Source organism: Extibacter sp. GGCC_0201 (genome assembly GCF_017566055.1).
Taxonomy (GTDB): Bacteria; Bacillota; Clostridia; order Lachnospirales; family Lachnospiraceae; genus Extibacter.
Genome location: NZ_JABFCH010000009.1, coordinates 114,031 through 156,106 on the forward strand (window position 1 = coordinate 114,031; position 42,076 = coordinate 156,106).

Annotated in this window: 40 protein-coding genes (1 of these 40 cut by a window edge); 5 read left to right on the top strand and 35 right to left on the bottom strand. The window is 45.6% G+C overall.

The features are described 5' to 3' along the window. The 18 genes from HJV72_RS08300 to HJV72_RS08385 form a co-directional block, all read right to left on the bottom strand. Positions 1-1,935 carry the 5' portion of a vWA domain-containing protein gene (locus tag HJV72_RS08300; RefSeq protein ID WP_442899295.1) on the bottom strand. Its footprint begins 135 nt before the window's first position, so only the first 1,935 of its 2,070 coding nucleotides appear in the window; the start codon lies at positions 1,933-1,935; the stop codon falls past the left edge of the window. After that, the gene (locus HJV72_RS08305) at positions 1,928-2,164 is read right to left on the bottom strand and encodes a helix-turn-helix transcriptional regulator (protein ID WP_208070191.1); all 237 of its coding nucleotides are present in this window, start codon (positions 2,162-2,164) and stop codon (positions 1,928-1,930) included. The genes HJV72_RS08300 and HJV72_RS08305 overlap by 8 nt, the downstream gene beginning before the upstream one ends. A gap of 12 nt (positions 2,165-2,176) precedes the next feature. Next, positions 2,177-3,991 carry an AAA family ATPase gene (locus HJV72_RS08310; protein ID WP_208070193.1) on the bottom strand — a complete coding sequence of 605 codons (1,815 nt, stop codon included), beginning with the start codon at positions 3,989-3,991 and terminating at the stop codon, positions 2,177-2,179. Between the two features lie 15 nt (positions 3,992-4,006). Continuing rightward, the gene (locus HJV72_RS08315) at positions 4,007-4,771 is read right to left on the bottom strand and encodes a hypothetical protein (protein WP_208070195.1); all 765 of its coding nucleotides are present in this window, start codon (positions 4,769-4,771) and stop codon (positions 4,007-4,009) included. Positions 4,772-4,851: 80 nt separating this feature from the next. After that, positions 4,852-5,493, bottom strand: a complete 642-nt coding sequence (locus tag HJV72_RS08320) for a single-stranded DNA-binding protein (protein WP_208070197.1) — start codon at positions 5,491-5,493, stop codon at positions 4,852-4,854. A gap of 344 nt (positions 5,494-5,837) precedes the next feature. Continuing rightward, complete coding sequence (locus HJV72_RS08325; RefSeq protein ID WP_208070199.1) at positions 5,838-6,293, bottom strand: hypothetical protein; 456 nt, start codon at positions 6,291-6,293, stop codon at positions 5,838-5,840. A gap of 15 nt (positions 6,294-6,308) precedes the next feature. Then, positions 6,309-6,926, bottom strand: a complete 618-nt coding sequence (locus tag HJV72_RS08330; protein WP_208070201.1) for a cell division protein — start codon at positions 6,924-6,926, stop codon at positions 6,309-6,311. A gap of 86 nt (positions 6,927-7,012) precedes the next feature. Continuing rightward, positions 7,013-7,600, bottom strand: coding sequence for a sigma-70 family RNA polymerase sigma factor (locus HJV72_RS08335; protein WP_208070203.1), 588 nt, complete (start codon positions 7,598-7,600; stop codon positions 7,013-7,015). Between the two features lie 16 nt (positions 7,601-7,616). Continuing rightward, positions 7,617-8,021: a zinc-finger-containing protein gene (locus HJV72_RS08340; protein ID WP_208070205.1), complete on the bottom strand. Its 405-nt coding sequence runs from the start codon at positions 8,019-8,021 to the stop codon at positions 7,617-7,619. A gap of 135 nt (positions 8,022-8,156) precedes the next feature. Beyond that, the gene (locus tag HJV72_RS08345; RefSeq protein WP_208070206.1) at positions 8,157-8,420 is read right to left on the bottom strand and encodes a hypothetical protein; all 264 of its coding nucleotides are present in this window, start codon (positions 8,418-8,420) and stop codon (positions 8,157-8,159) included. Positions 8,421-8,471: 51 nt separating this feature from the next. Further along, positions 8,472-8,825 (bottom strand): hypothetical protein, encoded by a 354-nt coding sequence (locus HJV72_RS08350; RefSeq protein WP_208070208.1) that lies wholly within the window; start codon positions 8,823-8,825, stop codon positions 8,472-8,474. Positions 8,826-8,875: 50 nt separating this feature from the next. After that, a complete protein-coding gene (locus HJV72_RS08355; protein ID WP_208070210.1) occupies positions 8,876-12,529 on the bottom strand; it encodes a VaFE repeat-containing surface-anchored protein in 3,654 nt (1,217 codons plus the stop codon). Positions 12,530-12,578: 49 nt separating this feature from the next. Beyond that, complete coding sequence (locus tag HJV72_RS08360; RefSeq protein ID WP_208070212.1) at positions 12,579-15,713, bottom strand: TraG/VirB4 family ATPase; 3,135 nt, start codon at positions 15,711-15,713, stop codon at positions 12,579-12,581. A gap of 2 nt (positions 15,714-15,715) precedes the next feature. Then, positions 15,716-16,273, bottom strand: a complete 558-nt coding sequence (locus HJV72_RS08365) for a DUF5038 domain-containing protein (protein ID WP_208070214.1) — start codon at positions 16,271-16,273, stop codon at positions 15,716-15,718. Positions 16,274-16,283: 10 nt separating this feature from the next. After that, complete coding sequence (locus HJV72_RS08370) at positions 16,284-18,080, bottom strand: lysozyme family protein (RefSeq protein WP_208070216.1); 1,797 nt, start codon at positions 18,078-18,080, stop codon at positions 16,284-16,286. Positions 18,081-18,083: 3 nt separating this feature from the next. Next, positions 18,084-19,028, bottom strand: coding sequence for a hypothetical protein (locus HJV72_RS08375; RefSeq protein WP_208070218.1), 945 nt, complete (start codon positions 19,026-19,028; stop codon positions 18,084-18,086). Between the two features lie 12 nt (positions 19,029-19,040). After that, positions 19,041-19,751, bottom strand: a complete 711-nt coding sequence (locus HJV72_RS08380) for a hypothetical protein (protein WP_208070220.1) — start codon at positions 19,749-19,751, stop codon at positions 19,041-19,043. A 24-nt stretch (positions 19,752-19,775) separates the two neighbouring features. Then, complete coding sequence (locus tag HJV72_RS08385; protein ID WP_330618892.1) at positions 19,776-20,153, bottom strand: fimbrial protein; 378 nt, start codon at positions 20,151-20,153, stop codon at positions 19,776-19,778. Between the two features lie 432 nt (positions 20,154-20,585). Between HJV72_RS08385 and HJV72_RS08390 the strand changes: the two genes are divergently transcribed. Together HJV72_RS08390 and HJV72_RS08395 are read left to right on the top strand one after the other, a co-directional pair. Continuing rightward, the gene (locus tag HJV72_RS08390) at positions 20,586-20,906 is read left to right on the top strand and encodes a helix-turn-helix domain-containing protein (protein WP_208070221.1); all 321 of its coding nucleotides are present in this window, start codon (positions 20,586-20,588) and stop codon (positions 20,904-20,906) included. 158 nt (positions 20,907-21,064) lie between these two features. Then, positions 21,065-21,796, top strand: coding sequence for a hypothetical protein (locus HJV72_RS08395; protein WP_208070222.1), 732 nt, complete (start codon positions 21,065-21,067; stop codon positions 21,794-21,796). Between the two features lie 345 nt (positions 21,797-22,141). On the opposite strand, the gene HJV72_RS08400 is transcribed toward HJV72_RS08395, so the two are convergent. The 7 genes from HJV72_RS08400 to HJV72_RS08430 form a co-directional block, all read right to left on the bottom strand. Continuing rightward, complete coding sequence (locus tag HJV72_RS08400) at positions 22,142-23,059, bottom strand: S1 RNA-binding domain-containing protein (RefSeq protein ID WP_208070223.1); 918 nt, start codon at positions 23,057-23,059, stop codon at positions 22,142-22,144. A gap of 18 nt (positions 23,060-23,077) precedes the next feature. Continuing rightward, positions 23,078-25,054 carry a VirD4-like conjugal transfer protein, CD1115 family gene (locus HJV72_RS08405; protein WP_208070224.1) on the bottom strand — a complete coding sequence of 659 codons (1,977 nt, stop codon included), beginning with the start codon at positions 25,052-25,054 and terminating at the stop codon, positions 23,078-23,080. Continuing rightward, entirely contained in the window at positions 25,044-26,174 is a 1,131-nt protein-coding gene (locus HJV72_RS08410; protein ID WP_330618893.1) for a hypothetical protein, read from the bottom strand. Before HJV72_RS08410 ends, HJV72_RS08405 begins: the two co-directional genes overlap by 11 nt. A gap of 96 nt (positions 26,175-26,270) precedes the next feature. Then, a complete protein-coding gene (locus HJV72_RS08415; RefSeq protein WP_208070225.1) occupies positions 26,271-26,933 on the bottom strand; it encodes a DUF6100 family protein in 663 nt (220 codons plus the stop codon). Between the two features lie 3 nt (positions 26,934-26,936). Continuing rightward, on the bottom strand, positions 26,937-27,464 hold the full coding sequence (locus tag HJV72_RS08420; RefSeq protein ID WP_208070226.1) for a DUF5697 family protein: 528 nt from the start codon (positions 27,462-27,464) through the stop codon (positions 26,937-26,939). Positions 27,465-27,715: 251 nt separating this feature from the next. After that, a complete protein-coding gene (locus tag HJV72_RS08425; protein WP_208070227.1) occupies positions 27,716-28,246 on the bottom strand; it encodes a hypothetical protein in 531 nt (176 codons plus the stop codon). Further along, the gene (locus tag HJV72_RS08430; protein ID WP_243765579.1) at positions 28,239-29,042 is read right to left on the bottom strand and encodes a MarR family transcriptional regulator; all 804 of its coding nucleotides are present in this window, start codon (positions 29,040-29,042) and stop codon (positions 28,239-28,241) included. Before HJV72_RS08430 ends, HJV72_RS08425 begins: the two co-directional genes overlap by 8 nt. Before the next feature lie 90 nt (positions 29,043-29,132). On the opposite strand from HJV72_RS08430, the gene HJV72_RS08435 reads away from it, so the two are divergent. After that, positions 29,133-29,384 carry a hypothetical protein gene (locus tag HJV72_RS08435; protein ID WP_208070228.1) on the top strand — a complete coding sequence of 84 codons (252 nt, stop codon included), beginning with the start codon at positions 29,133-29,135 and terminating at the stop codon, positions 29,382-29,384. 451 nt (positions 29,385-29,835) lie between these two features. On the opposite strand, the gene HJV72_RS08440 is transcribed toward HJV72_RS08435, so the two are convergent. From HJV72_RS08440 to HJV72_RS08485, 10 genes are all read right to left on the bottom strand, one after another. Then, positions 29,836-30,894, bottom strand: a complete 1,059-nt coding sequence (locus HJV72_RS08440; RefSeq protein ID WP_208070229.1) for a type IV pilus twitching motility protein PilT — start codon at positions 30,892-30,894, stop codon at positions 29,836-29,838. Between the two features lie 12 nt (positions 30,895-30,906). Further along, on the bottom strand, positions 30,907-31,386 hold the full coding sequence (locus HJV72_RS08445) for a hypothetical protein (protein WP_208070230.1): 480 nt from the start codon (positions 31,384-31,386) through the stop codon (positions 30,907-30,909). 13 nt (positions 31,387-31,399) lie between these two features. Continuing rightward, on the bottom strand, positions 31,400-31,837 hold the full coding sequence (locus HJV72_RS08450; protein ID WP_208070231.1) for a PulJ/GspJ family protein: 438 nt from the start codon (positions 31,835-31,837) through the stop codon (positions 31,400-31,402). Then, entirely contained in the window at positions 31,834-32,319 is a 486-nt protein-coding gene (locus HJV72_RS08455; RefSeq protein WP_066571172.1) for a DUF4860 domain-containing protein, read from the bottom strand. Before HJV72_RS08455 ends, HJV72_RS08450 begins: the two co-directional genes overlap by 4 nt. After that, positions 32,316-32,654 (bottom strand): hypothetical protein, encoded by a 339-nt coding sequence (locus HJV72_RS08460; protein ID WP_117772647.1) that lies wholly within the window; start codon positions 32,652-32,654, stop codon positions 32,316-32,318. Before HJV72_RS08460 ends, HJV72_RS08455 begins: the two co-directional genes overlap by 4 nt. Positions 32,655-32,672: 18 nt before the next feature. Next, entirely contained in the window at positions 32,673-33,722 is a 1,050-nt protein-coding gene (locus tag HJV72_RS08465; RefSeq protein ID WP_208070233.1) for a type II secretion system F family protein, read from the bottom strand. Between the two features lie 65 nt (positions 33,723-33,787). After that, positions 33,788-34,711, bottom strand: coding sequence for a transglutaminase-like domain-containing protein (locus HJV72_RS08470; protein ID WP_117772648.1), 924 nt, complete (start codon positions 34,709-34,711; stop codon positions 33,788-33,790). 19 nt (positions 34,712-34,730) lie between these two features. Then, the gene (locus tag HJV72_RS08475; protein WP_066571166.1) at positions 34,731-35,456 is read right to left on the bottom strand and encodes a hypothetical protein; all 726 of its coding nucleotides are present in this window, start codon (positions 35,454-35,456) and stop codon (positions 34,731-34,733) included. Further along, entirely contained in the window at positions 35,449-36,039 is a 591-nt protein-coding gene (locus HJV72_RS08480) for an RNA polymerase sigma factor (RefSeq protein WP_208070235.1), read from the bottom strand. The genes HJV72_RS08475 and HJV72_RS08480 overlap by 8 nt, the downstream gene beginning before the upstream one ends. A 19-nt stretch (positions 36,040-36,058) precedes the next feature. After that, a complete protein-coding gene (locus HJV72_RS08485; RefSeq protein ID WP_208070237.1) occupies positions 36,059-36,745 on the bottom strand; it encodes a GGDEF domain-containing protein in 687 nt (228 codons plus the stop codon). A 242-nt stretch (positions 36,746-36,987) separates the two neighbouring features. Here HJV72_RS08485 and HJV72_RS08490 point away from each other — a divergent pair, with 242 nt between their 5' ends. Both HJV72_RS08490 and HJV72_RS08495 read left to right on the top strand, forming a co-directional pair. Continuing rightward, positions 36,988-37,446: a hypothetical protein gene (locus HJV72_RS08490; protein WP_208070238.1), complete on the top strand. Its 459-nt coding sequence runs from the start codon at positions 36,988-36,990 to the stop codon at positions 37,444-37,446. After that, positions 37,430-42,076: InlB B-repeat-containing protein (locus HJV72_RS08495; RefSeq protein ID WP_208070240.1), on the top strand; the 4,647-nt coding region annotated here is incomplete at its 3' end. The genes HJV72_RS08490 and HJV72_RS08495, both read left to right, overlap by 17 nt.

Genomic DNA, 42,076 nt, shown 5'->3' on the forward strand with positions numbered 1-42,076 from the left:
AATGACACCTTTTTTACGGTATTCCTGTTTGATGGCGCGCAGGTCTGCAGCGGCGGCTGTGCCATGATAACCGTCTCCGTTTGGTTGGCCGTCTGAAATCAGGATGAGTATTTTCGTTTCCTCATTTCGGATAACAAGACGTTCCGCCACAAACCGGAGTGCCGCACCATCCCGGTTGCAGCCCCTTGCACTCATATCCATCAGCCTGTAACAGTCATTCATATCGAGAGAATCAAATTCCGCATAGGAATATAACTCCACATCAAAGCTTTCACAATGACCGTAAATCGAAATGGGTATATTTAGGCTATGGCAGAAATCATATAAAATAATTGCCGCCTGCCTTGCCATTGTAATGCGGGAGGAACCGGACATGGAGCCGCTTTCATCTACGAGCAGCGCAACTGCCAGTTCTTCACCGTCTCCCGGAAGCCTTGTACGTGAAAAATATGCACCGTCATCCTGATAGAGATAGCGTGCTTCCAGCCTTCGCCCATAGGGAAGGCGGCTTAGTTTTTCACTGTTACGCTTTTTCTCCAAGATTTCCATAATCTGTTTTTGGAGCCGCTTGGAAATAGCCAAAAGTGGCGCCTTTACCTGATCATAGGCTCTTTTCAGATCCGGACTTACATAAGTTATGCGGTTGATATTTACATGGCAACCTTTATGGATGTCGCCATATCGGATTTCCGCCGCCTGCTTTTGTAATTCCGCAGAAAGCTCTTTTTCATAAGTGAGGTTTGCCTTTTCAGTCGCCAGTGTTGTCAATACCTCAAGCATATCCTTGGCAGCATCCTGATATCCGGCCCCGGCATAATTGCGGTTATATGTGACGCCGGGATTGTGCCCTTTAGAAAGCTGATTGGTTTTCTCCATTTCCAGTCTTTCGGTTTCCTCTTTTAGCACCTTCTGAGCTTCCAGTTGGCCCTGACGAATCGCCTGTGGAGAGATATTTCCGGAATCCTTTATCTTGGCCCTTCCCCTTTTTTGCGGAAGCTGTGCCCCGGAATTCACCTGTTGTTCCAACTCCTGTTCCAATTCTTCAAGAGCAGAATCCTGCTCCGGCCTATTTTCTATCTCATCCACCACTTGCTTAATGTAATCCCATAGAATCACAAGGATTTCATTTGCCGCCGAAAAGCGTTCTTTCGGGTCCGGTTCATATATGGCGTCTTCTATGTAAGGGATACATTCCTCCAAAGCGTCAAGATATTCCCCTTTATAATCCGTTATGTTATTCACATCACCATTCCGGCAGTAGGATAAGATTAAATTCATCATGATGGCATAAGGACGATACCCCTTATCAATCTGTGACTGGATAGAGGGCGTCTGTTCCTCGAATCGTTCATTGTTTAAATAGATGCCGGCGGCGAAGGTGCCGGGAAATTTCTGGCACATCCGTGCTTCAATATACACATCCTCCATAATATTCGTGAGATGATGTGCCATTTTGCATAGGGTTTTGCAAACCGCTTTATCCTGCGTGGCTATGGCCGCTTGTATTTCTGTCAGGTTGTTCTCGTAATGCTCGGCTTTTGGGGATTTGGGATAGAAGTTTCCATTGAGGAGAGAATTACCGTAAATCTGCAACGCAGTAAAATCCGTAAACAACAAGTGCCCGCATTCATGTGCGTTAAATCCTGTCATACTCAAGGATTTCAGGTATCTGGTGGGCAGGTTTATTGTAATGGGATTGGCAGCATTGATAAAAATGCGATTACTATCCGTGTATGCGTAGTCTGCATTTTCGGCTGTATCCCAGCCAAGGACGATATGTACCCCGGAGTAATACCGTTTTGTTGCACTTTCTGCTAAACTGCTCTGGTAATCTTCATAAGCACTGGAAGTAAAAAGCTCCTGGTCCGTTATAGTATCCCGTTCTTCTATAATTTGTTTCTTCAGCAGTCGATAATCTGCATGCAATTCATTCACCTCCTGATAATATTGTTGAAGTTAATAATTTTTCCATTGGAATCTGAAAATAAACCGATATCTGATAGAGCGCATAAGCAGATGGCGCCGCCCTGCAGTTCTCATAGCTGATCATGGAGTATCTCGACAGATTCAGCAATCTTGCAAGTGTCCTTTGTGATAGCTCTTTCGATTTACGCAGCGTTGCCAGATTCCGGGCAAAATTTTCGTACATTTCCTGTTCTGTCATAGGCATCCTCCTCTATGCTGCAAGCACAGTGTCTAAACAACGGGATTGGATTTCTTCCCGGCATTGTCCGTCTGATGAGGCAGATGCGAGGACAGTATATTTTGCAGCTTCTGAAATATTTCCGCAAATCATATAGGACTGTACCCATGCAATCAGCTCACGCAAGGAACAACATCCATCTCGGATAGAAGCTTCCTGACAGTATGACTGAATTTCTTTCACGATATGCGCCATGGTTCTTATGGCTGATATATCTTTGCATCCGGTGATAGTTTTCACCCGTTTGACAAGTGTTTCTTCATCGGGATCTTCCAAATCTACAACCAGATGCATTCGAGAGATAGTTGATTGATTCATATCTCGGCAGCCTACATAGCCCACGTTTGTCGTCATTACAATTACTGTATCTGGATGGCGCTCTATTATTTCCCCTGTAGACAGTGTAATAGATTTACATTGATCCAGAAGTCCATTTAGCCCTACAAGCACTGCTGGATTGGTAATTACTGTAGGCTCTTGAATTTCTAATACATATCCATAGCGCATTGCGTCTACCAACGGCGTATCCACGTACTTAAATGATTTACCGCTCCTTTGTGCCAAGGTTTCTTGGCGGGATTGCTCCGAAACTATAGATAGCATCTCTTGCAATACAACATTTCCATCAACGGAGTCGTCATATTTATTTGTTAGCGTATAGTATGCACTGGCAGGATCCATTTGAATATCCGTAAATGATGGGAAAACGGTCGTTTTTCTCTTTGACTTTTGAGGAATATCTGGCAAGAACTGTCCAACCAAATCACTTATTTCCATGCCTGCATAACAGGTCATAAAGCGATAGGGCAAGTGCAATGCTGAAGCAATTGCTTTTGCGCCATCTGTTTTGCCGGCACTTGCTGGTCCACGCATTAAAAAATTGCGCATAGCATGTGTAGATCCAGTTGTCAGCTTGGCGTGTTCACAGATTTGCTTGATTTCCGGCGGGATAATATACCACTCCGGGAGATCCGGAACAGTTGCCTCTTCCTCTGGAGACAGCACTCTGGATTCATCCAATACATATTTACCAACAAAATCTTTATGTGGTATGACTACAGCGGGGCCCTGTGAGACATAGTTGCTTTTTATAATCTCAAAATCTCCCAAAAGTACATTGGTAGCCAAAAATCTGCCCTGCTTAATTTCGATGGGCCGGATTGGCGGAATCACGCCTCCGGCTGTAAGCTTAACGGGTATTCCATCAGCACCCAAGTTGGCGGCATTTTCTACCCGGCGGTAGAAGTTATCACAGAGCAGGGCCGCGCTTTTCAATAAGTCGTCTTTCGTGTAAACTCCGCTTTGAAGTAGAATTTTTAACTTCTGGTATGCACCATTAAATTCTCTGTCGCCCATAGCAGTCGGCATCAAAGCAAAAAAGAGAGCCGTTCCGCTATTTCCATTCTCCGCATAAGAGTAAGACTCCGGTTTTCCCGTCGGATTGATGGGATCTGGATACCTCCCGGCTTTAAACTTCCCTTCATTTCTGTTGTAGATTACTACGTGCAGTTCATCCGATGAGATACTGGCGTATTCAGCGATGGTCAAATCGTTGCCCTGACTGCCAAGTGCGCCGGTATGTTTGGAAGAAACCGTTGCAGCTTCCGCTTCCAGTTCCATGTAAGTCATAACTGCACGAATCAAAAGCGAATGTACCGTTGCCACTTTTTTAGGTCCCTGATTATACTGGGATATGCTGTCCTTGCGTCTTAATTCACTACTGTCAAACTGGTCAAAGGGTTCCGGTTGTTTCCGGTCCCAAGTCCAGTGTTCAAAAAGTTTATTCATTGTCTATTACCTCATTTACCATGATAATTCAAGAGTATTTTCCGCTATGGCTGCCTTCAGTCCGTTTTCCGTAAAAATGGAAATCAGTTCATTCCAGTAGTTTTCAGCAGGAAAATTCTCAAGTGTCTCTTTTACAACCGGTTTTTCCTGCTCCATAATAACGATGGAACCATCCTCCCGGATTGTGAGTTTGGAATAGCCTCTTGCATTCAAATCCGTAACCAACCCGGTAAGGACAGATTCACCGATCAGCTCATACCATGCAGCACAGTCCACTGTCGTTGATCTGACATCATTTGGTTCGGGTTCCTGACCGACAATCTCTGAAAAGGTCTTCAGCTTCATTAGCTGCAGATGAAGTGTGCCGTAGGTGTCCATACTTACTTCTGCAAGTGTAAATTCCGGAACATTGGTTAACTGAATCCGCTCGGCTTTTCCCTGAAGGAAACGCTCAAGGTTGGGTTTCTTACACCAATCCCATGTAGCGTCCGCATAGGCAGATCTCAGCTTATCTGTGATCCGGTGACTGAGCTGACAAAGCAGGGCCATACGCACATCATCGGAGGGTGGAACCTTTGCCGCCTTTCTTGGCGTCCAAAAATAATTCCGGGACATCTTTGGCAGGTGGATTCGTGGCAAAATGGATACGAGCAGAATCACCGCTGCCCCTGACAGGATGATAGTGATTGCGTACCTCCGGTATTGCTCTGGAAAAAATATGGCCAGCAGGATTGCGGCAGATGCAAGAATCTTTACATATAACATTCCTTTTGATTTCATAATGGTCTCCTTCTTAAACAAAAAAGAGGAATTGCCGATTATTTTTTGCACTTCCTCTCATTGATGGGTTCTTTCGTTACTTAATTGGGAAATGGCAGATCCTGTTGCGGATAGCCTGCAAAATTTCCAGCAGGCTGCTGATTTTGAGCGTAATTCATCTGTGTCTGGCTGCCGCCATAAGCATTTGGATACGCGGGGTTATTCCCATACTGACCTTGCTGCATTCCCTGATTTTGTGTATACTGATTATTTCTGGCTTGCTGTCCTTGTGCCTGCTGATTATTCATGGCAGGCGGCGTATTCTGTGCCGGTGGCAGTCCCTGTGTGTTCTGGCCATAGCTTGTGCCAGCGGAATTGGATGTTTCATCCTTGGGTTTATTCTGAGGCGTATAGCTCCAGTTGGATACACTGACTTCTAAGCTTCGGTCATGTACCTGTTCATTGGGATTCTCCCTGCTCTGACGCATATACTCTTTGGAATCAAAGTCCCCGACAATGGTAAGCAAATTTCCCTGTTTGACTTTTGCCTTAATAAGACGTTCACCCTGTCCTCCATTGAAGAAGCATGAGAAGCATACGGAATGTTCGCTTTCCTTCGTATACCCTTTGTTCTGGATCACGCTGAGGCGCACATACTTTGCCCCGGTCTCCTGATTGACAGTGAGTTCGGGATCTCTTGCGGCCCGGCCTTCGATTACGATAGGTGTTAACATATTACTCATAGTGTTTCTCCTTTCTGCCTTTTGGCAATAAACTTAATTTTGGGTAATAAAAAAAGTGCCATATCTGCCAATAGGCATAATATGACACTAATTTCCAAACTTAAACTGCATGTGCGTTCTGGATGAATGGTCCAGACTCCCGTTGCGGGCTGCACAAAACTTTAAATACATCATTATATTAACACAAGATATAGTTGCAGTCAATGAATAAATACTATATATAGTGCTTGAATTTTATTGGGATGTGCAATTCTGAAGCTGTAGCGGTTACTATTCCTCGAACGCTTCTTTGTCAAGATGTAGATTCCTGTATCTACCGCAGAAATTTCCTAATCCGTTTCATGCTATTGGCCTTCAGAGGTCCTTTTGGAATTAACAGAAGTGAGTTCCTCAAACCCTAGAAATTCTTGAAGTGCATTAGGAACATCGGCCGACCTGGCGTCACCAACCCTGTCGGTTCGGAAATACAGCCGGTAATAATGCCCTTGAAGGAGCTTCACACCCTTATCCAGAGTAAAATGGTATTCCGTTCCATCCACAGTTCGTAACAAAATGTGAAGGCTACGCTTTAATAATGCCGGATCCCGTTTTACGCAGATTCCCTCCAGACATAGATATTGGTGGGAATGAATGAGGCGGTAGAAGCTAATAAAGCGGATGAGGCTACACAGTGCGATCAGAATACTCATCAGCAGGAATATCTTATCTTTGGTATGGATTCCATACACACATCCAAAAAGTACACAAAAAAAGCCGATTGCACAGATGGCAACCAGCTTATTGAATAACGGTTTTGGCATAGAGGCTCCTTTCTATCATTTATCGAAAAAGATTTGTTTATTCAGGTACAGGTTTCCGATTGCCTGCAGAACGGGCAGTTGCGTCTGGTTAAGCTGTACTTGCTGTGCAAGGCTGTCACAGGTTTCGTGACCCGTTTCATAAAAGAACTTCTTTGCTTTTTTTGCCGGAATATCTTTGGTTTCTGCCAGCTCCAGATAGCTTAACAGTTCTGCAACGGAGAAGGCACATTCCTTTGTCAGCTTTAATACCAGTGCTTCTATTTGCGTGTTTTGCGGACGCTTTAGGTGCTTCTGGAAACCAAAAACAGTAAGCTTCCCGCTGGTATGGAGCTGGATACAGCTAAACAGGCGCAGGACGAAAGAATCCTTGACCGGCTGCATATAGAGACCGGACAAAAGGTTATACAAGGCGTTGACGCCGGTAAGTCCGCTTCCGGTGACAATGAGCTGCCGGTTCAACAGGCGGCGCAGAAAGTAGTCAAAGGATGCACCGGAAGTAATTCCTTGAACATGCAGACCATCGGTATAAGCATCAGCCAATTCCTGACAGGTAAGCATCTGGAAGGCCAGACGGGACCACAGGACCAATTCTTCGGGTGCCAGCCCGTAATCCTGTGGTCCGATTTGTATCATGGGGAACTGGGCATCCTGCCTCTTTTCAAACTTCAGGTGTCCGACTGCTGTATATAATGTAATCATAGTATCGCTCCTTCTCATGTTCAGCGGGATAGTAATTCGTGTAATGTGACATCCTGCCGCAATTTTTTTGCTGCCAGACTCATCCATGCTCGGATATTGTTTGCACGGACACCGAAAAAGACAGACATATCATGGCTGGTATAACCCTGTGCTTTCTTCAGCAGGCAGTAGATTCCTTTCTGCACCACCCCGCTGCTGTCTTGCTGCTGCTTTTTCAGATAGAGGATCGCCTCAGCCCTCCGGCAGTGCTGGTAAAAATCCTCCGAGTCGGGGTAAGTCAGCATATCCTTGGCTGTGGTACTTTCCAAGTCAGAGAGAACCGGCTCATCCAGAATACAGATTGGCTGAACATTGGCCATTCTGCAGTAATCTATCAAGCCATTGTGGACAGCACGTCTTGCATAAGGTTCAAAAGGCTTCGTGTTATCGTACCGGATTGCCGCTCTGCACAGTGCCAGACAGCCGGTCTGGTAGAGGTCATTGTAGTTCATGTCTGGCTTGTTCCTATCTGAAAAAATATAGTTTCTTATTGTTTCTTCTACCAGCGGGAGAGCATCGCTCACCATCTGACGCTGGGTTTCATTTAACCATTTCTCGTTCTTTTTCATGTTATATGCCCACCCCTCATGCCACGCAGCTTTTCTTATTGTTGACAAGTACCTTCCGAGATTCCGAGATGACCTGATCACACAGGTAATCGCCAAAAAGTGCGATGTGCGTTTGATTCAGGGGAATCCCCAGTTTGTCAGCGAGCCAGCGGTATGCCTGATCTCTGGATAAAATATTGCGTTTCCAGATCTGGTCAAAGGACTGGTGTGCGAGAATCCGCTTTTTCCGCAACGGAGCATTTGCCAGTGTACCCATGGGTATTTTGGTGTCCGGATAGGTACAGACATAAGCATCGCAGGCAGGGTAATGGCTGCAAACACAAACATAGCCTTTGCGGTCATCATGGAATATTTCAGAAGCAGGTTTCAGGACTGCCGGTTTACCGCAGTAACTGCAGCGCATTATTTTTTTCTTTGCCATAAAAGTCACCTTTCTTTGAAAAATTTGTGTTGTTATGATTATTCTAAAAAGACAGGTGATGAATTGATATAGGGCTTGAGTAAAAGCAGGTTCGGGTATTTCAAATTGTGGTATGTATCACCGTTTTACGCTCCTTTATGTATAAAAAAGGCTTCGGATTAGCGGAAGATACCATTTATCTGAAAATCGTGGATAATTTACCGGAGTGAAAACAAAGTGCTTCATAAAGCAGTAGCACAGGAAAATGGCAACGAGAATCTTGCAGCTTATTGCCAGCCTCTGCACCTTTTGGTTCTCTTTTTTGAACACGCCCAAAGCAGTCAGCAGTAAAAACAGCATAGGGATACCGATGACCAGCTCAAAGACATGAACAATGGTCTGGATGATAGTTGTCAGCATTTCTTTGCACCTCCTTTATAAGCAATACGGAAATGAGAAGAAAAGCGCAAATTACCAGTCATATAATTTCTCCGTACTCTGTTTAATCAGGAATCCCGCCAGGCAGGTATCAGAGGGAAGCTTCTGAAGCGCCAGATATTTGCCGTAAAGTGTGATAAATTGATAATAGGTTAGGCTTATGAGGCATTCCTCCGGTTCCGGACGCTCCGAAAAGATGATTTTGGCATCCGTTATGCTGAGGATGACGGGAACGGCTTCCTCTGTTAATGCAAATAGAAAATCCTGCTGGTCACAGTGCGGGATGCGTGGGCACCCATTGCAGGAAACATAACCGCACCGGTGCCAGTTGCTCTCACATAAGGCAAGAAATTGCCCGATTAGTTTTGGGTCCGAATGTAATATCATAGATTCACCACCTGAAATGGCCCGGCCTGAGTGGGACCGGGCCTGAAGGATTAGTCATCGAGTTTCTTTTTTTTACGTTTCATAAGCAGATAGCCGCAGGCACTCATAAGCAAAATGCCGGAGATGACTGCTACGATAATATAAGGCGTCATATTCGTGTCATCGCCTGTTTTTACCGGCGTCGATACGGAAGGCGTTTCCGTTGGAGTTTCTTCCTTGGGAACTTCGGTGAGACGGATGGTCTGATCCTTATCTTTTATATCCTCATGGGAAGCAATCTCCACCTCAGTCTCTCCGTTTACATAGAATAACTTTTCAAAAACAACAATGTCACGGCCGGCTAAAGTGCTTCCGTCAAAAGTGAAGGAAAGCTCCATGGTTCCATCCGGTTCATCCGGTACAAACTCAGCCTCCGCAATTACCTGCTTACCATCAATCTCCAGAGCCTTTTTGGTTTCTTTATCCATAAGGACGCCTTTGACTTTATAGGTGTGCTTGCCGTCGGCAATCAAATTTTTATAGGTAACGGTATCAATGATGATAATCTCCTTATCGGCAAGCGCTTCCTGATCCCCGTCCTCTTTATCTCTGGCGGATGTCTTTACCTCCGGGAAATAGACCGATTGGCTTTCGCTTTCAATATCTGCATGGATGGCAATTTCCTTTTCCTCCATAGAGACGCTTTCAAAAGCAACGATTGTTTTTCCCTGCAGAGCGCTTCCGTCAAACGTAAAGGACAACTCCACACTTCCAGAGGATTCCTCCGGGATAAATGTAGTTTCGGCAGTTACCTGCTTGCCATCAATCTCCAGAGGTTTTTGGGTTTCCTTATCCATCAGAGTACCAGTCAGACGGTATTCTCTGCCGTCGGCAATCAGATTGCTGTATTCTACGATATCAATAATGGTGGCCTCCTTGCGGTTTGCCATTTGCTGTGCATCCGTATCCTTATCTTTGGCAGAGGTTTTTATCTCAGGGAAGTAGATGGTCTGGCCGGCATCCGTCAGGTCTGCATGGACAGCCACTTCCTTATCTTTGTAAATAATGGACTCAAATACAACAACGATCTTCCCTTTAAGCCCAGAGGCGTTGAAGGTGAAGGTGACGTCTACGGTTCCGGAAGTATCCTTGGGGCTCAATTTAGCGGTTGCGGTGACAGGTTTGCCATCGACTTCAACGGCTTTTTGTGTCTCCTTATCCATGAGCGTGCCTGTGACCACATACTTTTCGCCGGGCATCAGGTTCTGGAAGGAGACAGTATCTACGAGTGTTACTTCCTCATCCGCACAGGATATATTAGAATTTGTGTCTGTATCTTTTGCGGAAGTTTTGATTTTCGGGAAATAGATTGTCTGGTCCGTATCGGCAAGATCTGCATGGGAGGCCAGTTTCGTATCATTTTGATATAAGTCCTCAAAGACCACACAACTTTTTCCTGCCAGTGCTGTTGCATGGAATGTAAATTTCACTTTTACACTTCCGGTACTTTTCTTCGGAGTAAAAGTAACTTCCGAAGTGATTGCCTGGCCATCATTTTCGATGGCTTTTCCGCTCTCCGGGTTCATCAGGGTGCCAATCAGTTTATATTCCTGACCTTTCTTTAAGCCTTCGTACTCAACGGTATCCACAATGGTAACGGATTCTTCCGGCTTCGCCATATGGGAGCTGCTGGCCTCATCCAGTGCGGTTGTAGCTATGGTGATTTCGTCATTGGTCAAGGTTCCAACATCAATCTTTGTATTGTCTTTATAGACTTCCACCTCAAACTTTAAAAGGTTCATGCCTTTGTTGGTATCGCATCGAAGCTCCTCAATGGTATATGTGTCATAAATCAAGGCTCCTTTTTCGTCATTAGGTTCGGAGGTGCCGAACCAGATTCCGTCTTTGGAGGATTCCCCCCGATTGGTCTGGAAGGTATGCTTATTCCAATCAGCGGAAGTGCTGGCATAACCATTTTTATCGGTTACAATCACATGATTTTCGCCTGTTGTCTGGGAAGTGATTTTAAAAGGCACGTTTGCCAGACGTTTCTGGCTGCCATCACTGATTTTTACCAGCTCCAGATCGCCCCGGATCACTTGGTTTTCAATGGAATGTTCTTCATCCATCAATTCCACGATTTTACCATCCTCTGTAACGTCAAATTCTATACTGATTTTGCCTGTGTTTAAGTATCCGTCTGGCGCCTTAATTTCATCAATACGGAAATGGCCATAGGGCAGAGCATCCTTTGCGGTAGAGGCAAGCCCAGCCTGATCGGTGGTCAGTGTCAATACCACCTGATCTTTTGTATAGGTATTCCCGTCTACTAAAACAGGATTGTCATTTAATGTGGTAACAGTGAATTTTGCACTCTCCAATGTGGCGGCGCCCTGTGCTTCGGCAAGTCCTGTCTCGTAATCTCGTTTCTGGACTTTCACACCGCCCCGGATTACCTGTTCTTTTACGGTGGGTGAGTTGTATGTGGATATGGTTTCAGCGTCACCTTCCCCCGTTATTTTTTGTACCCACACTTCATCAGATTTCAGATACCCTGCGGGTCCTTTTTCTTCCACGACCGTAACAGTTCCCAATGGAATACAAACCTTATTGTCTGCATAATAGAAATCATCACCGGACACTTTATAATCCTTTGTAAAATGGATTTCTCCGTTGGAATCTGTCTTCAGTACCCATGTCCGCACCGGGGTATTGCCAGCCGCAGCCGGATCGGTATCAGACTGCTGGGTATAGAACTTGAAAGTAAATTCTGCACCCTGCAGGGAAGCAGCTCCTTGAGGAGTGTTGGTGCTGGTTTCCAAATCTAATTTTTGCAGCACCAGGTCTACGGGATTATACTTTGGCTTGTCAGATACTTTGACCGTATTGGTTTTCTCTGCCTCAACGGATACCTTATGGGCCTGAGAATCAACGGTAAATCCGCTGGGAGATTTTAGCTCTTTTAGCGTATAGCTTGCCTCTTCCAATTCACCGGATTTTGCGTAACCATTTTTATCCGTTGTCAGTGTTTCTACCAGCTTATCCCCCAGATAAATGCCATACTGGGCGCCAGCCAGACTGTAATTTTTGTTGGCCTCTGAAAGCGCAGGATTGGAACTGGATTTTTGTAGCTCAATCCATCCATTGGGTACCTGATACCAGCTTCCGGCGAGGGTCTGGCTGTCCTCTTTTGGGATGATAAATGCTTTGAAGCTCTTTGGCGGATTAGGCAGGCTTTGGATTGCGTTCGTGATTTCCTTCGCTTTGTTAATGTACTCCTGTGTAGCACCGTGGAAAGCGCCGCTGTTATCATTGTAGTTGGCATAGGTATAGGCAGCCACAAGATGGCCGATCACGTAAGCATTATCATCGGACCAACCGCTCAGGTAGCTGTTTTTAATGCTTTTCTCGTACCCATACCCGCCGGGCAGATAAAACAGGGCTTTGCGTACCGGGGAATTTGCAGGGAGCAGATCATAGCTGTAATCTCCGGCTGCAGGGGTGTATTTCAGCGGCTCCACACAATAAGCGGTATTGCTGCCATCGAATGTCATGCGGGTCGTGAAATAACTGCCATAGGAAAGGGTCTCCCCGGAGTTAAAATGTAAAGTGCCGTCAGCAGCATATGCCGGGACATAATTGGCTGCAAGGGAACCGCACATAACAATGGCTGCCAGCATGAATGCCAGCAGCCGGTTACACTGGTTTTTGAGTTTTTGTAACATACGTTCCTCCTTTGAATCTTAGGTTTACCGCAACTTGATGTTGCGATGGTTACACCGCCTGTTTTTTCCTGCGTTCCACAATTTCCAGCAATTCCTGACGGTCTGTGGTAATCAGTTCCTTTTCAAGAGCTGAGGCTTTGAATTCCACCGTGATATTATTATTGTTGGTGGAAATCAGTCCATTCCCACGCTGGAAGTGGGTAATATTCATCACCTCCGTTTCAGAAAGATGCAGGATGGACTGTACCCGCTGTGCCTCCTCATCCTCCAGATTGAGGATGATTTTGGTCTTGGAGTTATTGATGATGCCTTTTCCATATTTCCCATCCTCCAAACTGAAGAAGTCGTTGATGTCCTGTGTGGCAAAGACAGCAGAACCGCCATAGCCCCGGATTATTTTCGCAATCTCAAGGACAAATTCGGCAGCCAGACGGTTACTGGAGGAACCGATTAACTGCCATACCTCATCCACATAGATGGCTTTTTCTTCAGTCCGGTTTTCTTTTGCCTTATCCCATACGAAGTCTAGAGCCACGAACATACCTACCGTCAGCAGGTCACTGGAACCAGTCAGCTCTGATATATCCAGAACCGTATATTTATTGGAAAGGTCCACGTTGGTCTGCTGGTTAAAGGAAGCTGCAGAGCCGTGGACCAGGCGATTTAAAATATGGGCAAGGCGTTTGGTATCCTCACTTTTAATCAGGATGTTATAGACATCCTCTAAAATCGGCATTTTTTTATACCGGTCTGGGTGCGCCGGGTCAATGAGGGATTCATTGTTATGCGTGATTCCCTTTTTTGCATAGGTCTGGATCAGGACTTCGTCTAATAACTGTTTCTCCTCATGTGTCATATCCGGAATCAGAAGCGAGAAGAAAATATGCAGCTTCTGGATTTTGGTGGCCAGTGCGGAAGCGTCCATTGTTGGTCCATCCAACAGCTCATTTACGGAGTTATCTGTTTTGCGGATTTCCATGATGTTGATACAGTGAGGACTTGCCGGAGAAATCTGGATAAATTCCCCGCCGATATTTTTGCAGGCCCGGTAAAACTCATGCCCTTTTAAGGGCGCTATGATAAAGACCTGAATGCCTTTCCTACGCATCCGGAGCGCCATGGTCTGCATGGTAAAAGTCTTACCTGCCCCGGAGCAGCCACAGATACAGATGTTGGCATTTTTATACTGTCGGCTGTCGAAGATGTCTGTGATGACCAGAGAATTGTTATACTTGTTCACGCCCAGCAGTATCCCGTTATCGTCGCATAAGGAATAAGAGACGAAGGGATAACAGCTTGCGGCTCCGCTTGTCAGCACATTGCGCTTGGAAAGTTCAAACAGCTTCTTATCAAGCGCTGCCAGAGGAAGGGTTGACAAAAACGCCCGTTCCTGCAAAAACACACAGGTATGAAGGTTCATATCCTGTGAAATCAATAATTTTTTCATTTCCTGTATCCGCCACTCCAGTTCCTCATGCGAGCTGGCGGTAATTGTAATGAGAAGATTCATATAATAAAAATCCTCATTGTTTGCAAGGCCCTGCTTCAGATAATAACCTGCCCGGATAGCGGAATCCAAATCGTCAAAATCGGAGTTAGTATCAGAGGCATCCTTTAGTTTTGAGCGGTTGATACGAATCTGTTGACCGAGCCGCTGCTGGATCTTATCTTTTGGCTGGCGCTGCAGATATAAGTCCACGTCAATGCCTTCTCCCGCATTTACGAGCAGGGAAAGCCATCCTGCCGCCACTTTGCTTTTATACCCATTCGAGGGAACCATCAGGTAGGACTGATATAATCCGTTGATTTTCACATAATTGGAATGGGTAAGCTCCAATTCCTCTGGTGCAATAAAGGCAGTAGGCGGCACATGGTCTAGCTGGTCCAGCCCGCCTTCTTTTACATATCCGGTCAAAACCTGACGGATGCGCTCAGGGAGTGGAAGATCTACACAGCGTTTCCGGTTCAGCAGCGTATAAAAAACATCGGTGAGGAATTCATTCTCATTCTCATGTTCGACCAGCTCATTGCCGCATTGGTAGAGATACGTCTTGGCTGTTTGAGCGGCAGTTTCCAGTTCCGAGATGATTTCCTTTTCTTCGATCTTCCGATTGACGTTAAAAGGCTCATATTCAAAGATTAAAAAAAAGCGGCGAGAAACCGCTTCTCTGGAACTAAGCCTCCGTACAAAACGGATGTAATCTTCCTGAAGAACCCTGCAATTTTCATTCTCCTCTGCATCCAGCTCCTTTTGAGACTGTTCCAGATGCCGGTTAATATCCGCCATTTTGGAAATCATCTTAATCTGTATTTTTACAGGACTGATTTTTAAAAAGCTCATAAAGCTGTAAATGATTCCACGCTGTTCTCTGGAGCTACGAAGGAGGAAATTGATGGGTTCCACTTCCAGTATCTTCACATAGCGGTGATCCCTTGTGAAGATAATGCCATGCTCTATGCGTTCGATTGGCAGATAGTCCTCTAACGTAAGTTCCCTACGTTTCTTCTTTTTGGCAGAGGAGGACTGTTTGGAAGGGGACGCTGGGGCTTCCTTTTGTTTTTTTGCAGACTCTTTTCCTTCCCGTTTTCTGGCTGCTTTGGTGTCTTTGTCCGCATTTTTTGCGGCTTTTTGCTGAAGCTTTTGCTGTTTTTTTGCCGCCTTTTTCTCGCGTTTCAGGCGGCGTATATCCGCTTTTGCCTGCTTACGGATGCCACGGGGCGTAGAACGGTCAAAGGTCACCTCCGGTTCCGGCTTTTTTTTTACTTCTGGTGCAGGTGGTAAAGCCGCCTTTTGTTTCTCCTTTTTCTCTCGTGGCTTTTTTGTTTTGGGTTCCTTGGCACGGGAGGAAAACCGCCGCTTTTTTTCAGGCAGGGAATCTTCCCGGTAGATTTTCCGGCGGCTTACAAGGAACCGCAGGGCATTAAAAAGGAAAGCCGTCAGGCTCTCCCCTGCAATGCCAATCAAGGCAACCAGCGCCGCAGGGAGTGCGCTCAGGCAGAATATGATGATACGCATGGTTAGGGTTGCCGGGATGTGGAATACCGGAATCCCGATGCCCAGCAGTAAAATACCGGCCTCCAGTGCATTCCTGATATCCAAAGTCCCGCCAAACAGTTTCCACCTCTCGATAAAATTTGGAGGAAGGAAATGCACGTTAGGTTGTTGTTCTTCTTGATATGCCATAATCAGTCCTCCTTCTTTTCTTCGTCTGCCGGAGTGGATGTTGTATCGGGGTATCCGCCTTCCTGACGTTTTTCTATGTCTGAAGTTGTCAGTAGGGGCAGGGTGTCATCCGTGGGTTTTTCATACACCTTGGTTTCCTCTGTCATCCGTATCCGTTCCTCCCCAAACAGGAAGCGCCCGGCCCGGTCACAGTAAACAGGGAGGGTTGTCTCATCAGATAACTTAAATACCAGCTTTATTTCGCCGGCATTGGGATATTCCGTCTGTTCGCTTAGGAAAGCAGCGGATGTAATTTCCGTCAGGCCTTTTGACTGGAAGTATTGGGGGATTTGTTCTTTTAATTCGTCTATCTTTACCTCCGCCATAATATCTTTCAATGCTTCAAAGGAGTCAAAGGTTAGTTCCGGTAAAGCATCTGGCTCCGTTTTGAAAGAATCAGACAAAGCCGGGGCTTCTGGACGGGGCGCCGGTTCTTTTTTTAATAGCACCGGCAATATTATGCCTACGAAAATAAGAGCTGCAAATAAAAGCACAGCAAGTATCAACTTCATTTTATTCATAATTGTCTCCTTATTTTTTCTTATCAAAAATCCAGTACGCATTTGCGGTACTGTGGATCTCACTCATCATATCGAATTCCCGGTTTATGTAATTTTTTGATGTGCTGTCATTGGGATCGTTTACCAGCACTTTTCCGGAGGCGGTGACTCCACGAAGCACGATAAAGTGTCCGCCGGAAGTGAATAACCCGGCTCTCTGGGAACTGATGACCGGATGTCCCTCGGATAGTGCCCTTAGAACCGCATTGGGGTCGCCAGTCTGTATGACGGTGCCGCAGCCAAAATGACTGGCCGCTGCTTGGAAGTAGGACCAGTAGGTTCCAACCCCCGGCATATAATAGGAATTCCCACACCATGCAACCGCATCAATGGGCGTAATCTGTGTGCCGGTTAAGTAGCTTGCAATCATGGCAAAGCTGGTGGGCCCGCAACCGGACGAGGCAATGGAGCCGCCGCCATAAGGCACATTTCCATAATCGGTCTGCAGGTAGTGCGGAATCTGCATCCCGTTCGCCGGATAACTGCCGCCGCTGGCGCTTGTTATGGTATAGTACCGCAGTACATGGTCTACATACTCTTTATCACCATAGATGGAGTAATGCCAGTTGGGACGGGCGCACATCATATCAGAATAGGCGATGGCGTTTTCTTTGGTATAACCGCCATCCCTTGCGATGGCCCAGTCAATATAGCCGGAGCCGTAGTTGTATCCCTGCAGAGCCAGCTTAATCCGATCCAAATCGGTGGGCCCGGTGCAGCCGGCTTTTTGAAGGGCATATTTTAATTCCTGAATGCCGCACTCAATACTATAGATAGGATCGGTGATGCCATTTGGAGCATGAGGGTACTTGGTGTTAAAGGCACCTTCCGCCGCCTGCATGACATCCGGGACAAGCCCGCCGCTTTCCTGCATCATGACCGCCAATATCAGTTCTACATATTGCCCCATTCCATACCGGCCAGCAATCCGTTCCACATCCCTACGATAACGAAGCACCGCATCGGATACGTTTGCCGTAGCAATCCCATCATTCGTACCGCCCAGAAAGAGTGTCAGGTTTTCCGCATAATCTGCCGCCAGTTCCTTTTGTTTATCCGTTAAGGAAAATACATGGTCCGTCAGATAGGAGTCCCCCTGATATTTGACGGTGTAAATATGCTCTGTGACCGTTACGGTCTGGGTGACTGGCTCTGTCGATGCAGAGCCACCGGAACCATTCTCCACCTCATCGGGCTGGACCGTTACTTCCAAAGTATGGGTTTCGGTCCGTTTTTCGTAAGTATAAAGCTCATCCGCATGGGCTTTTAGGATTCGCTTCAGCTCCACAACGTTGATTTCCTTCCAATTATCTTTACTGGCGCAGAACTGTGCTATGATTTGGTTCGTATTGACAGAGATTACATAGGAAAAGGGATCATTGATGCTGAAGGTATCTCCTTCTGGGAGCCTGCCTGTCTCCGCATTGATTTTCCCCAGCACAATCTCGTGGCTTTCCTCCAACACTTCTACAATGGCTACCCTTGCGGCTTCGATGTTGCTGCTTATGGTTCCATTGTTATTCCATACATCCGTATCGGAATTTGTTAAATCGCCAAACGCCAGGGCAGGGAGCAGAGTCAAAAATAATAGCGGCAATGCGAGGATTCCCGCAGCAACCGCTAATAGCATCTTCACGCCTTTCTTCCCTCCGCCTATGGCGGCACCGATGGCAGCACCCCAAAGTCCGAAGGCAGCACCGGCTTTGGCGCCTTTTATAGCGGCAGCGCCGGATTGTAAGGCGTCAGAGTATCCAGAGTGTTGTTCCATAGGCTACACCCGGTCTTTCCGCTGTGGTGTCGGCGGCAGCTTTTGGACGATGGATTCCTGATAGGCGATCTTTCCGTTTTCGCCCTCATAGGGTTTCCGCTCCATGCTGTTTTGTGCATATTGCTTGTACCATGTAGCACCGTCCGCCGATGTGACTGTCTCGTAGTCTCCGCTGGATGGCTTCATGTACTGGTCTGCATGGTACATGGCGAAATCCCGGCTTCCATCGGCATTCTGCTCTGTACCCGTGATTTTTCCTCCGCCGATTTCCATATTTGAGTAAGTAGGAACCTTCAGGTTCCCGTCTGTATCCGTTCCATTTCCGGCAGGAGGTTGATTCAGTCCCATATAAGAGGTATAAGCTTTGGCGGCTTCCTCTCCCTTAATGGACCCGACCTGCTTATAATCACCTTTGGCAATGCTGCCGATGACTTGGTTGGCAAAATTGCCGCCCTTTTCCACAGATGACTGATAGATGGAGCTGCCTACGCTGGAGCTGTCTGTATATCCGGTTGCACTGTTCACTGCAGAGCGCTGTACATGTCTGCCCACAGAACCGGCAAGACCACCGGCGAGCAGACTCCCGCCTACGGCTGCAGCGCCGGGAGATGCCGAGGACGTACCGCCACGATGGGAACCGCCTCCACGGAAGGCCCCGGTAAGACTCCGCCCGGCAATCAAAAGTTCAGCCATCATATTCCCGCCGGTATTTCCCACGTTAACGCCCAGAGCCGATAAAAGGGAATCAATCTTCTGGCTGACTTTTAAAAATGCAACGGCGCACAAAAGCCAGATGAACACGTTCCCGGTCACTGTTTCCTTGCCTTGGGATGCGACTGCCTCCTCCACCTGTGCATCGGTAATGGTTTCTGCAAAAACGGTCATGGAACTAAGCATCAGGATGCCAAGTAGCAGCATGACCAAGAATAAACATTTTCTTCGTTTCATTTGGAGCCTCCTTTATAATGAAAGTGGGTTTGCAATAAAGGTTCCCACCATGGATGTAAAAAGCCGCAGGCACCAAGCATTCATCAGCAACAAAAAGAACTGGCCGCCCAGCATCCGGCACCAGCTCTTGAAAATATTCCCGGTAGCCTGACTGGAACCGGTGGCAAAAGCAACAGGTGCAGTATAGACCAGAACTCCCAGCAGAATATACCGCTCCGCCGCTTCAAAGAGCAGCTTGATATAATTCCACGCCAATATCAGCAATAAGATCAGGGAAATAAGCGCAACTCCGCCATTTGCACAAACGCCAAGGATGACGGTCAAAACGGAATTGAAGATCCCAAACTGCACAGGCGGCAGGTTTTCGGTTAAAATCCAGCTATAAGGGGTTCCGGCAATCCCAAGAAGCAGATTCACAATGTCTTTCGCATAAAAAACAAGGAAGATGAACATAAAGCTTCTGAGGGATAATTTAATCGGATCTTCAGCTTCAATGCCAGCACCTATAAAATAATTTTTAAAAAGCTGCCAGACCCAGTTCAGCATGATGAGCCCGATGGCAAGTGCCACAAATACCTGATACAGCATATCAGCAGCGGGAAAATAGCGAATAAACGTGTCCATGGAACAGCCAAGTGCCCCAAGGACAGATGTGGTGATCAAATCCAGAATATTCATTACCTGTTCGGCAATCCATTCCACGATCCCGTCGAGTATCCCCATAACGTGTCCTCCTCTCCGGGCCGATTACCCATTCCACTGGCCGCCGGCAAAGAATGGCGTAATGTATGCCATGATAAATCCAAGACCATTTAAAATTGCCCATGTAATGATAATGCGTTTCAGCCATGCACGGGATTCGTCCACGGTTTTTCCACTCTTTGAAAAATTCATCAGCAGTAAGGCCACGGATGCGGTTACGACAGCAGCTATGGTTGAAATCAGGACAATCTGGTTATATACGTCCTTCATGATCTCAGAAGCCTTATCCCAGATAGTCGCAGCAAAAACAGGCTGTACACTTCCAATCAGCAGGGTACTGCAAAGGAATAAGGCATACAGTATGCTTCCCGGACTGATGCAGCGTTTTTGGGGCGGAATCTTTGGTTTTGTATTTGGTTTCACGCAAGTTACCTCCTTCATGTGGCCGGAGAGTGAAAACCTCCCCGGCATCGCTTATAGTTTTCCAGCCTCTGTTCAGCGTCTGCTGAAAAAGGCAGTCTGGTCAAAGCAGACTGCCCTTAAACATATGGTATTGATTGTCACCTCCCGCAAAAGAAAATGCAGCACCTTCGGGCCAGAGGCTTATGGTCCGTGAGTGCTGCATCTTCATCTGCATATAATTTTGACAATATCAATTTTATCATGGGGGGATTTCCCTTACAATCGCAGGAATGTGCCATTTCATGCCTCTTATCTGCCATTTGTGTGACGCTCTTACAGTGCTTGTTATCTAACACTGTCAGATTCTGTTTGAATTCGTGCAAACCCCATATACTAAGACTACGGACTAATACTGTAAGTACGAGATTGGAAGAACTGATAGGAGGGTGTATTATGAAAGGCGTCGGCAGGAAAATACAAAAGTATAGAGAACTTGCGGGATTTACACAGGAGCAACTGGCAGAGAAGGCACAGATCAGTCCCACTTATCTGAGCGCCATTGAGCGTGGCATCAAGACACCTGCATTGGATGTGCTGGTAAGGATTATCAATCTGCTTGGCGCAGAACCCAACGATATATTGGAAGATGTGGTCCCGCTGAACGCCAAAAAGCGTTATTCGGCCCAGCAGGAACGTCTGAAGGAACTCCCTGTACAAAAACAAAAGAAGGCGATGAACATATTTGATGTTGTCATTGAAGAATTAAGGGATTAGATTACTGTCTGCATGGTAGGTGCAGACATTTTTTCGACATAAAAACGCAATATAATACGCTTTTTTACGAATAAAATGCGTATTATATGATGAAAAACACTCTGAGAATTGGTATAGTAATACTGTCAGAACTATATCAAGAAGGAGTGTTATACAAAATGAAAAAAGCAGTTTTGGGCATTATCGTATGTATGGCAGGAATTATTTTGGGATTTGGAATGGGGAAGTATTCGGCAAAAGAGCTGTCCACGCAAAAGGAAGAAAGCGGCATCTCTGCTAAAAACCATGAACCATGGGTACGAAAATCAGCAGAACCGGCCAAGAGCAAACTGAAAAAAGCGAAAGAATGCTATTTGTGCGGAAACAGCAACCGGAGCCTCATGGGGCTTTTCCGGAAATATGATGACTTGGGGATTATCTGTGTGAATAACTGGTATGTGATAGATATGAAAATCAGGAACCATGCAGATGATGGAAGCTTAACCGGGCCCAGAGGAGGCATGAATACCACCTATACCGCAACCGGAGAAGGCGGCTGCTTTTTCCATAGTTCACCCAACTCGGATCGTGGGATTGCTACGATGGAAATCACCTATGGGGATGACAGCATTTTTCAAGTAAAGAATGTACAAAAGCACTTGTGTCAGGAGTGCCTTGATAAAATACTGGCGGTTATGGAGACTTACGAACCGGAGAGCAAGCCATGGAAACCGAGAGATCTTTGTTTAGTGGATTTTAATACCTTGGAATTGTACTCCCTTCAGGGTGACTATACCACATATTATATTGGCGATTACTATGTGCAGATTGATACGGACAAAGAGGACCGCATGGAGGTGACTGCAATCTATGCGCCGGTGCTTGAGAATGGGCATAAGGAAGGGGAATAGCAAAATTCAAATAAGGGGGGACTTGATTTCTCGCATCCCCCAGTGTATAATCAAAGCAAGAAAGGTAATCAGATGCAAGATCTGATGCCCTCAGTAATTAAATAACTATGTAAGAAATAGCATCCAACTTTCTCAGGGCGGGATGCTATTTCTTATTATGTCGATTATCCAAGTAGGTCAAAGCCGCAAATACCACAAGCAGTAGTGTTAACACTTCAAGCGTATTCATGGGCATCACCCTCTTTCTTTCTCAAGACTAGAGGGCAAGAAATTGCATCCGTTCTTTCCTGTTCGATTATTGAATTAGTATAGCACAAGCTGTTTTGTGCTGCAATATAATGGAGTTTAAATGTTCTGTTTAATAATTCTTGTTATGATTCCAACAGCAACATTTCGCTCCGTATCTATATGGGTGACCACAAAGGATACCATATCCTTTTTGCCGATGGTCCGGTTATCGTAACAGCTATGGGCTATGGCATTGACGCCGATGGTAAGCCGTACAAAGACAGTTCCTTTATGAATATCTTCCACGGTGCCGGCGTATTTTCCCTGTACCTTGCAGAGCTGCATATTGGCGAGGCTGGTGTTCCCTTCCACGCTTTTCACATCTGCACGGACGGTAATATGATCCGTATCCTGTGCATCCACGCTCAGAACCCGGACCAGAATCTGTTCCCCTACATGGAACCGTTCCTTTGCGTCTCCCAACCAATCGAAGGACAAATCCCTTGCGGGGATGGAGGTTTCCACGCCAAATAGTTCCACACGGACTACCTTCTCGGCAACAGCTACCACTCTTGCCTGTACAATCCGGTCCTCGTAGACCTTGGGTTTTCCAGAGGCGTCTTTGTCCAGATAAAAAATCTGACGCTTTTTGTACATGGCATCTTTCCGGCTGGCAGCAATACTTCTTGCCCTTGCATCCAATCCCTTGATAATAAAATCAATCTCAGCGCCCAGCATGGTATTCAGCACTTTATTTTGCCGGAGCGACAAATCCCCATAGTTATGATTTTCGTCAACGGAGAGATTCAGCATCATTTCACTGACAGGAATCACGACACGGAAATTCTTATAGTAAATGATAGCAATGGTGGCGCCACCCTCCAGACGTTCGATTCCGCCCAGTATTCCGGTTAATATCCGTCTGGTACGGTAGGCATTGGTAATTTCATGCCATGCCAGTTCCTCTTTGCTCTGTTGTGTCTCAATAGAGGCATCCGCCTCCAAGGTTAAGATATTGTTTAATTCGTTTGGCATAGTAAAACTCCTTTCTTTCTAAAACATAATGGAATCCTTGTCCAGAGGAATGAAATCCTCATCCTCTGAGGGTTCGTTTATAAGATCAGCAGTCTCATCCGGGGAAGTGGAAGGATAATCTTCTCCCCAAGGTGGTTCGGGTGTATCGGAAGGGAAGGCTGCAGGGGGAATATCCAGTGCCGGCTTTTTTCTCCGCCCACGCTTAGGCTTAGGCATGGATGGCATATAGTCCACTTCTTTAAGCTCCTGTTTCTGCCATTGCGGGATATGTTCGGACGCCTTTCGTTTTCGTAATTTTTTTGCCTCCGGATGCAGCACATAGTCAAATTTTTCTGCTTTAAGGACTTTCTGGCCTCTGAGGATAATCAGTTCTTCATCCAGCGGCAGGCGCAGAACCTCATCTGGTGTCAGGACTGCCCGTTTTCCGATGGATTCTGTCTTCCGGTATTCCGGCGTATAATCGGATACCCGCCATGTATTTAGCTGCTTTGCCTCACTGGATACATTGACTGAGGCAATTCCGGTCCGCTCAGAAATGAACTGTGCTGTAATGGGATCTGTACATCCTAAAAAAACCGTAGAATCACAATTCCCTAAAATTTCCTGCCAGGAATTATAGGGGTAACGGTTCTGAAGCTGGGGCAGGTTCTGAAAAATACAGCTAATACTGATTCCCCGGCTTCGGATGACGGATATTTTTGTGGGCAGATCTAAAATAGTTCCACAGGAAGCCCCCAGCTCGTCCGCAAGGATATGTACCGGAACCGGAAGCCGACCTCCCTCACAGTGTATATCCGCATAGCGCACTAATCTGATGAAAACGAAGGACAAAAACAGCGAGGAGAGGAAGTCAAAGGTATGGTCCTGATCGCTGACAATACAGAAATACGCACATTTTTCCCGTCCCGGAAGCGTAATGTCTATTTCATCATGGGCGGTTATCTGCCGGATCAGCTTACTTTGAAAAATCTGGAGCCGGGAACCAAGACCAATGATGACTCCGCTTCGCACTGTATCGCTGGCCTGTTTATAGATACAGTAGGGAACCTTTGCCGGATGAGATATAGGCAGCAAGTCAAACAGGGCGTTTAGTTCCTTTTCGGAACTCATGGTCAGAAGCTTATAGACCTGCCCGATATTTTTGGCTTCCGGCGGGAACCCCTGTTCCACATAAAGAACCAATGCTTTTAGCAGGTTTTGCTCTGCATTGTCCCAGAAATGGTCTCCCTTACCGGAACCAGTATTTTGTATGATGACATCCGTAAATATCTGTGCCATGGTTTCCTGCCCTTCTACTTCAGATAAGCAGTTCCAGCTATCCGAGCATTCCGGACTCACCAGATTAAATACCTTTACAATATATCCATGTTCTTCCAAGTAAACAGCCAGATCCTCGTACAGTTCCGATTTCGTATCTGTAAAGATGAGGCTTTCCCCACGGGCCACACACTGAAGGGCTGCATTACGCACATAAGCTCTGGATTTCATGGAGCCGGACGCCCCGTAAACAGCGACATTGCTGTTCATGCGGGTATCTACGGGAAGACAGACGGCTTTACTTCCAAGCTTCCCCAAAATGGGTCCTTTGTATTTCGTTACATTGTCAACCAGTTTTAGGACTTGATGCATTTCTGCCGGAGTCATAAATCCGGCGGTACCGTAGGTGCCTTTGCTGGAATAAGACAGATTCCGTTCCTTGTCTGCCATACCGCCATTACGGTCATATCCCATCCGCATAAATAAAAATACCAGCAGCAAGAAGGCAGCCAGACAAATAAAAATCCCATATAGGTTATATGGGAATAGGGTAAGGGCGGACAGGCAGGCTTCAAGCCGGGGCGATGGTGTTTTCGGAAAAGAGCCGTTTCCTGCAAAGTTTCCTGCATCTGTCCAGACCCGGTAATAATATATAAACTGTGTGATATATCCGCCTGCATAGACGGTACACAGGCAGATGGGAAGCGCAAATATGCACTTCCACCATTTACGTTTCATGAAAAAACCCCCTTTTGAACTTCTGGAAGTCAATTACGGAGTATTGGATTTCTGTATTCAGATAGTTTTTTAGCGTTGGAACCTGAAAGTCAAAAGCAACGATGGTTCCCTTCTGTCCAAATAGCTGTACTGCCGTATTGAATCGGTTGATACGCTGCATGTCAAAATCATAGGCAAACAAAACAACATCGCCGGATGCTGTAAGAGCGTCATGCTCGATGGCCAGATGCTCATTGGGAGGCATCAGGTCAGAGAGTAGTAATTGATTTAGCTGGCCCAATAATTTTGGGCGGCATAAAAGCTTTAATAAAACTTCGCCTTCCGGGGTGTTGGGCAGATAGTGAAAGTGCTCATAAGAGGTGTCCAGACAAAACAAGGACTTTTTGAATCCCCCGGTACTGGTCATCAACTTTATGGCTGTATCCATATCCCTTCCAAGCATTATTGCCCGAATCTGTGGGATACGTGGATAGAGATTCCCATTAAAGTAATGCTGCAGAAAGGCGTTCACCCGGATTTCTGTCCGATACTCCCACTTCAACAAAGAGGTTCCCGTGTTATACATGACGTAAATTGTAGTTTTGGTCAGCAATATCCCTACGCTCCGGGAATTTTTGATCTTTATTGTGCTTGTACCGAGCTGTTTTAATTCTCTGCTGGAGTAAAACAGAGGAAATTGCAGTGTTTTTGCTTTGCCTCCGGGCAGGAACAAGGCTGGCTTCGCATCTGGAAACAGCGGTACACCAGCATGAAAAAACGTGATGTAAGCCTCAGCTTTCTGATAAAGCCGCATCCGCCTTGTGGGCTCGGAACGGATCTGGTTGGTTTCCGTATTTCCGGTCAGATAAAAAGCAAAGCGGTCAGGATTGTTCTCAAGCAACATTTCCTTTGCTCTTTTCGTTAGCCGGTAGCCCCGTAATTTATCTTTGTAATGAGTACGAAGCAACTTTTCCTGTTTGAGCTGTGTAATCACTTTTTCTGCATATGCACCGGGAATCACCCTGCTTAGTTGTTCTGCAGGAAATTCACCACAAAGCGCTATCATCTCCAGCAGGATATAACGAGTTGTATCTGTATGAATAGTGGCATCACTCCTTAAAAAATACCCATCAGACTCCATACTTGGGTAGAATCGTGGAAAATTAGGCACTAAAAAACACGGAATTTACTGGTTCCGTGTGATGATTTACCTATGTCGGCAACGAGGATAATTATTTCAGGAAATTTCCGACAGGTCTGATAAGCTGTTTTTTTGCAGCTTCAGCCATTTCGGAAACATGGCTTTATCCATAATGTGGATAGAAGTATAGTCGGCGCTTTCCAGCTTTGTTGTGTGATAGGAGTCACAGAACAATCCGTTGTCATCCTGCAAAACGAATGGGGATATGGTATCTAAAATTTGCTTGAATTCTAAATTGTCATAATCCCGGATGCGCCGCAGCGGAAGCCGCTCATCGTAAATCTGGATAAAGCATACGACACAATTTTCAAATAAGGGAAGTGCATTGTGTTCCAGATATTCCTTCAGTGCATAATGGAGCGGTTCATTGATAAATGACGTATTCACATGGGCTTTTCGTTTGGGAAGCAGTCCGGGGAGACGGATTGTCAGGATATTTTCCTCACTTGTAATCTGAATCCCGTGAACCTTGGCGGCTTTGTTCATGTAATTCGCTTTGCAGAATCCGGTTGCGTATATCAGGTTGCGGAGCTGGCAGGCAATGCGCTCGGCTCTTAAAGCCGCATCCGTGCTGAGTTCTTCATAGTTCGTGGGGTATTTTTGCAGGTCCGTCGTCTTCATTGCATACACAGAATTTTTTAGTTTGTCCAAACTATCTTCAATTCCGATAATGCGCTGTAATAATTGTGTTTGATCCATTTTTTATCCTTTCCTGTAATAGCTGACGGTTCCATCCAAAGACACCAGGCAGAATGCTGTGACATGATCAATATTTACTTTAAAAGCCTGCTCCTTTGACTGTATAATCACCAGACGGTTCGCATCGGTTTTCAACTGTGAAAGGATATGAGCCAAGAGAGTTTCCTGTTCTGGAGGGATGTAAATAATCTCGTAAACCTCATCCTGAGAAAAGAAATGTATCTTTACCGGGTATTCCCCAGATGTATGATACACCAATGCCGGCTTAAAATCTAACAGCACCCAGTAGGCTGCAATCATTCCATAATCCACTTCACGCAGGGCATCCTTCTGGTCATAGAGCAGATTTGTTGCTGCATCGTAGAATATGCGCCCTCGTTTTATCAGATTTCGGAGTAGCGTATTTATTGTATCCTCCTTCTTTGTAAAAGAACGAAGAACCTGTTCATAGGTCAGTACATGGTAGGTTGAGATAATACGCAAGATAGCAGCGGCTTCTCCGTGGTTATATATTTTATCTCGTGTTTTCATGGTGGACTCCTTTCAAAACATATTTTGTGCGTAATGCTGTAAGTACAAAATACGTGCAGCCTTTATACTTACAAAAAACGTATAGCATTAAGTACAGAAGATGTCAGGATGTCAGCGGGTTTTTGGGCAACAAAAAAGCACCGGGTAATGGTGCTGAAAAAAAGCGAAAACTATAAGCATGAATATTGTAGCATGGGTAAATTTCCCTTACAATCGCATTTTTGTGCCAATTTTCTGACACCCTGTGCCATTTATTCTTCCGGGAAAAATTTATTTAAAAGCTCAAGGGTTTCCTTGGCTGTAAATCCCCAGAGAATCGTGCTTAATGCTTCCACAGCAGCGTGGCGCTTGCGGTAGAAGGTTCGGTAGGAGATATTATCAATGTGGGGAACCAGCTTCTCAATGATTTCATCCGTATTTTTCAGTTCCTGTGGTGACAGGTACGAATAATATAAAATCCAGTAGTATTGTTCCCCATATTTGTGGTTGTTCCGCAGTAAATCCACAGAGGATTCCAAAAGCTTCAGCATTTTGTTGCTTCGCTCAATACTCCTGGCCCGCTCCTCAATATCTGATCCATTCAGTTCGGCTCCGGCCGTATAGATACTGTCCAGAAAGTCATCTATGGAATTTCCATAGTTTATCTGGAACTGGATTTCCAGTTGATGAACAACGACTTTCAGGCTGTAGGTGGCATCCCGGTAACGCTTTAAAAACTGGTAGGTGTCGTGAAACCGTGGGTCCTCACCGTGAATTTCAAGTTTTCTCTGTGACTTAGACATGGCTGTTTCCTCCTTTTAATTCGATGGTTTGTGTCTGCCTGAATAACGCCGGCGGTGTGTGCGGTTCATTCGTGCGTATCCGTAACTCAAACTGATACGTCCTATCTCCAAAGGGACAGATAATCTGGAATCTATATAGTCCTCTGCAGTCTGATAATTTAGATAATTGGTATTTTGCCTTCCGGCACCGACAGCACGGGAGAGCCTGTGTTTCCAATAAATTTGCCACTTTTTCGATAATGAAATTTATGTGTGTTTTTGGAACGCCGTCTATCGGATCTGAAACAACAATCTGTTCAGAGATTTCCGGTTCAGGGGCAGTCTCAGCATCATCAGGAACTTGTACGGTTAAACTAAGCGAAAGAGCAACTTCCTCTTTGTCGATTAAAACGTCTGAGAGGGAGAACATAGTTGACAGGTAATTCTTCAGATAAATTACGCTGCCATGAGAGCCTGAAAAGGAAATGACGGATATATAATCCAACCCCTCCAGCTTTTTGATAATCCGGCAGGTAGTCGCTTTGGAGCGGCCCCACCGTTCCGCCAGTTCACTATAGCTGGTCAGCGGGCTGCCGGTGTGGTTTCGGATATAGACCACAGGGCCAACCTCGGAACCTTGAACATGAGTGTCGTTATAAACCGTGTGAATCCACAAATCAAGCAAAACATCCATCTCCGAACTTTTCCCCATGCTGATAAGCTCATGGACCTTTTTTACCGGGAAGAAGAAAAATCCCGTATCCTTTTTGCAGGGATAACTGTAGCTGAGGACGGTGTTTTCAGATTTCCAATCCAAGACAGTGAATTTTACCAGCTTGCTTTTTCCTAAGAGGGAATAGGAAATATAATGCTGTTCTTCAAAATAATTCAGGAGAGAAAGTACCTGATGCTGGAAGCGGAACCGGAATTCATTCTGAAGATCTTTGACAGAACATATCCATTCGCCGGCCTCGACGGTATAAGTGATTCCCTCGATTCTACGATAGGATCTTCGGTAATTTGCATAAGAACAAAGAATCAGGTAATAAAAAAGATAAGAACCTCCAGACGTCCGGATGTTCTTATCTTTTATAAGGGAGTGTATGAATTCTCGGTATATCCTGCATCGAGGATAATCGACGAGCTGTTTGAGTTCTAATTGGTAGTTCATAATAAAGGGCCTCCTACTCTTATTTATTTTTCTTACATGATATGCTATAATTATTTCAACCTCTGAAATTTACTTTTCAGAAAAGCGTCCTGAAAGAGAGTTTGACTTGCTAATAATGGTGGAATGTCATAGTTCGATTCCACTTTCTGCTAACAATCTGCTAATTTCACACCAGAATACAAGAGGAAACGAGATGGAATTTGAGGATATTCCATCCCGATTCAAAGTGTAAAAAGTCCAGAAAATATAGGGGTTTTTAGGACATATAAGGGTTCTGGGTTATACGTGGGTTGATTGGATTTTATCTTCTCCTAAGCGGTAGGTCGGGTGTTCGAATCACCTCGGGAACGTAAAAACGCCATAAATCTTGTATTTATGGCGTTTTCTTAACCGTTGGCTGTACAACCTGATTTAACATGTTATTCTTTTCAGCGATAACCTATCGCAATTTCTTCCCGAGCATATCCGGATTTGTTGCAAATGTAAGCGCGGTCTCTTCTGTGATGATGCCTGCTTTATACAGGCGCAGAAGGCTCGTATCCATGGCTATCATATCGTCGCTGGCAGAAGAATAGATGATACCGTCTATCTGAGGAATCTTATTATCCCGTATCATGTTGCGGATGGCCGGGGTTACTGTCATAATCTCAAAGGCAGGAACCATACCGCCGTCCACAGAAGGGACGAGCTGCTGTGATACGACCGCCTGTAGTACCATGGACAGCTGTACAGCAATCTGGCGCTGCTGGTTAGGCGGGAACACATCTATGATACGGTCTATCGTATTAGCGCTTCCAATCGTGTGCAGGGTCGAGAAGATGAGGTGACCAGTCTCTGCGGCTGTCATGGCTACCTGTGTCGTCTCATAATCCCGCATCTCGCCAAGCAGGATGACATCGGGACTCTGCCGCAGCGCGGCACGCAAGGCAGACACGTAACTGTCCGTATCTACATTGATTTCCCTCTGGCTCACGATACTTTTATCGTGCCGGTGCAGATATTCAAGCGGATCCTCCAGCGTGATGATATGCTTTTCAAAGTTATGGTTGATATCATCTATCATACAAGCAAGCGTCGTCGACTTGCCGCTTCCGGCCGGACCTGTCACAAGGACCAGGCCTTTCGGGAATCGGTCCAGCTTCATTATACTGTCAGGTATACCGAGCGAAGCCGGATTCGGGAGCATAAAGGTAATGATACGAATAACGGCCGACAAAGCGCCCCTCTGCTTGTAAGCGCTAACACGAAAACGCGACAGTCCCGCGATGGCAAAGGAAAAGTCGTCATCCCCCGTTTCCAGAAGCTTGTCCATGGAACGTTCTCCCGCCAGCTCGTATATCTGACGGAGCAGGTCTTCCGTGTCATCGGGAAGAAGCCGGTCAGCGTTGATGCGTACGATCGTATTATTGACCCTCATAGATGCAGGAAGGCCTGCGATGATAAAAAGATCCGATGCTTTTTTCTCTATGGCGTTTTCAAAAAAATCAGTTGCATTCATTATGAAAATCTCCTATTCGATTAATTTTAGACGGTCATTTCCCTCCCATCCTGCAGTAGATATCTCCTGCCAGGATGTAATGCGGTAAAAACCGCCGGAAAGGTTATCAGAATTATTCAGTGTCAGAACAATTTTCAGTGCTTTATCTTCATTGATTTTTTCTTCAAAGGTCAATATCGGCTCGTCAGATGATAGATCCAGGGCGATTCCTTCCACCGTATTAAGCAATGCGGCGGCGTCCGCATAGTAATCATCGGACCTGTTCCTGTAAGCGCTCCATAGTATACCGTCAATCTCCTTCAACTTCCGTTCTGCCTCATTGCATGCACTATAATACTCCGTATTATGTCTGGCAGTATCCTTGCTGTACTTGTAATCTCCTGCAGCGCTGGACAATGACAGGGTGGCAAAGGTAACAAGGCAAAGTATGATAAATACCATGAGCAAAGATACGGAGCCTATATTGGCTACAGGATATGTCTTTTTCTTCATAGAGGCTCCTTTCCTATGGTTTCAATTGCTTGTATGATACTATATCTAACTCATATATGTGTGAGGACGAGCCAGATTCAGCAACGGAAAGCCTGTATTCCGTGATACCGCTGTCTGTGTCCCCTTTGTCTATCTTCAGATAGTAGGCCGCATCTGCTTCGGTGCATGGCTGAAATTCTTTATCATAGTAAATATATAGAGTGCTGCCTTCTGCCTTCATATGTGGATAATACTCTCTGAGGACAGTTCCGGCGTCTTCTGTGCCGCGTATGATATCAGCAGTGGAAACTGCCTGGTTTACGGCGCTGTCGAGCTCTTCGGTATCCCGGCTGATCATATGTGACTTTACAAACAGCTGCAGGCAGATGGCGCTGATAACAGAAAAGAAGAGGATAGCTATGATGATTTCCATCAGAAGCAGCCCGGAGCGGTTGGAGGTCTGTTTTTTCATGGCACGCTCCTTTCTGAGATAATAAGAGAGTCCTGGGCGCCCTTTTTATCTGTTGATGTAAATTCCAATAGCCCGGTTCCGGTCTTATCCATACTAAGGCTGTTGATTTCCATGATTGTTTTGCCGTTCTTCAGAAGTATATCGACCCCGTCATTCAGGAACAGCTCCTTGAGCAAACCGTCGTATTCATATATATATGTAGTACAGTCCACACCATTATAATTGCCGCGCAATGCCAGACATCGGGTCCCTTCTATGTCCTGGATGGAAACAGCGCCCTTACTGTCATTTTGCCGTATCTTTTCAGTGATATAGGATAGACAGGTCCTGTTCTGGTCGTTTGCCTGAATCTGCCCTGTTGTAGAGCTGTACAGATTGGCAGCCAGAAGCAGTACGGCAAGCGACGATGCCGCAAAGACAAAGAAAAGAGCTATCGGAAATATAAGATCGATCATATGTTTCTGGCGGGTCTGGAATTTCATTGCCCATCCTCCTTATCAATGATAGTTACGTCAGGCATGATATTGGAACCAAGAATCTGATAGTCTATAAAAAACCGGTCTTCATCGTAGATAAGCCCATAATGCTCCTTAAGGTACTGAAGGCTTTCCGGATAGGCGCCTTCTATGGCATAGCAATGGGCTACGCCACGGCTGACCGCCGTCTCCAGAGTCTGCTTTTCCTGGTCGGAAGCTTTATCGGAGAAGGAAGATATACCGAACCAGAAACAGCCAAATATTATAAAGAACACTAAAATAGAAACGATTAAATTTCTACTGTTGGATTTGGACTTATTGGATACAAAACGTTGCTTCATGTATATTACCCCAATCTTCTATATGCTAGACATGATTCCCATCAGTGGCAGCATTACAGATAATAATATCATACCAACGATAAGGGAAAGTATGATGACAAGAGTAGGTTCCAGAGTTGCAATCATATTCGTGAACCTCTGGTCTATCTCCTCCTGGTACCTGTCCGCGATATCGCCCATAACTTCATCCAGTACACCTGCCTTGGAGCCAATGGAAGCCATGCGGGCGTATATTCCGGAGAAAACGTCCATATCAAGCAGCACCTGGGACAGATCTTCACCCTCCTGCATCTTCTCCTGGCATTGCTCCAGTTTCTGGCGGAAGTTTTCGTTGTCTGTAAGTTTGGATGTAAGCTCCAGGCATTCCGACTGGGTCATTCCGCTGCTAAGGGTCAGTGCCATCCCACTGGCGAATCTGCAGGCAGCCATTTTCTCGGATACGGAACGGGTCCAGGCAAACCTGGCGGTGAACCTGCCAAACCATGCGCGTCCGCTTTTTGTGCGTGTGACGAAGAAGATAAAAATGATGAGTGCAGCCAGCACCGCTATGAATGCGACTGAATAACGGTTCAGCGCACTTCCCAGATTGAGAATGGCTTTGGAAAAACCAGTCATCTCACTCCCGAGCTGACGGAACACCTGATTGAAGATAGGCATTACCTTTGTTATGAGCACGACGATGACGAGCAGCATCATACATATCATAATAAGAGGATATGTGACGGCATTTTTGACCGATTGGGCGATTGTCGCTTCGCGGTCATAGTGCTCACCAAGCGATTTCATGACATCATCCAGCTTACCGGTCTGTTCGCCGATATTTACCATCTGCAGCATATAATCTGGAAAGGATTGTGTAGAGACAAGTGCTTCATAAAAGCTTCCCGTTTCAAACAGGGTCTTCTGCATGCTCATAAGAAGTTCCTGCTCATCAGAACTTTTGCTTTCCTCCAGCATCAGAGTAACCCCCTCTATCGATGAGATGCCGGACTGTAAGATCATTGCCATCTGAGAACAGAAGGCAGATATTTCCATATTGGAAAGAAGGGTAAATATTTGCTGCGCCATAAGAACTCCTTTCTTAATCAGAATTAAACGATATCATAATTAAACCATTAATAAATGCGTCAAAACTAATACGTATATTTTAACACATAGTTTGTTCCGTCTCCGACGGCTTCTTTCAAAGACTTGTTGTCACTGTTAGCGGCGAAGGTAGGATCCATCAGCTCCCATGAAGTGCCGTCAAACTCGATGATATTGTCTATCCAGCCTTTATCGTCCACATATGTGCTGATCCAGGAGTGATATGCGTCTCCCGCATACCCTATGTCCAGCTTGGTAGGGATGCCTTGCGAACGGAGCATTGCAGCCATCAGGGAGGCATAGTCAAAGCAGATCCCTTTTCCGGTATCCAGTGTCTCATCAACGACAGGAAGGTAACCATAAGTAACGGAAGATGCTTTTTCATTGTCATAAGATACATTTTTGATTACATAATGATATATATTTTCTACAACTTCTAAATCAGAATGTGCCCCTTCAGCCAATGCTTCTCCCTTTTTGACAGCCTTTGAATCAGGGGTAAAGCTGACATATTGGTTCGGGTAGAGAAAAGGGGTGAATTCATCTGCGATTTTTACTTCGATATCCTGGGCAAAGGCGATACTGTACATATCGTCCTGTACATTTTCCAGCAGGCTTGCCGAATAGGTGCCGCTTCCGGCCGAGAACGGGAATGTCTCATAGCCTCCGCTCTGGGACAGCAGATAGGTGTAAGTGGTACCGTCAGGAGCGGCAAACTGCAGCTTGACTTTCCCGTTAGTGCCCCTGTACTGCACCATCATATAGCCCTGGTCCGTGTGAGATGCATCAAATGTCACGATATCATTACCGTATGTAGTTGTCCCGCTCGCCTCCGGTACAAGGGCCTGGGGAGTATTGTCACGTACGGGTCCTGACCTGGAGGGTGAACTTTTCTTCCCCCCGCAGCTGCAAAAGAGGATACAGCACAGGAAAAGCAACAATACAGATTGAGATATTGTCTTCTTATTCATGTGCAGTATCCTCCTTTGACTATTCCGTAGGTGATATTAGTATTTCCAGCGTATTGCCTGAATTATCAGGTATCATGATGTTCACCGGCTGGCTCGGTATTTTAAATGTTATGGTTTCGTTTTCTTTATCGACGGCCTCAGGCTCAACTGTATTGCCGTCAGAGGCAGTTCCGGATATGCCTTCATAATCTATGCCCGAATAAGTGTCACGTACGACGATGTTTATAAATCCATTCTCTGTGTATGACCGTATCAGTTCCGGTTTGTCCATATCAAGATGAGTCACCTCATATTTTTTGACCGAGTATTGTCCGTTCATGGCCGTAGCTTTGATCAGCAGCGTACCGTTCTGTGGTATGGCTACCATGTAGTTTTTAGAATCAACCTTTTCCAGCGAAACCGGGGTACCGTCTATCGTCGCCGACACTCCATCCACGGGTAGCAGCGTCTTGACCTGTATCTCATAGACCGCATTGTCTGTAGAATCTACATTTGTCCTCTGTGCAATGATGGTAGGGCGGAAGAAGAGAAGCGGCAGCAGGACAAGTATTACGAGGACAACGTAAGAGATGACTCTGCCAAGACGGAACTCCGTCTTTTTATAATTTCCCCAAGACTCAAGCGTTTCAAGAGGAATAGCATTAGGTACGACTTCACATTCTGCAAAGATATTATTAAGAAGCTGGTTGGCAGTTTCAGAATCCAGTTCGGGTATTCTATCAGGATTGGTGTTCGTATTATCCAATGTTGATTCCTCCTTTCTGTTCTCCCAGTAATTTTTCAAGACTTGCCCGTCCATGGGCAAGATACCGCTTAACAGTGCTACGGCTGATATCCATAGCACTGGCGATTTCCTCAAGCTTCATCTCATTATAATACTTCATGATTATAACCTGGGATTCTTGGGGAGGGAGAGAAAGGATTTTTTCCATCAGCTCTTCATTGGCATTTTTCCGTGCGAACTCCTGCTCGGGATTCAGACCGTCGCCGGGCTTTGTATCCATTATAGAACGGCCGTCGGTTGTGCTGCCAAGCTCCTGAACCTGTTGGCGCCGCTTCTTGCAGGCGTTCAGGCATATACGGAAATTTATCTGGTTCAGCCACGATATGAAAAGCCGTGGATTTTTTATCTTTGTGATATTTTTTAATACGAGTATGTATACTTCCGGCAGGATGTCCTGTGCAAGGTAGGCATCTTTAACATACTGATACGTGAATTTATACTGCTTCTGGTAAGTAGCGGCATAGATTTCAGCAAAAGCATCGCTGTTTCCTTTTTGAGCCTTTTTAACCAGTCCGGCAATATATTCATAATCTAATTCTGCCATAAGCTTAATTTCCTTTTCTTTATTCGTATACCCGCTGGTTGGCGAGAGCAATAAGCCTGGTAATCTGCAGGAATTCTTCTTCGCTGTTCAAAGCAAATCCGGCTTTATATTCGATAGGCAGTGATTTTGAAGAGGCGTTGTGCCTCTCTACCTTCCTTTCGACACTTTCCAGGAAATTATTAAGTTTAGCCCTGTCGCAGTCTTCAAAGATAGCGAGAAACTTATTACCGCCGTTCCGGCCAACAAAGCCATGATTGGCTGCTGCGGAAGAAAGAAGCGTGGAAAACTCGGATAACAGCTTATTTCCAGTAGCATGGTTATACTTGGAATTGATTTCCGGAAGGTTCGTCAAATCCAGTACGGCACAGCCGACGCTGTCCGGAAGATCCTGGTCAATATACTTTTCAATTAATACGTCACAGCTGAACCGGTTGGGTATTCCGGATAAAGGATCGGAATAGGCTACCTGATACAGGTTGTGATAGTTTAGCTTCATTTCAGAAATGACATTAAAATCCATCAAAAGAAATATAAAACTTGCTATTAAAATTATCCAGACCACTGCAAACAGGATGGTCGCAGCCATATTGGAAAAAATATACCGCTTGATATCCGAATTCAGGAGCAGACAGATACTGACCAGGGTCAGGATGACAAGTACAGTCAGCTGGACCATTTTTAGAAGGCTTAATTTTTTCATTTGCATAGCGCAAGACTCCTTTTCCCCATTATGTTACAAGAACATATAATTATAGACTATTATAACATAATCGTATGGATTGGAACAGAGAATTATTTTTTTAAAAAATACTGTGAAAAGTGAGCCCTTTTTGACATGGCAACGCTCTTAATTAATATAGGAGCATTATTGTCTAATTTATTAGTGCATATATAGAATTTAACCGGAATGAGATATTGAGGAGTTAGAAGCGGGAAGGAGAAGCTGATATGAAAAAGTTTAAGAGATGGCTGGCATTGATACTTGCTGTCGTATTGGTAGGTTCCAATGCATTGTATTCGATGAGCAGCGCACTGAAGGCAAACGAGATTGACGCCGCACAGGAGGCATCGGCCCAGGCGGCGAGCGAACCGGCGCCTCAGGAGCCGGAGAGCAATAATGAAGGGGTAGATGTCAGCGTAGTCGACCAGGGCGGCACGACGACGGCACAGGAGCCTGTGCAGCAGCCGGTGCAACAGGAGCCGGCACAGCAGCCCGGGCAGAATACCGACTCATCGGCATCTGTGACAGCGCCTGAAGAAAACAGCGCAGAACAGCCTCAGGAGGAGACTCCGGAGGAGGCGAAATATGACGTTGTAATACGCAAGCCTGAAGCAGACGGCGGAGTAATCAAAGTATGGACGACAGGAGATAAGAAGACAGTCTCATACGATGGCAATAATATATAAGGAAGAAGTAGCAGAAGATACTACATACAATTTCGAGATAACAGCGAACGATGGCTACGTAGTCGAGAAAGTGACCGATAAGAACGGAACGGTTATCAATCCCACGAATGTAAACGGAAATGTTTACACGTATACTCTTGCAGCCATAGCGGAAGATAAAGAAGTTTCTATATTATATAAGGAAGTAAAGAAGGAAGAGACAGATAAGAAGAACAAGGAAGAAGAGAAGAAAAAAGAGAAAGATGAAAAGGAATCAGCTGACGCAAGCAGCCTGTCCTTAAAAGATTCCGAAAATCCGGTTCCTGTCAAAATTCATTTCAATGACAGCGGCGTAGAAGAAGAGAGAACGATAAAGTCCGGAAAAGTAAACCCACCGGAAATTGAAGGATATGAGTTTACAGAGGCGAGAGTTGGCAGTTTTCCGCTCAACTTTCTCGGCTGGTATGATGGGGCCTTGTATTTTGCTGAGCTGGAGGAAGGGGCTGACGGCTTAGACGAACCGGCTACCAAGGTGGAAGAGAATGAGTCAGTCGTTCTGTACTATGATAAATCTGTCAAAACATACAATATTCAGGCAGAGACAGATAATGGTGGAAACAGCTTAAATAAGATTGTAGACTGCCCTACCGCTGTGAAAGATGGTTCGGACTTTGCAATAAAATTGAACACTGAGCGCGGATACGATGTAACTGTAATGGTAAATGATATAGTTATAAGTGCAGAAGAGGCAAACATATACAAAGTATCAGCCAAACAGGCAGTTCCTTCGGATGGAGACATGATTCATGTATCGGTCACATATAAAAAGGCAACAGAGTATTTTGCCTGGGTAGATAATACCAGTCTGAAAAACTGGCATGGGGCTACATGGAGCGGCAGTATCGGCGGTTCGGAATCTCAGAAGTCAGGTTTTAACCCTGGAGAGGCATTTACTTTTAATGTGAGGACTGCACAGGGAACTCAAAAGTATGATTGGCGGTTAAATTCATTTCAGATTAATGGTGAGGATGTAAATGTACCTACCAGCTTTGAGGTGGGAGCCAGTGCTGCCACGACATTGTCAACCGGCACGGGGATATTGATACAGCTTGTAGACAAATGGGATTATGCTTATAATAAATCGATATACATCTACGATATAACAGTGAGTAACGCATATGAGGACATAGTAGTTACTAAAGGTAATTTCCGTGCATCCACATGGGCAGAAATCATGCCTGAGACTATCCAGGGTGTCGAGCTTGAAGCTTACAATGCAAATAATTTACCTGGATGGACTGTGGCACCTTTAAGCAGGCCGATTCAATATAGCGGTCAATTGGATTATGGTACCCGAATACAGTTCCGCTACAGAGTTATTCCGGGATATGGTGATATTGAAGTTACAACCACAGGCGGTACGAATACGAAACCGTCTTTAGATAAAGATGGATATTATTACTTTGATGTAAAAAAAGGTAATGATGCGTTAACTGTTTTAAAAATAAATGCCACGATTCAAACCTATAATGCTATATATGACAAGGGCGATGTAGACAAGGCTGATGGCATTCCGTCGGATGACACGGGTTACAGCATCGCTGCCGAAGGCAAAAAGAAAATTTACGTACCGACAGTTGTGCCAACCGCAGAAGGTAAAGTATTCCAAGGATGGGAACTGAAAGGTGGCAATGGAAGTTTGTATGAACCGGGAAGCATAATAGACTTGCTGGATGTGATTGATTATGCAGATAAGTCAAATAAGATAAAGCTAATGGCGGTATGGGCTTCCGAAGAAGAATCAGAGAAAGCAGCTTATGACATCGAATATTATTATGAAACAAAAGATGGAGAGTATGTAAAGAAAGATGAAGACACTCAGACAAAGCTAGGTTATATCAACCAATCTGTTGTTCTGCTTAATACAAAGGGTGCGGAAGGCTACACACTGAATACAGAAAAGTCCAAACGGGGCACCACTGTTCAGAGGGAGAATACACCTCCGATACAATTTTACTTTGATATTGCAGATTATCGTATATCCTATAATTTAGATGGCGGCATAGTTGCCGGAAAGAACCCGGAGACATATACGGTGCATTCCAAGGATATTACGCTTATTAATCCTGAGAAAGAAGGATATGTATTCAAAGGATGGAGCGGAACAGAGCTTGATGGCAACGAGAATAAGGATGTTACGATAAAGTCTGGATCCACCGGAGACAGAGAGTACACAGCACACTGGGAAGCCAGCAAAGCGAAAGTATCAGTATGGTTTTACACAGGGGAAGAGAGCAGTGACGCATATGTAGTGACTCCCGAGGGAACGCTGTCAAAGGATGGGGCATCGGATAGATATGCCAAGGAAATCAATTCTGAAAATAAGGGCGGTTATAGTGAGGACGAAATCAGGAATTTTGCAGAAACAGCCTACAACATAACACCAGAAGCTGATCGATATGAGAGCCATGCTATTTATGTAATTCATAAGACATCTAAAAATTGGGAGACTATTGAGAACTTGGAAAGCTATGTTATCCAGGACGGCGATCAGATAAGATATCATGTCACGCCGGAGCTGGCCCATAAGCTTACCTATGTGGCAGGTGAACACAGCAGCGGAGAATCATATCTTGATGGATATTATTATAAGGGAGAGTCCGCAGATGTAAAGACATTTAATGCAACAGGACTTGTAGCGGATACCGGTTACAAATTCGACCACTGGGAGAATGAAGCGGGCGAGACTGTTAGCGGCGCTTATAAGATGGGAACCAAAGATGCCACGCTTAAAGCGGTATGTGTCAAGGATAAGCAGAGCACCCATAAGCTTAAGTATACGGTAGAATATTATAAAGACGGAGTGCTCGTATCTGATGATACAAGAGAAATCGAAAGAGACGTCTGGATTAATGACGACGTGATACCGGTATTGGATGGTGATATCGATACATCAGAAGAAAGATACCCGGGTTATCATTTTACAGAAACAGATCCGAAAGAGATAGGAGAGACTGTAAAAGCGGGTACAACGATAAAAGTATACTACAAAGCCAATACGGATACTGCCTATACGGTAGAACGGTATTACCAAACGAACGGAAGTTACAGAGAAGCTCCGGATGAAACAATAAGTGACGATACGACAAAAGGAACAACAGGACAGCTCGTTGATACGCTGGCCTTCAGGAATCCGGACAAAGAAGGATATGTGTACGACGCGGGTGCGCCGGGAAATATTGAGGCAGGAGTGGTACTAGGCGATGGCAGCCTTGTACTAAAAGTGTATTTCAAACAGCAGTTCAGTGTGACATATAAGCCGGGAGAACATGGAACGTTTGACGATAAGACGTTCAGCGGTCTGGATTATAATGCGGATACCCCTTCATTCACTCCGCAAGGAGAAGCAGGCTATGAATTTACAGGATGGTCTCCGGCATATTCTGATAAGGTCACGTCTTCCGTAGAGTATGTGGCACAATGGAAAGCCAGAGAAGATACGAAATATACGGTAGAATACTACTATCAAAGCGAAGGGACATATCCTGAGACGCCAGACCTTAATCGTGAAGGAAGTGGAACGACTGGCGCCACTGCGGCAATTACGGAGGAAGATAAGCAGACATCAAGGGACGGCTACGTCTTTGATGCTGCAAATACGAATAATGTAACAGAAGGTACGATAAACGGTGACGGTTCTCTTGTTCTGAAAGTCTACTTTAAGCAGCAGTTCCGTGTTACGTACAAACCGGGAACACAAGGGACATTCGACATACAGTCATTTGACAAATTAGATTATGGCACAATGACTCCGGCTTATGCCGGAGAACCTACGGGTAATCCGGGATATACTTTTGACGGATGGGGTGAAGTAGCAGAAAATGTAACTGATAATGCAGAGTATGTGGCACAGTGGAAAGCGAATACCAATACGGCATATACGGTTGAACATTATCAGGAACAGTTAAGCGGCGTGTATACCTTGTTTGAAACAGAAGATACTCTGGCCGGTACGACCGGAGAAACTGCTACAGCTAATGCAAAGACTTATACAGGATTCTACCATGACCCTGAAGCAGAGGGTACAATTGAATCAGGCACGATTGCAGGAGACGGTTCGCTTGTATTGAAGCTGTTCTATACAAGAGAAGAGCATACAGTAGCTTACTTTGTGGACGGAGAGCAGTATGGAGGGCTGGACACCTACAAGTACGGCCAGACCATCGACCCGTTGAGGGAAGAGCCAGTGAAGGAAGGCTACAGATTCAGCGGCTGGGACAGGACACTTCCAGAAGTTATGGGTACGGAGGATTTGGAGGTCAAAGGAACATTCACGATTAACAGCTATAACGTGACCTACGTGCTGGACGGCGTGCAGTACGGAGATGTAGAAAGCCACGAATACAACAGTGACGTGACGGTAAGGCCTGCACCGGAGGTAGCGGCAGGCTACCACTTTAGCGGCTGGAGCCAGAAGGAAGGCTTCAAGATGCCGGCCAGTAACGTGGAGATAACCGGAGGCACGGTAGCGAACGACGACACGAAGTACCGGGTAGAGCACTACAAGGAGAACGTGGACGGGACATTCGCCCTGGAAGAAGGCAGGGACGAGACGGGAACGACCGGGACGACGGTAACGGAAGAGGCGAAG

Bases quoted from the DNA above. Each gene is read 5' to 3' on its own strand.
- HJV72_RS08305 (WP_208070191.1), bottom strand. From the start codon at position 2,164: ATGACAGAACAGGAAATGTACGAAAATTTTGCCCGGAATCTGGCAACG.
- HJV72_RS08310 (WP_208070193.1), bottom strand. From the start codon at position 3,991: ATGAATAAACTTTTTGAACACTGGACTTGGGACCGGAAACAACCGGAA.
- HJV72_RS08315 (WP_208070195.1), bottom strand. From the start codon at position 4,771: ATGAAATCAAAAGGAATGTTATATGTAAAGATTCTTGCATCTGCCGCA.
- HJV72_RS08320 (WP_208070197.1), bottom strand. From the start codon at position 5,493: ATGAGTAATATGTTAACACCTATCGTAATCGAAGGCCGGGCCGCAAGA.
- HJV72_RS08325 (WP_208070199.1), bottom strand. From the start codon at position 6,293: ATGCCAAAACCGTTATTCAATAAGCTGGTTGCCATCTGTGCAATCGGC.
- HJV72_RS08330 (WP_208070201.1), bottom strand. From the start codon at position 6,926: ATGATACAAATCGGACCACAGGATTACGGGCTGGCACCCGAAGAATTG.
- HJV72_RS08335 (WP_208070203.1), bottom strand. From the start codon at position 7,600: ATGAAAAAGAACGAGAAATGGTTAAATGAAACCCAGCGTCAGATGGTG.
- HJV72_RS08340 (WP_208070205.1), bottom strand. From the start codon at position 8,021: ATGGCAAAGAAAAAAATAATGCGCTGCAGTTACTGCGGTAAACCGGCA.
- HJV72_RS08345 (WP_208070206.1), bottom strand. From the start codon at position 8,420: ATGCTGACAACTATCATCCAGACCATTGTTCATGTCTTTGAGCTGGTC.
- HJV72_RS08350 (WP_208070208.1), bottom strand. From the start codon at position 8,825: ATGATATTACATTCGGACCCAAAACTAATCGGGCAATTTCTTGCCTTA.
- HJV72_RS08355 (WP_208070210.1), bottom strand. From the start codon at position 12,529: ATGTTACAAAAACTCAAAAACCAGTGTAACCGGCTGCTGGCATTCATG.
- HJV72_RS08360 (WP_208070212.1), bottom strand. From the start codon at position 15,713: ATGGCATATCAAGAAGAACAACAACCTAACGTGCATTTCCTTCCTCCA.
- HJV72_RS08365 (WP_208070214.1), bottom strand. From the start codon at position 16,273: ATGAATAAAATGAAGTTGATACTTGCTGTGCTTTTATTTGCAGCTCTT.
- HJV72_RS08370 (WP_208070216.1), bottom strand. From the start codon at position 18,080: ATGGAACAACACTCTGGATACTCTGACGCCTTACAATCCGGCGCTGCC.
- HJV72_RS08375 (WP_208070218.1), bottom strand. From the start codon at position 19,028: ATGAAACGAAGAAAATGTTTATTCTTGGTCATGCTGCTACTTGGCATC.
- HJV72_RS08380 (WP_208070220.1), bottom strand. From the start codon at position 19,751: ATGGGGATACTCGACGGGATCGTGGAATGGATTGCCGAACAGGTAATG.
- HJV72_RS08390 (WP_208070221.1), top strand. From the start codon at position 20,586: ATGAAAGGCGTCGGCAGGAAAATACAAAAGTATAGAGAACTTGCGGGA.
- HJV72_RS08395 (WP_208070222.1), top strand. From the start codon at position 21,065: ATGAAAAAAGCAGTTTTGGGCATTATCGTATGTATGGCAGGAATTATT.
- HJV72_RS08400 (WP_208070223.1), bottom strand. From the start codon at position 23,059: ATGCCAAACGAATTAAACAATATCTTAACCTTGGAGGCGGATGCCTCT.
- HJV72_RS08405 (WP_208070224.1), bottom strand. From the start codon at position 25,054: ATGAAACGTAAATGGTGGAAGTGCATATTTGCGCTTCCCATCTGCCTG.
- HJV72_RS08410 (WP_330618893.1), bottom strand. From the start codon at position 26,174: ATGGAGTCTGATGGGTATTTTTTAAGGAGTGATGCCACTATTCATACA.
- HJV72_RS08415 (WP_208070225.1), bottom strand. From the start codon at position 26,933: ATGGATCAAACACAATTATTACAGCGCATTATCGGAATTGAAGATAGT.
- HJV72_RS08420 (WP_208070226.1), bottom strand. From the start codon at position 27,464: ATGAAAACACGAGATAAAATATATAACCACGGAGAAGCCGCTGCTATC.
- HJV72_RS08425 (WP_208070227.1), bottom strand. From the start codon at position 28,246: ATGTCTAAGTCACAGAGAAAACTTGAAATTCACGGTGAGGACCCACGG.
- HJV72_RS08435 (WP_208070228.1), top strand. From the start codon at position 29,133: ATGCTGGAAGCGGAACCGGAATTCATTCTGAAGATCTTTGACAGAACA.
- HJV72_RS08440 (WP_208070229.1), bottom strand. From the start codon at position 30,894: ATGAATGCAACTGATTTTTTTGAAAACGCCATAGAGAAAAAAGCATCG.
- HJV72_RS08445 (WP_208070230.1), bottom strand. From the start codon at position 31,386: ATGAAGAAAAAGACATATCCTGTAGCCAATATAGGCTCCGTATCTTTG.
- HJV72_RS08450 (WP_208070231.1), bottom strand. From the start codon at position 31,837: ATGAAAAAACAGACCTCCAACCGCTCCGGGCTGCTTCTGATGGAAATC.
- HJV72_RS08455 (WP_066571172.1), bottom strand. From the start codon at position 32,319: ATGAAATTCCAGACCCGCCAGAAACATATGATCGATCTTATATTTCCG.
- HJV72_RS08460 (WP_117772647.1), bottom strand. From the start codon at position 32,654: ATGAAGCAACGTTTTGTATCCAATAAGTCCAAATCCAACAGTAGAAAT.
- HJV72_RS08465 (WP_208070233.1), bottom strand. From the start codon at position 33,722: ATGGCGCAGCAAATATTTACCCTTCTTTCCAATATGGAAATATCTGCC.
- HJV72_RS08470 (WP_117772648.1), bottom strand. From the start codon at position 34,711: ATGAATAAGAAGACAATATCTCAATCTGTATTGTTGCTTTTCCTGTGC.
- HJV72_RS08480 (WP_208070235.1), bottom strand. From the start codon at position 36,039: ATGGCAGAATTAGATTATGAATATATTGCCGGACTGGTTAAAAAGGCT.
- HJV72_RS08485 (WP_208070237.1), bottom strand. From the start codon at position 36,745: ATGCAAATGAAAAAATTAAGCCTTCTAAAAATGGTCCAGCTGACTGTA.
- HJV72_RS08490 (WP_208070238.1), top strand. From the start codon at position 36,988: ATGAAAAAGTTTAAGAGATGGCTGGCATTGATACTTGCTGTCGTATTG.